The organism is Enterococcus columbae DSM 7374 = ATCC 51263, from assembly GCF_000406925.1.
Lineage (GTDB): Bacteria > Bacillota > Bacilli > Lactobacillales > Enterococcaceae > Enterococcus_E > Enterococcus_E columbae.
In genome coordinates this window covers 486,692-544,362 of sequence record NZ_KE136348.1, presented here as the reverse complement: position 1 = coordinate 544,362, position 57,671 = coordinate 486,692, and the positions used below count along the sequence as shown (strand labels likewise).

General features: G+C 38.3%; 47 protein-coding genes and 1 other RNA gene (2 of these 48 running past the window's edge). 43 read left to right on the top strand and 5 right to left on the bottom strand.

Annotated features, from left to right (window positions below):
• The 4 genes from smc to RK02_RS07280 all read left to right on the top strand — a co-directional run.
• On the top strand, window positions 1-2,397 hold the 3' portion of the coding sequence (gene smc, locus RK02_RS07295; RefSeq protein WP_016183616.1) for a chromosome segregation protein SMC. The gene continues 1,191 nt to the left of window position 1, outside the view; the window shows 2,397 of its 3,588 coding nt (coding positions 1,192-3,588); its start codon lies off the left edge, out of view; the stop codon is at window positions 2,395-2,397.
• A 12-nt stretch (window positions 2,398-2,409) separates the two neighbouring features.
• A complete protein-coding gene (locus RK02_RS07290) occupies window positions 2,410-3,216 on the top strand; it encodes a Cof-type HAD-IIB family hydrolase (protein ID WP_016183615.1) in 807 nt (268 codons plus the stop codon).
• A 63-nt stretch (window positions 3,217-3,279) separates the two neighbouring features.
• On the top strand, window positions 3,280-4,284 hold the full coding sequence (gene ftsY / locus RK02_RS07285) for a signal recognition particle-docking protein FtsY (RefSeq protein WP_016183614.1): 1,005 nt from the start codon (window positions 3,280-3,282) through the stop codon (window positions 4,282-4,284).
• A 389-nt stretch (window positions 4,285-4,673) separates the two neighbouring features.
• Window positions 4,674-5,744, top strand: coding sequence for a GntR family transcriptional regulator (locus tag RK02_RS07280; RefSeq protein WP_016183613.1), 1,071 nt, complete (start codon window positions 4,674-4,676; stop codon window positions 5,742-5,744).
• Window positions 5,745-5,958: 214 nt separating this feature from the next.
• Here the strand turns inward: RK02_RS07280 and RK02_RS07275 are convergent, their stop codons facing one another.
• Window positions 5,959-7,356 (bottom strand): sugar porter family MFS transporter, encoded by a 1,398-nt coding sequence (locus tag RK02_RS07275; RefSeq protein ID WP_016183612.1) that lies wholly within the window; start codon window positions 7,354-7,356, stop codon window positions 5,959-5,961.
• 199 nt (window positions 7,357-7,555) lie between these two features.
• On the opposite strand from RK02_RS07275, the gene RK02_RS07270 reads away from it, so the two are divergent.
• The 18 genes from RK02_RS07270 (at window position 7,556) to RK02_RS07185 (ending at window position 24,322) form a co-directional block, all read left to right on the top strand.
• Window positions 7,556-9,154 (top strand): xylulokinase, encoded by a 1,599-nt coding sequence (locus tag RK02_RS07270; protein WP_016183611.1) that lies wholly within the window; start codon window positions 7,556-7,558, stop codon window positions 9,152-9,154.
• 24 nt (window positions 9,155-9,178) lie between these two features.
• The gene (locus RK02_RS07265; RefSeq protein WP_016183610.1) at window positions 9,179-9,874 is read left to right on the top strand and encodes an L-ribulose-5-phosphate 4-epimerase; all 696 of its coding nucleotides are present in this window, start codon (window positions 9,179-9,181) and stop codon (window positions 9,872-9,874) included.
• Between the two features lie 21 nt (window positions 9,875-9,895).
• A complete protein-coding gene (araA, locus tag RK02_RS07260; RefSeq protein ID WP_016183609.1) occupies window positions 9,896-11,320 on the top strand; it encodes an L-arabinose isomerase in 1,425 nt (474 codons plus the stop codon).
• Window positions 11,321-11,478: 158 nt separating this feature from the next.
• A complete protein-coding gene (locus RK02_RS07255) occupies window positions 11,479-12,192 on the top strand; it encodes a 16S rRNA pseudouridine(516) synthase (protein ID WP_016183608.1) in 714 nt (237 codons plus the stop codon).
• 49 nt (window positions 12,193-12,241) lie between these two features.
• Complete coding sequence (locus RK02_RS07250; RefSeq protein ID WP_016183607.1) at window positions 12,242-12,955, top strand: YjjG family noncanonical pyrimidine nucleotidase; 714 nt, start codon at window positions 12,242-12,244, stop codon at window positions 12,953-12,955.
• 91 nt (window positions 12,956-13,046) lie between these two features.
• Window positions 13,047-13,676 (top strand): uridine kinase, encoded by a 630-nt coding sequence (gene udk, locus RK02_RS07245; protein WP_016183606.1) that lies wholly within the window; start codon window positions 13,047-13,049, stop codon window positions 13,674-13,676.
• Window positions 13,677-13,977: 301 nt separating this feature from the next.
• Entirely contained in the window at window positions 13,978-14,451 is a 474-nt protein-coding gene (locus RK02_RS07240; protein ID WP_016183605.1) for a YaiI/YqxD family protein, read from the top strand.
• 162 nt (window positions 14,452-14,613) lie between these two features.
• Entirely contained in the window at window positions 14,614-15,684 is a 1,071-nt protein-coding gene (locus tag RK02_RS07235) for a D-alanine--D-alanine ligase (protein ID WP_016183604.1), read from the top strand.
• A gap of 229 nt (window positions 15,685-15,913) precedes the next feature.
• Window positions 15,914-17,272 carry a UDP-N-acetylmuramoyl-tripeptide--D-alanyl-D-alanine ligase gene (locus tag RK02_RS07230; protein WP_016183603.1) on the top strand — a complete coding sequence of 453 codons (1,359 nt, stop codon included), beginning with the start codon at window positions 15,914-15,916 and terminating at the stop codon, window positions 17,270-17,272.
• Window positions 17,273-17,417: 145 nt separating this feature from the next.
• Entirely contained in the window at window positions 17,418-18,173 is a 756-nt protein-coding gene (locus tag RK02_RS07225; RefSeq protein WP_071856410.1) for an SDR family oxidoreductase, read from the top strand.
• A gap of 135 nt (window positions 18,174-18,308) precedes the next feature.
• On the top strand, window positions 18,309-19,256 hold the full coding sequence (locus RK02_RS07220) for an L-lactate dehydrogenase (RefSeq protein ID WP_016183601.1): 948 nt from the start codon (window positions 18,309-18,311) through the stop codon (window positions 19,254-19,256).
• 415 nt (window positions 19,257-19,671) lie between these two features.
• Complete coding sequence (gene cshA, locus RK02_RS07215; RefSeq protein ID WP_016183600.1) at window positions 19,672-21,189, top strand: degradosome RNA helicase CshA; 1,518 nt, start codon at window positions 19,672-19,674, stop codon at window positions 21,187-21,189.
• A gap of 205 nt (window positions 21,190-21,394) precedes the next feature.
• Window positions 21,395-21,748: a holo-ACP synthase gene (acpS, locus tag RK02_RS07210; RefSeq protein ID WP_016183599.1), complete on the top strand. Its 354-nt coding sequence runs from the start codon at window positions 21,395-21,397 to the stop codon at window positions 21,746-21,748.
• A gap of 15 nt (window positions 21,749-21,763) precedes the next feature.
• A complete protein-coding gene (gene alr / locus RK02_RS07205; RefSeq protein ID WP_016183598.1) occupies window positions 21,764-22,894 on the top strand; it encodes an alanine racemase in 1,131 nt (376 codons plus the stop codon).
• Window positions 22,895-22,908: 14 nt separating this feature from the next.
• Complete coding sequence (locus RK02_RS07200; RefSeq protein ID WP_016183597.1) at window positions 22,909-23,286, top strand: type II toxin-antitoxin system PemK/MazF family toxin; 378 nt, start codon at window positions 22,909-22,911, stop codon at window positions 23,284-23,286.
• Window positions 23,287-23,517: 231 nt separating this feature from the next.
• A complete protein-coding gene (locus tag RK02_RS07195) occupies window positions 23,518-23,730 on the top strand; it encodes a hypothetical protein (protein ID WP_016183596.1) in 213 nt (70 codons plus the stop codon).
• A gap of 17 nt (window positions 23,731-23,747) precedes the next feature.
• Window positions 23,748-23,972: a DUF2922 domain-containing protein gene (locus tag RK02_RS07190; RefSeq protein ID WP_016183595.1), complete on the top strand. Its 225-nt coding sequence runs from the start codon at window positions 23,748-23,750 to the stop codon at window positions 23,970-23,972.
• Between the two features lie 158 nt (window positions 23,973-24,130).
• Entirely contained in the window at window positions 24,131-24,322 is a 192-nt protein-coding gene (locus RK02_RS07185) for a hypothetical protein (RefSeq protein WP_016183594.1), read from the top strand.
• Between the two features lie 115 nt (window positions 24,323-24,437).
• Here the strand turns inward: RK02_RS07185 and RK02_RS07180 are convergent, their stop codons facing one another.
• The 4 genes from RK02_RS07180 to RK02_RS07170 form a co-directional block, all read right to left on the bottom strand.
• On the bottom strand, window positions 24,438-24,911 hold the full coding sequence (locus RK02_RS07180) for a universal stress protein (RefSeq protein ID WP_016183593.1): 474 nt from the start codon (window positions 24,909-24,911) through the stop codon (window positions 24,438-24,440).
• Between the two features lie 67 nt (window positions 24,912-24,978).
• The gene (locus tag RK02_RS07175; RefSeq protein ID WP_016183592.1) at window positions 24,979-25,257 is read right to left on the bottom strand and encodes a hypothetical protein; all 279 of its coding nucleotides are present in this window, start codon (window positions 25,255-25,257) and stop codon (window positions 24,979-24,981) included.
• Window positions 25,258-25,382: 125 nt separating this feature from the next.
• Window positions 25,383-25,575, bottom strand: a non-coding RNA gene (gene ssrS / locus RK02_RS12140) — 6S RNA.
• Window positions 25,576-25,692: 117 nt separating this feature from the next.
• The gene (locus RK02_RS07170; protein WP_143139383.1) at window positions 25,693-26,955 is read right to left on the bottom strand and encodes a replication-associated recombination protein A; all 1,263 of its coding nucleotides are present in this window, start codon (window positions 26,953-26,955) and stop codon (window positions 25,693-25,695) included.
• Window positions 26,956-27,203: 248 nt separating this feature from the next.
• Between RK02_RS07170 and RK02_RS07165 the strand changes: the two genes are divergently transcribed.
• The 21 genes from RK02_RS07165 to RK02_RS07065 all read left to right on the top strand — a co-directional run.
• Entirely contained in the window at window positions 27,204-27,692 is a 489-nt protein-coding gene (locus RK02_RS07165) for a DUF3013 family protein (RefSeq protein WP_016183590.1), read from the top strand.
• A 20-nt stretch (window positions 27,693-27,712) separates the two neighbouring features.
• Window positions 27,713-28,663, top strand: a complete 951-nt coding sequence (gene prmA / locus RK02_RS07160; RefSeq protein ID WP_016183589.1) for a 50S ribosomal protein L11 methyltransferase — start codon at window positions 27,713-27,715, stop codon at window positions 28,661-28,663.
• Window positions 28,664-29,416 carry a 16S rRNA (uracil(1498)-N(3))-methyltransferase gene (locus tag RK02_RS07155; RefSeq protein ID WP_016183588.1) on the top strand — a complete coding sequence of 251 codons (753 nt, stop codon included), beginning with the start codon at window positions 28,664-28,666 and terminating at the stop codon, window positions 29,414-29,416.
• A gap of 655 nt (window positions 29,417-30,071) precedes the next feature.
• Window positions 30,072-32,285 (top strand): RelA/SpoT family protein, encoded by a 2,214-nt coding sequence (locus RK02_RS07150; protein ID WP_016183587.1) that lies wholly within the window; start codon window positions 30,072-30,074, stop codon window positions 32,283-32,285.
• Window positions 32,286-32,288: 3 nt separating this feature from the next.
• Window positions 32,289-32,735 carry a D-aminoacyl-tRNA deacylase gene (dtd, locus tag RK02_RS07145; RefSeq protein WP_016183586.1) on the top strand — a complete coding sequence of 149 codons (447 nt, stop codon included), beginning with the start codon at window positions 32,289-32,291 and terminating at the stop codon, window positions 32,733-32,735.
• Between the two features lie 195 nt (window positions 32,736-32,930).
• Window positions 32,931-39,464: a SpaA isopeptide-forming pilin-related protein gene (locus tag RK02_RS07140; RefSeq protein ID WP_016183585.1), complete on the top strand. Its 6,534-nt coding sequence runs from the start codon at window positions 32,931-32,933 to the stop codon at window positions 39,462-39,464.
• A 281-nt stretch (window positions 39,465-39,745) separates the two neighbouring features.
• Window positions 39,746-41,398 (top strand): phosphoenolpyruvate carboxykinase (ATP), encoded by a 1,653-nt coding sequence (locus RK02_RS07135; protein ID WP_016183584.1) that lies wholly within the window; start codon window positions 39,746-39,748, stop codon window positions 41,396-41,398.
• Window positions 41,399-41,541: 143 nt separating this feature from the next.
• Window positions 41,542-41,754, top strand: a complete 213-nt coding sequence (locus RK02_RS07130) for a hypothetical protein (protein ID WP_016183583.1) — start codon at window positions 41,542-41,544, stop codon at window positions 41,752-41,754.
• Between the two features lie 283 nt (window positions 41,755-42,037).
• A complete protein-coding gene (locus tag RK02_RS07125; RefSeq protein ID WP_016183582.1) occupies window positions 42,038-42,742 on the top strand; it encodes a TetR/AcrR family transcriptional regulator in 705 nt (234 codons plus the stop codon).
• On the top strand, window positions 42,735-44,462 hold the full coding sequence (locus RK02_RS07120; protein WP_016183581.1) for an ABC transporter ATP-binding protein: 1,728 nt from the start codon (window positions 42,735-42,737) through the stop codon (window positions 44,460-44,462). The genes RK02_RS07125 and RK02_RS07120 overlap by 8 nt, the downstream gene beginning before the upstream one ends.
• Entirely contained in the window at window positions 44,462-46,357 is a 1,896-nt protein-coding gene (locus RK02_RS07115; protein WP_016183580.1) for an ABC transporter ATP-binding protein, read from the top strand. Before RK02_RS07120 ends, RK02_RS07115 begins: the two co-directional genes overlap by 1 nt.
• Before the next feature lie 643 nt (window positions 46,358-47,000).
• The gene (locus tag RK02_RS07110; RefSeq protein ID WP_016183579.1) at window positions 47,001-47,726 is read left to right on the top strand and encodes an ABC transporter ATP-binding protein; all 726 of its coding nucleotides are present in this window, start codon (window positions 47,001-47,003) and stop codon (window positions 47,724-47,726) included.
• Window positions 47,727-47,734: 8 nt separating this feature from the next.
• Window positions 47,735-48,952: an ABC transporter permease gene (locus tag RK02_RS07105; protein WP_016183578.1), complete on the top strand. Its 1,218-nt coding sequence runs from the start codon at window positions 47,735-47,737 to the stop codon at window positions 48,950-48,952.
• Window positions 48,953-49,645: 693 nt separating this feature from the next.
• The gene (locus RK02_RS07100; RefSeq protein ID WP_016183577.1) at window positions 49,646-49,849 is read left to right on the top strand and encodes a hypothetical protein; all 204 of its coding nucleotides are present in this window, start codon (window positions 49,646-49,648) and stop codon (window positions 49,847-49,849) included.
• A gap of 15 nt (window positions 49,850-49,864) precedes the next feature.
• On the top strand, window positions 49,865-50,452 hold the full coding sequence (gene lepB, locus RK02_RS07095; protein WP_016183576.1) for a signal peptidase I: 588 nt from the start codon (window positions 49,865-49,867) through the stop codon (window positions 50,450-50,452).
• A gap of 254 nt (window positions 50,453-50,706) precedes the next feature.
• Complete coding sequence (locus tag RK02_RS07090; protein ID WP_016183575.1) at window positions 50,707-52,461, top strand: isopeptide-forming domain-containing fimbrial protein; 1,755 nt, start codon at window positions 50,707-50,709, stop codon at window positions 52,459-52,461.
• A gap of 232 nt (window positions 52,462-52,693) precedes the next feature.
• Window positions 52,694-53,584 carry a class C sortase gene (locus RK02_RS07085; RefSeq protein ID WP_016183574.1) on the top strand — a complete coding sequence of 297 codons (891 nt, stop codon included), beginning with the start codon at window positions 52,694-52,696 and terminating at the stop codon, window positions 53,582-53,584.
• 30 nt (window positions 53,585-53,614) lie between these two features.
• Window positions 53,615-55,141, top strand: a complete 1,527-nt coding sequence (locus RK02_RS07080; RefSeq protein WP_016183573.1) for a sortase domain-containing protein — start codon at window positions 53,615-53,617, stop codon at window positions 55,139-55,141.
• Window positions 55,142-55,144: 3 nt separating this feature from the next.
• Window positions 55,145-55,363 (top strand): hypothetical protein, encoded by a 219-nt coding sequence (locus RK02_RS07075; protein ID WP_016183572.1) that lies wholly within the window; start codon window positions 55,145-55,147, stop codon window positions 55,361-55,363.
• A 103-nt stretch (window positions 55,364-55,466) separates the two neighbouring features.
• Entirely contained in the window at window positions 55,467-57,518 is a 2,052-nt protein-coding gene (locus RK02_RS07070; protein ID WP_245555736.1) for a SpaA isopeptide-forming pilin-related protein, read from the top strand.
• A protein-coding gene (locus RK02_RS07065; RefSeq protein WP_016183570.1) for a class C sortase crosses the window boundary here: on the top strand, window positions 57,508-57,671 show its 5' end (the start). 712 nt of this gene lie beyond the right edge of the window; the window shows 164 of its 876 coding nt (coding positions 1-164); it begins with the start codon at window positions 57,508-57,510; its stop codon lies off the right edge, out of view. Before RK02_RS07070 ends, RK02_RS07065 begins: the two co-directional genes overlap by 11 nt.

Genomic DNA, 57,671 nt, shown 5'->3' with positions numbered 1-57,671 from the left:
GATTTAAAGTATATTCAACGTCAAAAAGAGCAAGATTTACAAAAAAATGAGGCGACGCTTTCGCAGCAATCAGCGCTAAGCAGTCAACTAGCTCAAGCGAACAGTCAAAAACAAGCATTCATGCAACAATTAGCTGAGCAAAATGAAAGCATTGATCAGTATCAAGCAGCAGTGAATGCCCAAAAAACACGTGAGCATCAGTTACAAGAGCAATTAAAAAAAGCCCAACAAATGATGTATCATTTGATGAATGAATCTCAGCAAATTAAGGCCAGACGTAAAACCTTGCAGGATTTACAAGAGAATTATACTGGCTTTTACCAAGGGGTTCGGCAGGTTTTACAACATAAAGCTCAGCTTGGAGGTATTTTAGGTGCGGTTGCCGAGCTAATTGAGGTCGATAGACTGTATGCCTTGGCTATTGAAACAGCCTTAGGAGCGAGTGCCCAACATATTATCGTTCAAGATGAAGCAGCTGGTCGTAAAGGCATTACTTTCTTAAAACAAAATCGTGCAGGGCGGGCAACCTTTTTACCATTGAGTACGATTCAGCCTCGCAAACTACCTGAGTATACCGAACAGCAACTACAAACGATGACCGGCTTTATAGGCGTGGCAAGTAATCTGGTGCGCCATAACGACGAGATTACCGCCATTGTTGAAAACTTACTAGGCACAACCTTGATTGCTGAAGATTTGGCTAGTGCCAACCAGATTGCCAAAGCCTTACAATATCGCTATCGAGTCGTTTCTTTAGAAGGCGATGTGATGAATGCGGGGGGATCAATGACCGGGGGTGCAAATAAAAAAGGCAACCAAGCGAGTTTATTGGGTCATCAAGGGGAACTTACGCAATTAATCGAAAAAGAGCAAGCCACTCAAGAGAAATTACTTCAGGCTGAAAATCAAGTAGCACAACTAACCAAGGCTCTAGAAGCGCAACGGCAAAGTATTGAACAGCAACGTCAACACTTGGAACAATTGCGTCTTGAAGTACAAACCACCCAACACCAAGTCGATAGTCAGCAAGCACTCTTACAACGCTTGCAGCAAGAACAAGCCAGCTTTGAAAGTGAAAATGCGGCCTTGAATACGCTACTAGCTGATTATGATAGCCAGTTGCAAACCAAAACTGCGCAGCTACAAACCTTAAATAGTACATTAAGTAAAATTCAGGCAGAGATGGAGCATTTAAATACGCAGGCTGATGTCATTGAAGAAAAAAGGGTGCATTATCAAGAGTTATTGGCTAAGCAAAATGAACAATTTGCCGTAGCGAAGGAACAAATCGCGCATTTAAAGGATCGCTTTACTGCTAACAAGCTGGCCTTAGAAGAAGCAACTCAACGCCAAGAGCAGCTGAAACAGCACTTAGCCAGCTTGGATGCTGATGTTTATGATCATGGCTTAGATGAAGAATCATTAGAAAAGCAGGTTACGCAATTAAATGAGCATAAGCTAGCGATGCAAGAAAAAATGCAAGCAACGCGTGAACAACGTTATCAAACACAAGGTGACATTACTCGCTTAGATGAGCAAGCCACTCAGTTAAACCAAGAACAAAAGGCCAAAATGGCAGCAATCACGCGTATCGAAGTTGAGCTCAATCGTTCAGAAATCTTATTGGACAATCGATTAGCTTACTTACAAGAAGAGTATAAATTAACCTTTGAGGCCGCTTGTGCGCAAGCCATTACTTTAACTGACTTAGATCAGGCCAAAGAAGAAATTTATACCTTGAAAAAAGAGATTGAACAATTAGGCCCAATTAATTTAGAGGCTATTGAGCAATATAGCCAGGTTCATGAACGCCATAGCTTTTTAAGTGGGCAAAGAGATGATTTATTACAAGCCAAAGCCCAATTATTTGAAACGATGGATGAAATGGATCAAGAAGTCCAAACTCGTTTTAAAGAAGTCTTTGATGAGATTGCCCACCAATTTGAGCAGGTTTTTCCAAATATGTTTGGTGGTGGACGGGCAAGATTATATCTAACTGATCCTAACGATTTATTACACACTGGTATTGAAATCGAGGCCCAACCACCAGGCAAACGCTTAAAAAATCTGAACCTGCTTTCTGGTGGGGAACGGACTTTAACCGCAATTGCCTTACTATTTTCAATTATTCAAGTGCGGCCAGTTCCGTTTTGTGTCCTTGATGAGGTTGAGGCGGCCTTAGATGAAGCCAATGTATTACGTTTTGGTAAATATTTACAAAGTTATCAAGAGGATACCCAATTTATCGTCGTTACTCACCGCAAAGGAACGATGGAAGCAGCTGATGTATTATATGGGGTAACGATGGAAGAATCTGGCGTATCGAAGGTGATTTCTGTTCGCTTAGAAGAAATCACAGAAGGTGGGAATATTCACCGTCAAGATACAACAAAGTAGGGGGAATTTTTCATGATTCGATTAATTGCGATTGATTTAGATGGGACTTTACTCACTGATGATAAACGCATTTCCGCAAGAAATAAACAAGTACTACAACAAGCTAAAGCAAAAGGAATTAAGGTTGTCTTATGTACAGGCCGACCACTTGCAGCAATTACGCCTTTTGTTGAAGAATTGGGATTAAATCAAGCCGGGGATTACAGTATTACCTTTAATGGGGGACTTGTGCAAAAAAATGATACCGGTGAAATCTTAAGTAAATCGACTTTACCTTATGAAGACATTCAACGATTAATCGGTTTAATGCAGTCATTAGACTTACCACTAGATGTTTTATCTGAAGAGGTGGTTTTACAATTACCAACCTCAACGAATTATCAATCAATCTATGCGGAATTAAACAAGCTATTAACCTTTCAACCAACTACGCTGGATGGTTTAAAAAAGGATGGTTTATACAATAAAGTAGTAGTTGCCTATCATCAAGCATACTTAGATCAACAGATTGCTAAGATTCCAGAGAGCTATCGCGAAGATTATGAGGTCATCAAAACGAGAAGCAACTTACTTGAATTCATGCCTAAAGGAGTAACCAAAGCTTTTGGCGTGGCCTTTTTAGCGGATTACCTAAAGCTTTCTCCAGCAGAAATCATGTGTATTGGCGATGAAGAAAACGACCTATCCATGATTGAATATGCCGGTATGGGCGTGGCCATGGCTAATGCGGTGGATGCAGTCAAACAAGCTGCTGATGTCATTACTTTATCCAATCAAGAAGATGGGGTAGCTGAAGTCGTAGAAAAATATGCCTTATAATTTGAAGGCTAAGGTATCAAAAAATGATGCAAAACCTTAAATAAAAGACAGGTGGGATGGAATATGGGCTTTTTTGATAAAATTAAACGTGCCTTTTCGGGAGAGAAACCACAAGAATCTCAAGAACAACTCGTTCAGGAAAAGTACGATAAAGGCTTAGAAAAGACACGTAAGACCTTTGGCGAACGGATGAATGAATTATTCGCGAATTTCCGTTCAGTCGACGAAGATTTTTTTGAAGAATTAGAAGAAACCTTAATCGGTGCGGATGTCGGCTTTGAAACCTCAATGAAAATTGCTGAAGCCTTACGTAAAGAAGTAAAATTACGTAATGTAAAAAAACCGGCGGAAGTTCAAAATGCAATTATTGAAAAATTGGTCGACTTATATGAAGCAGAAGGATTGAATGAAAATAATGAATTAAATATTCAACCTGAAGGCTTAACCGTCATTTTATTTGTCGGTGTCAATGGTGTCGGCAAAACGACATCTATTGGTAAAATGGCGCATCAATATAAGCAAGCAGGCAAAAAAGTTTTACTTGCAGCAGCCGATACCTTTAGAGCTGGAGCGATTGATCAATTAGTCGTTTGGGGTGAACGTGCTGATGTTGAGGTTGTCCGCGGTCAAGCTGGTGGCGATCCAGCCGCAGTAGTCTTTGATGCGATTAAACGAGCTAAAGAAGAACAAGCAGATATTCTATTGGTGGATACAGCCGGTCGTCTACAAAATAAAGTGAATCTAATGAAAGAGCTAGACAAGATTAAACGTGTGATTCAGCGTGAAATTCCAGAAGCACCACATGAGGTCTTGTTAGTTCTAGATGCAACGACTGGTCAAAATGCAATGGTGCAAGCCAAACAATTTAAAGAAACAACGGACGTGACTGGTTTAGTTTTAACCAAATTAGATGGAACAGCTAAAGGCGGGATTGTTTTAGCCATTCGCAATGAATTACATCTACCAGTGAAATTAGTGGGTCTAGGTGAAGGATTAAATGACTTAGAGCCATTTAGTCCTAATGATTTTGTTATCGGCTTATTCAAAGGTTTACTTAAAGAAGATTAGCTCACTGAAATATAAAAAGATAGCCCATCATAGGAATATCCTAATTGATGGGCTATCTTTTTTTGCTTGAAGTCCAAGCAAACGTGCATGCTAATCAGATTCATTTATCCATTCTTTCTTTAAATCTTTCAATGAGCACACATAAAAACTGACAGAATCGCATTTCCTTTCAATACCATAGTACCATTTAATAACTAAAATTCAATGGCACTTAACGAATATGTAAAGGAGAAGGTTTACAAAATATTCGCGGAATCTCATTTTGTAGATGAAAAATGAGATTCAATATTTTTTTGGTACAACTTGGTAAAAAACGAAAAATTGTACGTACATATTATTGATTATTGGGACTCAGTTGCTCTATAATAAGCATAAAAGGGGCGAAAAAGATGGTAGAAGCAAAATATAAACAGTTAGCAGCAACGCTTGAGCAGAGAATACAAGATGGTACCTATGTGGTTGGTAAGACCATCCCTCCGGAAATTCAATTACAAAAAGAGTTTCAATTAAGCAGACACACGGTCAGACAGGCGATTGCTTTATTAGTGCAAGAGGGATATTTAAAATCGGAAAAAGGCTCAGGTACTTTTGTATTAAGGAGAAATAAGGAAAATTTAAGTACTGAATATACATCGACTAAAAAAATTGGTGTAGTGATGACCTATCTTTCTGATTATATTTTTCCGGAAATTATTCGGGGAATCGAAGGTAAGTTAAGTGAAGCAGGTTATTCATTATTGTTGGCTAGCACCAATAATCAACATGAAAAAGAACGAGAATGTTTAATGCAGATGTTTCATCAACAGGTAGATGGCTTAATTGTGGAACCAACAAAGAGTAATCAATTCAATCCTAATTTTGATTTATACGCAAAAATATCACAGAGTCAGTTACCCTTAGTTATGCTTAACGCCAACTACGATGCCTTTCATTTTCCCTGTGCTAGGGTAGATGATGAGCAATGTGGTTTTTTAGCTACTGAATATTTAATTAAGCAGCAACATACACGTTTATTAATGGTGGTAAAAATTGACGATTTACAAGGAAAATTACGTTTAAATGGGATGATGCAGGCTTGTGAAAAATATGGATTGCAATTCTTTAGTGAGGACATTATTACCTATACGACTGAGGATATGAAAAATGTAGCTGCTCAAGTTTTACAAAGAATCACGCACATTCCTGAAATTACAGGAATAGTCTGCTATAATGATGAAATTGCTTATAAAATAATGCATGAATTGAAGCTGCATGATTTTCATATTCCAGAAGATTATGCCATTATGGGAATTGATAATGCCAGTATTAGTGGTTTAACCGAAGTCAATTTAACGACGATGAATCATCCAAAAGAAGATTTAGGAAAAGCAGCAGCGGAAATGATTATGCAGTTAATTGACGGCGAAAAAATAGAGAATCAATTGTTTCAGCCCTTTATTGTAAAGCGAAAATCAATATAAAAAGAGACCGTATGTAACACTCAAAGGCAAACTATTCAACCTTTTTGAGTGAGTTACATCGGCCTCTTTATTTTTTTATTCAGGATGTTTATTCACTTTTAGATATAAGAAAATTCTAGTTTGCACATTCTTAAAGAATTAGCAAACTAGAATAAATTTATTTAAGACTGAGATAAATTTGTGCTCTGTTTAATTGACAAACACAGATTATGATTTAAATTGCTTTAGTTACTGTTTGTGTTTCAGTTGCTTGGCCATTTTCAATTTCTTCAAGTGTTTTACCTTTAGTTTCAGGCACATACAAACGAATGAATGCGACACCTAAGAAACAAATCAACCCAAAAATAGCAAATACCATTTCTTGACTCATTGAAGCGGTCATGATAGGGAATAACAAACCTACAAGGAATGAGCCAATCCAGTTAAATGAAGAGGCAAGACCTGAGGCACGACCACGAATGGCAAGAGGGAATATTTCGCCCACTAACACCCAAGTCAATGGTGCCCAAGTGCATGAATAGAAAGCAACATAGATACAAAGGAAACCTAACATTAAATAAGCGCTAACATCAGAGTGAATGAACTGATTCAAGATACTTGGCAAGATAAAGGATAATCCCATCACACTACCACCAATCGTTAATAATGTCCGACGATTAAAGCGATCAGCAATAACTAAGAAGAATAACGCGCCTAATACAAGAATAATTCCTTGAATAATTGGCCACATTAACGCTTCACTGGCTTGGTGTCCAGTTGCTTTTTCAACAATTAGTGGAATGTAGTAAAAAATAGCGTTGGCACCTTGGAATTGTTGGAAAGCAGCTACGCCAATTCCAGCAATAACAAGATGACGATATTTATTTGAAAGTAAGCTACTCCAAGAGGTTTGTTGAGTAATAGAACTTTCTTGTTTAGCGGTATCTAAAATTTGTTGTAATTCATCCTCTACTTCTTCTGGTTTACGAATAATACTTAAAACAGTTTTAGCTTCATCAATTTTATTGGATTTAACTAAAAATCTTGGTGATTCAGGTAACATAAAAACACCAATAAATAAAATAATTGCAGGAACGGCTGCTAGACCTAACATTAGGCGCCACGCAATTTGTTCATCTAATCCCTTTAATAAAAAATCAACAATATATGATAGCAACATACCAGAAACAATCATTACTTGATTAATTCCGGATAAGCGACCACGTAGTTGTGCAGGTGACATTTCAGACATATAAGAAGGGACAAGTGCTGAAGCTGCACCAACTGCTAAACCTAAAACTACCCGGACAATAATTAAATAGATCACGCCACCATTTGGAGCAATACCTGATAGAATTGAACCGATTACAAAAATGACGGCAGAAATCAAAATCATCTTTCTTCTACCTAATTTATCAGATAAGGTACCGGCTAATGCTCCTCCAATGATTGCACCTAACATTACCGAAGAAGTGATCCAGCCAATAATGGAAGCATTATTCATCAGTTGCCAATCGACCTGTAAGAATGGAAGTGCTCCTGTCATCACGCCGATATCATAACCAAATAATATTCCTCCGAATGCACCAAAGAAATAAATAAAGTTTGCAGAAATGGATTTTTTTAATTGCATTTTTTTCTCACCTTTCAAAAGTTATTGTTAGTGCAATTAAATTAGTAAGCGAATTCATTATATCCCTAATGTCCGTACAAATCAACCCTAAAAATTAAAAAAATACCCTTGACTTGTCCGTACATAAGGTGTAAAGTGGTCGATGTAAGCGGTGTTAGTGCAATTTTTGTTCGTACAAATTTGTTTTAGGAGGCGTGATATGAAAAGAACGCAAGCAGATATCATGTTGGACTTAATGGATGAAAAAACCTCTCTAGGGATTGAATTTGGTTCGACAAGGATTAAAGCGGTATTAATTGATTCGGCCTATGAAGTAATTGCGACCGGCACTTATGATTGGGAAAATCAATTAGTCGATGGTTATTGGACCTACTCTTTAGAAGAAATCTTAAAAGGATTGAGAACTAGCTATCGGCAAATGGCCACCGAGGTATTTGAAAAATACGGTCATGTATTAACGAAAATTGGCTCGATTGGTATTTCTGCAATGATGCATGGTTTTCTAGCTTTCAATGAAGCTGGTGAGCTGTTAACCCCATTTCGTACTTGGCGTAATAACAATACGACACAAGCAGCCGAAATTTTGACCGAGCAATTTCAATTTAATATTCCAGAACGATGGAGTATCGCTCATTTGTATCAAGCAATTTTAGATCAGGAAGCTTATGTACCTGAGATGAACTTTTTTACGACTTTGGCTGGCTATCTACATTGGCAATTAACTGGTAACAAAGTCTTGGGAATTGGCGATGCTTCGGGAATGTTTCCGATTGATTCCAAGAAAAAGGATTATCGTCAGGATTTAATCACACATTTTGAAGAATTGATTGCTGAAAAAAATTATTCATGGCAGGTCGTTGATTTATTACCAAAGATCCAATTAGCGGGTGAAGTGGCAGGTTACTTGACGACACAAGGAGCTTATCTATTAGATCCTACTGGGCAATTACAGCCGGGCATTCCATTTTGTCCACCTGAAGGAGATGCTGGTACGGGGATGGTGGCTACCAATAGTGTGGCACCAAATACCGGTAATGTTTCAGCAGGAACTTCAGCCTTTGCGATGATCGTTTTGGAAAACGGTTTAAATAAGGTGCACCGTGAAATCGATATGGTGACTACGCCAAGCGGAGCAGCAGTTGCGATGGTGCATACGAATAATTGTACTTCTGAAATCAATGCTTGGATGCGTCTATTTACGGAAGTATGTCAGGTCAATGGGTTACAAATTCATCAAGGAGACCTATATACGAAATTATTCAATCAAGCCTTATTAGGTGATGATAACTGTGGTAAGTTGTTAAGCTACGGTTATCATTCAGGTGAAAATATCACCAAAATAGTTGAAGGTCGTCCACTATTGGTTCGGAGTGCAGATAGTAAGTTTACGCTGGCTAATTTTATGAAAAATCAGATTTATAGTGCCTTTGCAACCATGAAAATCGGGATGGATTTGTTATTGGATGAAGGGATCACGATTGAACATATTGTCGGCCATGGCGGTATTTTCAAAACGCCAGGGGTTGCGCAGCGAATATTATCCGCAGCCTTACAAGCACCAGTTGGTATTTTAGCCACTGCTGGTGAAGGGGGTGCTTGGGGCATGGCGCTATTAGCCGCCTATACTAAAGCAACCGAGCAATCGCTCAGTGAATTTTTACAACAACAAGTTTTTGCGGATAATCAAGGAGAAACTCTAATGGCTACTCCTGAAGAAATTGCTTCTTTCCAAGCTTATACCGAGAATTATCAAGCTGGATTAGAAGTGGAAGCGTTAGCAAGTGACTTAATGAAGTAAAGATAAAGTAAAGGGATGAATAAATTGTTAGAAGACTTAAAAGAAGAGGTTTATCAAGCTAATTTAGCCTTGCCTAAGCACGGGTTAGTAAAATACACCTGGGGCAATGTTTCGGCAATTGATCGTAAGTTGGGGCTGTTTGTGATTAAACCAAGTGGGGTTGATTACGAAAAAATGCAGGCAAGTGATATGGTGGTCTGTGATTTGCAAGGCAATGTCGTCGAAGGTGAATTGAATCCTTCTTCAGATATGCCAACACATGCGGTATTATATCGGCATTTTACAGAATTAGGTGGTATTGTGCATACGCATTCGACTTGGGCAACAATTTGGGCACAAGCAGGACTTGATTTGCCAGCGCTGGGTACGACTCATGCGGATACCTTTTATGGCGCGGTTCCTTGTGCACGTTTCTTAACGCAAGCAGAGATTGATGCTGGTTATGAGGCCAATACTGGTGAAGTAATCGTTGAAACCTTTAAGCAAAGACAGCTTGAACCTTTAGCAATTCCAGGCGTGCTCTTACATGGTCATGGACCATTTACCTGGGGCAAGACAGCTGAACAAGCGGTCATGAATGCGGTTGTCTTAGATGAAGTGGCTAAGATGAATTTGTTTACGCGACAATTAAATAGCTTTGCAGAGGAATTGCCACAACGAATTTTAGATAAACATTATTTAAGAAAGCATGGCAAAAATGCTTATTATGGACAAAAATAACTATTAAAGGAGCAAAAGACAATGTTAGAAATTGGAAAAAAAGAATTTTGGTTTGTAGTAGGTTCACAACATTTATATGGAGAAGAAGCATTAAATCAAGTAAAAGCCGATGCGCAAGTGATTGTGGATGGTTTAAACGCAAGTGGTTTATTGGCTTATCCAATTGTTTTACAGGATTTAGCTACTTCAGCTGACAAAATTACAGCTATTATGAAAGAAATTAACTATCGCGATGAAGTGGCTGGGGTGATTACTTGGATGCATACTTTCTCACCAGCTAAAATGTGGATTCGTGGGACTAAATTATTACAAAAACCATTATTACATTTTGCTACTCAATTTAATGAAAGTATCCCTTGGGAAACCATTGATATGGACTTTATGAACTTAAATCAATCAGCTCATGGCGATCGTGAATATGGCTTTATCAATGCTCGCTTAAACAAACAAAACAAAATCGTTGTTGGTTTTTGGCAAGATCCATCTGTTCAAAAACAAATTGCTTCTTGGATGGATATGGCCGTAGCTTATAATGAAAGCTTTAATATCAAAGTCGCTCGTTTTGGGGACAACATGCGAAATGTTGGGGTCACTGAAGGCGATAAGGTTGAAGCCCAAATTCAATTCGGTTGGACTGTGGACTATTATGGCATTGGGGATTTAGTAGCGGCAGTAGATGCGGTCAGTCCTAGTGAAGTAGATGATTTATTTGCTGAATATGCTGAACTATACGATTTTGATTATGCTGATTATGACCAAGCGACTTGGGAAGCACATGTAAAAGAACAAGCTAAATATGAAATTGCCTTAAAACGTTTCTTAGATGCCGGTGGTTATACTGCCTTCACTTCAAACTTTGAAGATTTATATGGAATGAAGCAATTACCAGGTTTAGCCGTACAACGCTTGATGGCACAAGGTTATGGTTTTGCTGGAGAAGGTGACTGGAAAACTGCGGCACTTGATCGTTTATTAAAAGTAATGTCACACAATCAAGCAACAGGTTTCATGGAAGACTATACGTATGAAATGGCCGCTGGTAAAGAAGCTATTTTACAATCTCATATGTTAGAAGTGGATCCTTCATTAGCAGTGAATAAACCAAAAATCTTAGTAGCCCCACTTTCAATTGGTGATCGTGAAGATCCAGCGCGTTTGGTATTTGATGGGAAACCAGGTGATGGTGTAGTAGTTTCAATGGCAGACTTTGGTACACACTATAAATTATTAATCAATGAAGTCGCTGCCTTTACTCCAGAACAGCCTGCACCAAAATTACCAGTCGCTCGTGTGATGTGGCAACCAAAACCAGATTTCAAACGTGCCATTCATTCTTGGATTCAAGCAGGGGGTGGCCACCATACCGTTGTTTCGCTAAACTTAACTACTGATCAAGTGGTTGCTTGGGCCAAATTAGTTGGTTTAGAGTACATTGTCATTAAATAAAAGAGTTTGTTTAATCCTTCAATGTTTTTTCATTGAATAATAATATTTTAGTAGATAGCAAAGAACCCTGATAATCTTTAGGACGAATCAGTTTGGTTACTTTACGCTATCTACTTTTTTTCTTATAATAAAAGGAACGAAAATAAAGGAATGAATCCATGCGTTTAGAAGAATTAATTCAATCAACACAAAAGGTTTCGCGCAAGGAACTGAAAAGAATCTTTGCCAAAGGGCTAGTTCGTGTAGATGGCCAAATTGAACGAAATATCTCGCGCAATGTTGACAGCAATCTTCATCAAATTAGCTTGAATCAGCGTCTTTTAACGACAAAGGAACGCTACTACATATTGAATAAACCAAAAGGAGTTGTGACTGCGAATAAAGATGCGCAATATCCTACGGTTTTTGATTGTTTGCATGCTAATGATCGTTGCAATCAGTTAAAGTTTGTCGGCCGTTTGGATCGGCAAACAGAAGGCTTGCTTTTATTAACGACTAATGGCCAATTAGCCTATGATTTATTGCAACCTAATCAAAAAGTTAGCAAGACTTATGAAGTTTGGTTAAAAGAAGCGGCTGAATATGCAGACATTGATCGATTTAAAGCAGGTATTACTTTTTTAGATGGTACCAAATGCCAAAGCGCCCAATTAACTTTACTAGGGACAGCACCGTTTCATCATGTTCAAGTAACCATTCAAGAAGGTAAATTTCATCAAGTGAAAAAGATGTTTTTATCTGTTGGTAAAAAGGTAGAAGAGTTAAAACGAATTACTTTTGGTCCATTAGTTTTAGATGACACGCTGGCGGTGGGTCAATATCGTAGGCTGACTATTGAAGAACTTCAACGCTTAAAACCCTATTTTCGTTAATTTGATTTTTTCTCCATTAAACATAAAAAAATAGAAATGAAGGATAACAATGAAATATACAACGCTATTATTTGACGTAGACGATACATTATTAGATTTTAAGGCTGCTGAAAACCAAGGCCTGCATCAATTATTTGCTGAAGAAGGACTTGATTTAACGCCAAATCTAAAGCAACAATATCAGACGTTAAACCATCAATTATGGCATGATTATGAGCAAAATAAAATTTCAAGAGATGAGGTATTAAATCAACGTTTTCGTCTTTTTTTTGAACAGTTAGGTCGTAAAGTTGATGGAGAACAGATGGAATTAAGATACCGTCAATATTTAAATCAAGGTCATCAATTATTAGGCAATAGTTTGAAAATTATACAAGATTTAGCACCAAAGGCTTCATTATATGTGGTGACTAATGGTGTTTCTGAAACCCAATATCGTCGATTAACCGATGCTAAATTATATCCTTATTTTAAAGATATTTTTGTTTCCGATGCCATTGGCTATCAAAAGCCAAGAATTGAGTTTTTTAATCATGTTTTTGATAAGATTCCACATGTTGACTTGAAAAAAACATTGATTATTGGTGATTCACTAACTTCAGATATTCAAGGTGGAATTAATGCCAATATCGATACGGTTTGGTTAAATCCTAAACAGGCACCAGCTAAAAGTTGTCAACCAACTTACGAAATTACCCAATTAGAGCAACTTTATCCGATACTGGGTATAGAAAATACAAATGAAAGCGCCAAAAGCGCATAAACGTTAGAAATTCTATTGTTTACTATGGAATTTTCTTGAAAAATCATTATAATTAATAGAAGTGTGAAAAAGCGTGAAAGAGGTAAATAAAATGGCTAAGAAAAAACCGATTATTATTGGCGTAAGCGGAGGCTCTGGTAGCGGCAAGACGAGTGTGAGTCGCGCGATATATAATAACTTTCCTAATCATTCAATTATGATGTTAGAACATGACTCCTATTATAAAGATCAAAGTCATTTATCATTTGAAGAGCGTTTAAAAACAAATTACGATCATCCTTTTGCTTTTGATACTGATTTATTAATTGAGCATTTAGAAAAATTGTTGAATTATGAAACAATTGAAAAGCCGGTATATGATTATGTTCAACATACCAGAAGTGCACAAACAATTATTCAAGAGCCAAAAGAAGTCATTATTTTAGAAGGTATTTTGATTTTAGAAGATCAACGTTTACGAGATTTAATGGATATTAAAATCTATGTAGATACCGATGATGATATTCGGATTATCCGCCGCATTAAACGGGATATGGTTGAAAGAGGTCGTACCTTAGATTCGGTGATTGATCAATATCTTAGTGTCGTGAAGCCGATGTATCATCAGTTTATTGAGCCAACCAAGCGCTATGCAGATGTCATTGTGCCAGAAGGTGGCGAAAATCATGTTGCCATAGATTTGATTAATACAAAGGTTGCAACCTATTTTAATCAGCATTAAAATAATCGGTTCATCAAAATATTGCGGTCAATCACTAAGGAGTGGTTGGCTGCTTTTTTATTCAAGGAAAAAAACTAGCATCTCTTTTGGAATTATGGTACATTGAATACATGCGATGAGCCGAATGCTAATGATTTAGCAGACGCAAACAGCAACACATTAACTGCCGGATTTGCAGGTGTTGGAGATTTTTATTGTGGAAAAGAAAATCTCTGCTAGTAATAGTACTGTACCGAGCCTACCTAGCTTGCTGGGTAGGCTTATTTCAATATCGAGAAAAGCTGAATAGGTGGTGAAAAAAATGCGTATCATCATTGATGGGGATGGCTGTCCGGTCAAACAAGAAGCAATCAGGCTCGCTGAAAAATATGGCTTAGCGGTAAAAATTATTACCAGTATTGCCCATTATACTGACAAAGCTTACCCTGAAAATGTCACCTTTCAATACGTGGATAAAGGCAGTGACCGTGCGGATTATGTCATTGTGGCCCAATTACAACCAACGGATATCTTAATCACCCAAGATTATGGCCTAGCTTCTTTAGCTTTAGTTAAATGCCAAGCGATTTTTCATCAGACAGGCCTACGCTATACTACGGAAAATATCGATTATTTACTTTCCAATCGCTATTTGGCACAGCAAAGTCGTAAAGCAGGGCACAAAACCAAAGGGCCGAGTCCTTTTACTAAAGAAGATCGGCAAAAATTTTGTCAGCAATTGACGACTTTTTTTCAGTTAATAGGCTTACCCGCTAAAAAACAGGAAGATGTGTGAAAAGGGTAGGCTATTAGCCGAATTTGTGATAGAATACAGAACGAGACTTGATAAAAATATCGATATTAATCGAGAAAAAAAGGGCTAATCATTCAGGTAAGCAGCTTGTCATTTGTTTTGCTTTATTTGAACTAGTCGCTATATTTTTAGGAGGACATTCGATTGAAAATCACATTGTTATATGGTGGTCAGAGTGCTGAACATGAAGTATCCATTCTTTCTGCATTTTCTGTTTTGAATGCTATTTATTACAATTACTATGAAGTTCAGCTCGTTTATATCACTAAAGAGGGGCAGTGGGTCAAAGGACCGCTGCTAACTGAAAAACCGGCAGATGAGGCAGTGTTACATTTAGATTGGCAATCAGCAAACAAAAACGCGCAGCTAATTAATCCAGGTGAAATTAAAGAAGAAGGCACAATTGTCTTTCCATTATTACATGGACCAAATGGTGAAGATGGTACGATTCAAGGCTTTTTAGAAACGCTAAAAATGCCGTATGTTGGTACCGGTGTTTTAGCCAGTGCCTGTGGCATGGATAAGATTATGACCAAATACGTCTTACAAGCAGGCGGCATTCCGCAAGTGCCGTACATGCCCGTTTTATATACCCAATGGAAAGAACAGCCGCAACAAATTTTTGAACAGTGTGAAGGCTCGCTGCTTTATCCAATGTTTGTAAAACCGGCGAATATGGGTTCAAGTGTGGGAATTTCCAAAGCGGAAAACCGTGAAGAGTTAGAAAATGCGCTGAAAGAAGCCTTTTTATATGATACACGAGTGATTATCGAACAAGGAATTGAAGCTAGAGAAATCGAAGTGGCCGTCTTAGGAAATGAAGATGTTCGGACGACCGTCGCTGGTGAAATCGTCAAGGATGTAGCTTTTTATGATTATAATTCTAAGTACATCGATAATAAAATTACGATGCAAATTCCAGCTGAAGTTCCTCAAGAGGTTCAAGAAAAAGCACAAGAATATGCCAAGAAGGCTTATACTATGTTAGGTGGCTCAGGTTTGAGTCGCTGTGACTTCTTCTTAACGAATAAAAATGAGCTATTCTTAAATGAATTAAATACAATGCCTGGTTTTACCCAATTTAGTATGTATCCATGTCTTTGGGAAGCGATGGGCTTGCCTTATGGAGATTTAATTGAAGAATTAATTCAACTAGGCTTGAATCGCTTTAAACAACGCCAAGGGCTAATTACCGATGCCCCTAAAATTAAATAATCAATAAAACAGGCTGCCTGATTGATTACTTGCAATTAGGCGCCTATTTTTTTCAGATGCGTTTGCTTATTTGCACATCAGGAAAGGTTATTTACTTAGATTGCAATAAAACGATATAGAAAGGAGCGCACTCAAGATTGAAGTTTAGTGAAGGGCAAAATGAAAAAGCAACCGTCTTTTAGTAATTTCCCTCTCTCACTTTAGTAGAAATAATCTTGGGTGATACAAGATGAATTTAACGATTCAAGAAATTGCCAATGCCTTAGCTATCGATAACATAAACGATTCTCGTTCCATCGAACAAGTCGAGTTTGATAGCCGAAAAATTAATCAAAATGCTTTATTTATTCCGTTACCAGGAGCACGTGATGGGCACACCTTTGCACAGGCTGCTATTGAAAATGGCGCTATTGCTATGCTTTGGAGTCAACCACTTGACCTTGCACCAAAGCTAGAGCAAGTAACCATTTTGCCAGTAGCTGATGTGACCAAGGCTTTTCAACAATTAGCGGTGTATTACCGTGAAAAAATTCAGCCCAAAGTAGTGGCGATTACCGGTTCTAATGGGAAAACAACGACCAAGGATATGACCGAAGCCGTTTTAGCGCAGCAATATCGTACGTATAAAACACAAGGTAATTATAACAATGACTTAGGGCTGCCGTATACAATTTTACACATGCCGGCGGATACCGAAATACTGATTTTGGAAATGGGAATGGATCATGCCGGGGAGATTGCCTTTTTATCCACGCTTGGTCAGCCGGATGCTGCAGCGATTACCATTATCGGTGAGGCGCATTTAGAAAATCTAGGCTCTAGAGAAAATATTGCCAAGGCAAAATTGGAAATTGTGACCGGCTTGAAGCAAGACGGCCTATTATTGATTCCTGCTGATGAAGCCTTATTAGTCCCTCTCGTTCAACCACTTAGTCAGGAGATTCGGACGTTTGGTTTAGAGCAGGGGGATTTATCTGCCAAAATCATCGACGAAAGCAGTCAACAAACGACCTTTGAAGTAGCTAATCAAGCATTAACGATTCCGGTTTTAGGTGGCTACAATGTAAAAAATGCATTGATTGCTTACGGCTTTGGTCAATACTTTGGTTTAACTTCAGCTCAAATTGCTAAAGGCTTAGCCCAAGTTGAATTAACAAAAAATCGGACACAATGGTTAACGGCTAGTAATGGAGCGGCTCTGTTAAGTGATGTTTACAATGCGAATCCAACAGCGATGGGCTTAGTTTTGGATAGTTTTGCTCGTTTGAATTTACCTGGCAGACGCTTGGCTTGCTTAGCGGATATGCTAGAATTAGGGCCAGATAGCTTAGCGATGCATGCGAAGATGGCCGAGCACATTCAGCAACACTATGACAAAGTCTACTTATATGGTAGCCAAATGCTAGCCTTAAAAGAAGCCTTAGCGAGTCAAAACATTCCTTATGCTTACTTTAAAGTAGATGAAAAGGATCAGTTAATCGCTTGCTTATCTGCTGAATTAACCCCAACGGATAGTCTACTTTTAAAAGGTAGCAATGGGATGGGCTTGCAAGCTGTTGTGCAAGCTTTAGTTGAGGCTAATCAGTAATTGCTTAGAAGAAAATAGTTAAAGAAAAAGGTCTAGCATTGCCTGCTTTTGACGGTTTATCAGTCAAAATGCAAGCGATGCTAGCCTTTTTTCGTTACAATAGAGTAAATAAATCATCATAAGGAGGTTTTTCAATTGAAAAAAAATAGTCTTAACTGGAGCGGCCAAAGGGATTGGTCGAGCCTTAGCCTTAAAGCTAGGAAAGAGCATGGAAATTTTTGCGATCGATTGTGATGAAGTGGCTTTAAAGGATTTATCTAAGCAATTACCTAAGGCACAATTTCATTATTTTGTCGGTGATTTAGCTAAGGAGGAGAATTTGGCGAGCTTTGTTGCCTGGATTAAACAAGAGGCGCATTTTATTGATGGGCTGATTCATGATGCCGCAATTGATCGTGGGGGCTTACTCAATCAAGCAAGTTACCAAGATTTTATGCAAACGCTACAGGTAAATGTTGGCGCAGCTTATTATTTGGTATTGCATCTACAAAGTATTTTTCATTCAGAGATGTCGATTATTTTATTCTCTTCAACCAGAAATCATCAAAGTATGCCGAATAACGAAACCTATGTGAGCTCTAAAGGGGCTATTTTATCCTTAACGCATGCCCTAGCGAATAGCTTGCGCACGAAAGCTAGAGTGAATGCAATCAGCCCAGGCTGGATTGAAACGGCTCCTTTCCAATTTCCTAAAAAAGAAGTTGCTTTAAGTGATACTGATCACGCACAACAATTAGTTGGCCGAGTAGGAGAACCTGATGATATTTATCAGCTAGTTGACTTTTTATTAGATAGTCAAAAATCAGGCTTTATCACCGGACAAGAAATAGTCATTGATGGCGGCATGAGTAAACAAATGATCTATCATGATGAATTTGGCTGGCGTTATAATCAAAATTAAGTATCTGTAATCTGTTTACATAAAAAAACAAAATAGTTGTTATAAGGGATCTAAAAGGTAAAATAAAAAATGCTATGCTACAATAAATCTGTGATGAATGAATGCTGATAAACAAACGAAAGAAGGCATATTAAAATGAGAAACACTAGTCGCAGAGTTGTTGTTGTCGGTACTGGATTTGTCGGGACAAGTATCGCTTATGCTATGGTCAATCAAGGAATTACGAATGAATTAGTTCTGATTGATGTCAATCAGGATAAAGCACAAGGAGAAGCCTTAGACTTACTTGATGGGATTGCTTGGGCAAGAGAAAACGTAAAAATTTGGTCAGGCACTTACGCTGATTGTAAAGAAGCGGATGTTGTTGTGATTACAGCTGGTGCTAATCAAAAGCCTGGCCAAACACGTTTAGAATTAGTCGATATCAATGCGAAAATTATGCGTGAAATCGTTCAATCGGTCATGGCAACTGGCTTTGATGGTTGTCTAGTCATTGCGGCCAATCCGGTTGATGTTTTGACCTATGTGGCTTGGCAGACCTCAAATCTACCTTATAGTCGAGTAATTGGTACGGGTACTACCCTAGATACCACGCGCTTTAGAAAAGAGCTTGCCTTAAAATTAAATATCGATCCTAGAAGTGTTCATGGCTACATTATCGGCGAGCATGGGGATTCTGAGGTGGCTGTCTGGTCTCATACAACAGTTGGCGCCAAACCCATTTTAGAATTAGTCGTCAATAACCAATATTTAACGGTTGATGATTTAGATGAGATTGCGGAAAAAGTCAAAAATGCGGCTTATGAAATCATCGATCGCAAACAGGCAACCTATTATGGGATTGGTTTAAGTACAGCTAGAATTGTTAAAGCGATTTTAAATAATGAACAAGCGATTTTGCCAGTATCAGCGTACTTAGACGGCGAGTATAATCAAAGGGATATCTTTACAGGCGTACCGGCTATTGTTAACCAAAATGGTGTGCGTGAAATCATTGAGCTTAGGATTGATCCAAAAGAAAAGCTACAATTTCAAGCATCAGTGGATCAATTACGACAAGTCCTAGCTAGCGTGAAATCCTAAATGTAAGGAATTGCTTATATGGATTGATGCTATGTGAGCAGGCGTTAAGTGAGAATTTGCTAAGATTATGCATCATTAAGCTTGAAAACTTGCTGAAAATTTCAAGTTATGCTATGCTTGTAATTGAAATATAAGCAATGAAACAATTGGCAGAGAATCTATTCGCTTAATTTTTAGCTGAAGGATTAAGCATCTCACAAATAAATCTACATTTACGGGCTGAGATAAAATGTATGTTTTGTCCTAGCCCTTTTACATGCATTCAGATTGGATGCAGATTGCATATTTGGCAATGTAACCTAGACTTGTCAATCGTTTTATCGCCTAAACGTCATGGATGAAATAGCGCGTAGCTAAATTATAATTTCATTCATCATGAGCAAAAAGATTTTTACTCATATTTAGGAGGATTCATTTGAACTTTAAAGATTTAAACCTATCTGAAGAATTATTATCTTCAATCGAACGCAGTGGTTTTGAAGAGGCCACTCCGATTCAAGAGGCAACTATTCCGTTAGCCTTAACTGGCAGAGATGTTATCGGTCAGGCCCAAACGGGTACTGGTAAAACGGCGGCTTTTGGCCTACCAATGCTAGAAAAGATTGATCCTAAAAACCATGTCTTACAAGGATTGGTCATCGCCCCTACTCGTGAACTAGCGATTCAAACACAAGAGGAATTATATCGCTTAGGTCGCGATAAAAAAATTAGAGTCCAAGCGGTCTATGGCGGTGCGGATATTAACCGTCAAATTCGTCAATTAAAGGATCGTCCACATATTGTGGTAGGGACACCTGGTCGGATGCTAGACCATATTAACCGTCACACCTTGAAGCTTTCAACGGTGGAAACCTTGGTGCTAGATGAAGCGGATGAAATGCTTAACATGGGCTTTTTAGAGGATATCGAAGCCATTATCGAAAAAGTACCAGCAACACGTCAAACCTTACTATTTTCAGCTACAATGCCAGCTGAAATTAAACGTATTGGCGTACAATTTATGCAAAACCCAGAACACGTTCGCATCAAAACCAAAGAAATGACAGCTGATTTAATCGAACAATTCTTTGTCCGGGCCAAAGAATATGAAAAATTCGATATTATGACGCGTTTATTAGATGTTCAAACACCAGAACTAACCATTGTTTTTGGTCGAACAAAACGTCGTGTGGATGAATTAGCACGTGGCCTAGAAGCGCGTGGCTATAAAGCAGAAGGCATTCATGGTGATTTATCTCAGCAAAAACGGATGAGTGTCTTACGTGCCTTTAAAAAAGGTGATTTGGATATCTTAGTGGCTACCGATGTCGCTGCTCGTGGATTGGATATTTCAGGGGTGACACACGTCTATAATTACGACATTCCGCAAGATCCTGAAAGCTATGTGCACCGTATCGGTCGAACAGGTCGTGCCGGTAAAGGTGGCGTATCTGTTACCTTTGTGACACCAAATGAAATGAGTTATTTGCACGTTATTGAGAACCTAACCAAAAAACGCATGACACCATTACGTCCGCCAACCGAAAAAGAAGCCTTTAAAGGTCAACTCGGTCAAGCAATGGAAGAAATCGAAACGAAGATGGATGAAAATGGCTTGGATCGTTATTTACAAGCAGCGGATGAATTATTAGAGCAATATAGTGCACAAGATTTAGCCGCTTTATTATTAAAGACGATTGCCAAAGATCCTGCTGATGCGGTTCCAGTAAAAATTACGCCTGAACGCCCATTACCACCAAGCAAAAAAGGCGGTTTCAATAAAGGCGGTAATCGACGTGGAGGCAATAGCCGTAATCGTCGTGATAATCGTGAAGGTGGTTACTCACGCAATAAAAAAGGTGGCTATAATAAAGAAGGACGCAAAGACAATCGTAAGTCAAACAAAGGGGCTAACGAAAAGAAACGTGGCTTTGTCATTCGTAGCAACCACTAATTTCAGTTATTCAAAAGATGATTGATTGACTAAGCTTAGGCTAAAATAAAGGAGAAATCTTTTATTTTAGCCTTTTTTTGTATAGACAAGTTACGCTTGATAGTTAAAATTTTTTAAGATAATAGTAAAAAGTTGTTTTTTTATGTACTTTTTCACGCTTTTTGGTAGAATGAAGATAGTTTGTAACAGAAGAGAGTTAAGTGTGATGATTAAAGGAATAGGTATTGATGCGGTAGAATTATCGCGCATAAAAAAAATCATTGAAGAAAAGCCCCAATTTGTGAAACGAGTGTTGACCCCAAAGGAATTCGCTGTTTTTCAAAGTTTATCAAAGCATCGCCAAGTAGAGTATCTAGGTGGCCGCTTTGCCTGTAAAGAAGCCTTCTCTAAAGCCTATGGTACAGGAATTGGTGCAGTCACCTTTCAAGAGATTGAAGTCTTAAATAATGAAAAAGGGGCGCCCATTGTAACTATGTCGCCGTTTACAGAAGGTCAGGCTTTTGTTAGCATTACCCACACTGATACGACTGCTTTTGCACAAATTATATTAGAAATTTAGAAAGAAGGGGTTCGGATGGTCGTATCATTTCATCGACCAACACGAGTAGTTGTAGATTTAGCTGCAATTAAAGAAAATATTCGTGCCCAACAACCATATTTAGCTGAAAATCAAACAATCTTTGCCGTGGTAAAAGCAAATGGCTATGGTCATGGCGTATTGGCAGTGGCTAAGGCTGCTAAGGAAGCGGGGGCAACAGGCTTTTGTGTCGCCACCCTAGATGAAGGAATTGAACTGAGAACAGCAGGCTTTACGGAACCTATTTTTATTTTAGGACCGATTGATTTAAGTGGCTTAAAATGGGCTAGTAAGTATCAATTAAGCTTACCAGTGACGAGCTTAGCGTATCTGGAGGATTTAATCGCGCAAGCTGAGCAATTGTCCCTATCCAAAGATAATCATTTACTACTTCATCTAGCAATTGATAGTGGAATGGGACGCATTGGTTTTAGAGAAAATCAGAGCTTGCAAACAGCCATTAGCCTCATTGAGCAGCAGGCTAATTTAGTCTGGGAAGGGATATTTACCCACTTTGCAACCGCTGATGAGGCTGATAGAAGCTATTGGCAACAACAATTTAGTCGCTTTGAATCTGTTTTGGCAAGCCTACCAAGGCAGCCCAAATATGTGCATGTCAGCAATAGTGCAACCTTGTTATGGCAAAAGCCTATTGGTAACGTGATTCGGATGGGGATTTCAATGTATGGTTTAAATCCTTCTGGTGAAGCCTTGCAGCTGCCAGTTGCGCTCAAACCAGCCTTATCTTTAGTTTCTGCTTTAACTCAGGTCAAATTAGTTGAAAAAGGCGAAGGAATTGGCTATGGTAAAACCTATGAAACCAAAGCAAGTGAATGGATTGGCACTGTCCCAATCGGTTATGCTGATGGTTTTATTCGCAAATTTCAAGGATTTTCGTTGCTAGTGGATGGCTACGAATGTGAAATTGTCGGTCGTGTATGTATGGATCAATTAATGATTCGTCTACCTAAGGAATTGCCATTAGGAACAGAAGTGGTTATTATTGGGAAAAGTAAGGATAAAGAAAATAGCCTGCAAGATTTAGCGAATTATGTGGATACGATTCACTATGAGATTGCTTGCCTAATTTCTGCACGTGTTCCGCGCGTTTATGTGGAAGAAAGTTAAAAGGAAAGAAGTAAATGATTAAAAGAGGAGACATTTTTTTTGCGGATTTATCGCCAGTGATTGGATCTGAACAAGGTGGAATTCGACCGGTAGTCATTATTCAAAATGACTTAGGCAATTACCACAGTCCAACCGTTATCGTAGCAGCTATTACTGCTAAAATGACCAAGTGTAAATTACCAACACATGTTGAAATTACCTCGGAATCGACGGCTTTGGATAAGGATTCTGTTGTTTTAGCTGAGCAAATTCGTACCATCGATAAAAGTCGCCTAAAAGAAAAAATTTGTTCTTTAGATGCAACTACCATGTCATTTGTCGATCATGCTTTAAAGATCAGTTTAGGGATGGAGCCATGTAACTCCACCTGTCGTTGCTCAAAGGATAATTAAGTATATGGCTAGGTACTTATATCAAAAAACTAAACGGTTGCGCCTTACGCTTAAATTGTTCAAGCTTAAAGCAGCTGAGGGTTGCAACGAACATTTCACAACAAGAGAGGGTTGAAAAAGACCTTCTCTTTTTTTCTTTCTTTTTTTGACATTTCTATCGCTCCTTTCGTTTCTATAGATGTAAGACGTACGAATTACACCAATTAAACCAACACGAAAGGAAAATGAATCATGAAAAAATTTATCAGCAATCAAATTAGTTTTTTAATCGAAAGTGACAATCCTGAAAAACCCATTAGCTATACCTTAAACAATGCAGTAGATGAGGTAGATGTAGCCCAAGCGCAGCAATTTGCACAAGCCTTGGTTTCCTTAGCGCCTAAAGGTCATGCTTTGGTTAGTGTCATTGAAACAAAACAATCTGAATTAATTGCGAATGCATAAAATAGGAGGATAATCTCATGAAAAAATTAAAATTAAGCTTTGTTAATGCAGACGGTACAAAAACAACAATTACCCCAAAATATGTAGATGAAAATTTAGATGCAGCAACTGTCCAACAAGCCATGGAAAAGATGGCGGGCTTACAGTTGTTCGATAAAAAGAATGTGGCGCTTTATCAAAAAGTAAATGGAGCGAAATACGTTGAAACAATTGAAACACCGCTATTTAGTATAGCTGACTAAAAAAATCTCAAATTAAAAAGAATTCCTCAAATTTTGCGCTTGCTGGACTATCCACGGCAGGTAAAAAATTTGAGGATTTTTTTGACAAAAGGAAGCTTTTTTTCGTTTCTATAGGTGTAAAGCCGGTTTTACTAAAAATATAAAAGGAGTGTTTTGTGATGAGAAAATTAAAAGATCATTCATTTGCTGCTAAGGTAAATATTGCCGGAAAGGAAACCACGATTCATCATACGGTGACCAATATTTTTCAAGGCGATGCCGCGCAAAAACAAGCGCTGCAATCGCAAAATCTTGCACTAGAAAGTCTCTTAAAGCAAGCAACTCAATTGGTGAAAGCTAGTCAAAAATAATTCCGGCAAACAAACACTCGCTTGACCTTATTTGGTAAAAAGTTCGCTACTTATACCAAAAAGGTCAATCAAAAAAGCCTTGACTCTTCTTAGGAGCCAAGGCTTTTTTAGTTACTTATTCTTCTTCATCAGTAGGTACTTTGTTGTCCAAATCGGTACGTACGACTAATACATCGCAAACCGCATGACGAATGACATATTCTGAAACTGAACCGATAAATAAACGTTCAACCGCATTTAATCCAGTCGCACCTAGCATAATTAAATCAACTTTTTCAGTATCTGGTAATTCTTTAGCAATGACCGATTTTGGTGAACCATATTCAATAATCGCTTTAACTTTTGAAACGCCTGAATCGTTCGCCATTTTTTGATAATCGGCTAAAGTTTGTTTGGCCATTTCACTTGCTTGTTCCATCATTAAGCCGTCTAAAGAAGAGATGGTTTGAAAAGCACGTGTATCAATGACATGAGCTAATAACAATTCAGAATCATTCCGACGTGCAACGTTTACTGCCTTTTTAAAGGCGAGCTCCGCTTCTTTTGAACCATCGACAGCAACCATAATTTTTTTATACTCTTGCAACATAAGAATCATCCTCTCTGTTATCTATACTCTTATTTTAAAACAAAAATGCTAAAATGCCAAAGGTTTTCTATGACATTTTGATATTTTTTGATAAGTAAAATGAAAAGATGCCGCTTAAAATAAAAACAGCAATTATAAAACAAATATTAAAAAAGCGATCATTGAAGATAGCACAAGCAATTCCTAAAATACCACCAACAATATAGAATTTTCCATAATCAATTAATACAGCATCTAAGCCTTCCTTTTCTTTTAAAAAAGCTAAAAAAATAGCTGTCTTTTTAACTAAAGAATAACCGATAACCAGCAGTAAAGCTGCTAAGATAAATAATAAAATCTGAATCATTGTTATTAAGACCTTTCACGTTTGTATTCATAAGCTCATTATACAAAAGAGTCGAGAAAATGGAAAGTTGCTAAAAAGAAAAGGCCAGGTGAAAATCACCTGACCGTAACCTATATGGTTATCTAGGTTCATCCGTTGATGCCGTTTATTATCCCGAGGTATTGATCCCGCAAACTAGCAGGTGGGCTCCACGTTCATAGCTTTGAACTACCAAAGGAAAAGGCTTGTTACCAGCTAAGAAACCGGACGGATCCCAAAATATCAATAACAATGTTCGGTCAACACACTAAAGGGAGAATGCGCACATCACAGACTTCCCATAACTCATACTAGCATAGAATTTCCATTAGTGCAACTATCTTGAAACAAAAAAGGTAACGTTTACACAAACCGTGCTTATCTGAATAGTTGATGCTAGCTCTAGAAAGGCTTAGGCTATCTCTTTTTTTGTTTTTTCCATTCTTGGATTTGCTGATAGCGCGTGGCTAGCGCATGTTCATATTTACCAGTTACTTTTGGTTGATAGTAATGTTGATTTTTTAACTTATCAGGTAAATATTGTTGATCTACCCAGGCATTAGGATAAGCATGCGGATATAGATAATCTACGCCACGATTTAATTTTTTCGCCCCTTGATAGTGACTATCCCGTAAATGATCAGGAACTTCACCGGATTTGCCGGCTCTCACATCAGCTAAAGCTGCATCAATAGCGCTAATAGCTGAATTAGACTTAGGGGATAGACATAGATCAATAACAGCATTAGCTAAAGGAATTCTAGCTTCCGGAAATCCTAATTTTTCAGCCGCTTGAATGGCGCTAACTGTTCGTGCTGCGGCTTGGGGATTGGCTAAACCCACATCTTCATAGCCAATGACCATTAATCGTCGACAAATAATCGGTAAATCACCCGCCTCGATTAATCGTGCAAGATAATGTAAAGCGGCATCGACATCACTTCCCCGAATGGATTTTTGTAAGGCAGAAATCACATCATAATGGGCATCACCATCTTTATCGTGGGTCAAAGCCTTTTTTTGGATACAAGATTCGATAATGTCAATGCTTAATTCAATTTTTCCTGTTTGTTCATCGATAGGAGTGGATTTAACAGCGAGTTCTAAACCATTTAACACACTGCGTAAATCACCGTTCGTTGAACGTGCTAGATGAATTTTAGCAGCTTCATCAAGCTGGACAGGATAATTTCCCAGCCCTTTTTCGCTATCGGCTAAGGCGCGCTCAATGGCCTCAAGAATATCGGTTTGTGCTAAAGGTTTTAGTTCGAAAATCTGGGTTCGACTGCGAATCGCCGGATTAATTGAAATATAAGGATTTTCAGTCGTTGCACCAATCATAATGATGCGGCCATTTTCTAAATGAGGTAACAAAAAATCCTGCTTGGTTTTATCTAAGCGATGAATTTCATCTAAAAGCAAGATCACGGTGCCACTCATTTTGGCTTCTTCGGCGACGATTTGTAAATCTTTTTTGGTATCGGTCGCAGCATTTAACATGCGAAAGGCATAGCGAGTACTCCCAGCAATCGCTGACGCAATACTGGTTTTACCAATCCCTGGTGGACCATATAAAATCATCGAGGACAACATTTTCGCTTCAACCATGCGATGAATAATTTGTCCAGGTGCGACCAGATGTTTTTGACCGACTACTTCTTCTAGTTTAGTTGGTCGCATGCGATAGGCTAATGGTTGCAAAAAAGCACCCCCATTCGTTAAGTTCAATCGTATAGCTAGTATAGCAGATTTTGCTGAAAAAAGGGAAAATCTCGATTGCAAAAGCCGAGGTCCGTGTTTAAACTTCGCTGAATGTTTAGTTGATAAGCGAGCATCCTTCTTTTCCGGCATGATTCAGTAGGTAACCATAGCAATTCCGAGGATAATTGTGTATATTGGATAGAGAATGATGAAAATGAGGGAAAATGATGGCAAAAGAAACGATGTTAACTTATTTAGATCAATTAATTGATCAAAAGATTACGGATTATGATGTGGCGCTTGATTTTGATAGTCGGAATCATACCATTGAAATTGTGGTTCGCTTGTTTGCGGAAAATAAGCAGCATTTAGCACTTGATGATGTAGAAGGCAACCAATCTGCTGAAGAAATGATTGAATATGAAGATGGCATTTTATTATACAATGCGCAAAAATCTCAATTTGAGGAAGAATATTACTTGAAAACCTTGCCATTTACTAGTAAAAAAGGCATGCAAAAAGCCGAGCTTGCTGCTTTAGTGGACTATTTGCAAGAGATTTTAGATCAAGGGCAAGCAGATTTACTGGATTTTTTAGCAGAGGATTCGACACAAGAGGTTTTTGCCTTACGATTTGATGAGGAAATTTATGCTAAAAAGCTGGCGGCCTATCAAGAAAAATTAGGTCAGGACTATGTGAGCTATCCAAGCTATTAAGAAAAAAGGGAAGTGAAATCATGCAATGGAATGAAGTGAAGGTCGCAACAGCAAGCGAAGCAGTTGAGGCGGTATCGAATATTTTAATGGAATTAGGCGCTAGTGGCGTGATGATTGAAGATGTCTTAGACGTAGAGAACTTCAAATCTGATGCTTACGGTGAATTACTAGATAAAGAAAATTATCAAACGATTGAAGAAGGCGCTGAGGTTACGGCTTATTATCCAGAAACGATTTTTTTACCAGAAATTTTGCCACAAATCAAGGCTAGAATTAGTCAATTGCCTGAATTTGGCTTAGCTATTGGGGCCAATCAGGTGACGATTGCGCAGGTCTCTGAAGAAAACTGGGCAACTGCTTGGAAGAAATATTATCATCCAGTCAATATTTCACGCTTTTTAACCATTGTGCCTAGCTGGCAAGAATATACACCTAAGCATCCGGAAGAAAAAATCATCACGCTAGATCCTGGAATGGCTTTTGGGACAGGTACGCATCCAACGACACGCTTAACCTTGCAAGCTTTAGAGGTTGTTTTACAAGGTGGGGAAACCGTGCTTGATGTTGGCACTGGTTCAGGGGTATTAAGTATTGCTAGTAAATACCTAGGAGCCAATGAGGTGTATGCGTATGATTTGGATGAGGTGGCTGTTCGCGCGGCAAAAGAAAATATGGATTTAAATCCCGTGGCAAAAGATGTAGTAGTTGCTGCCAATGATTTACTTAAGGGCATCAACCAACCAGCCGATGTGATTGTGGCAAATATTTTAGCTGATATTATCGTGTTAATGATTGAAGATGCGTACCGTTTATTAAAAGCAAATGGCCGTTTGATTGTATCTGGAATTATCGAGGAGAAAAAAGCGATGGTATTAGCTGAGATGGCTAAAGCTGGCTTTGAAGTTGAACAGCTATTTAACCAAAAAGACTGGTATGCGATTATCTTAAAAAAGGCAGATGAGGACGAATAAATGCAACGCTATTTTTTCAACGAACCTTACCAAAATCAAAGCTGCTTTGAAGCCACTGCAGAAATGTATCATCATATGGTGCATGTCATGCGCATGCAAGTAGGCGATGAGGTATATTTAGCCTTTACTAATCAGCAAGTCATTATTGCTGAAATTGTTGAAATTACTGCACAGACATTATGGCTAAAAGAAGTAGCTAAAGAGAGCCAACAAAAGGAATTGCCAATAGAAATTACCATTGCTAGCGGTTATCCAAAAGGCGATAAATTAGAGTGGATTGTCCAAAAGGGAACAGAACTAGGTGCTCATCAATTTATCGGTTTTCCGGCGAGTAGCTCGGTGGTGAAGTGGGATGCTAAAAAATTAGCCAAAAAAGCCCAACGTTTAACCAAGATTGCCCAAGAGGCTGCTGAACAATCTCATCGGCAAGTTGTACCAACCATTCAACTTTTAGACCAAAAGGTAAGTCTTGAGCGACAGCTAGCTGATTATGACATGGTCTTAGTAGCGTATGAAGAATCTGCTAAACAAGGTGAAAAGGCGATGTTAGCCCAAGTCTTTAATCAGTTGACGACTAATCAACGTTTGTTGGTCATCTTTGGACCAGAAGGTGGCTTGACTCCTCAAGAAGTAGACCAATTTGAAGAGAAGGGCGCTGTTTTATGTGGGTTAGGTCCACGGATTTTACGAACAGAAACAGCTCCATTATATCTATTAGCAGCTGCAAGCTATCATTTTGAGCTAAATGGCTAAAGGAAAGTCTTAGAGTAAATAAGTTCGTTCATCACAGGCCGTAATGGATGATTGAGTTAGCCTTCCATTGCCACAAACACGCTAATTTTTAGCCTTCTCCGCTTAGCCTTTAAAAGTTAGAAAATTTTTTACACAAAGCCAAAGGTGTGGTACCATGTAAATGAAAAGAGGAACTGCTTGCGACAGTTCCTCTATGAATAGAATTTAGACAGTAGCTGAATTAATTAGCGAAAGTAGCCGTCTTAACCGGCTCTATAATAAATTGGACTGAAGAATCGATTTTGATTCATCAGTCCAATTTATTATAGAGCCAAAATATTTTTAATAGCTTTTTAAGTCAGAAGTTTTCCTGGCTTTTTTTCTTATACAATAGAAACTCGTTAGCTATGAGCAAAACAGACTTGATGCTGCATGCAAACCAATCGTTTTCACAAAAAAAAGATTTGCTGAGCTATATTTACCAAGCATGAATGATTTACAGTTTAAAAATCACAAATGGAAGCGTCAACGTTAGCAGAAGGCTTATCTTTCAGTTGCTTTATATTTATTGATACACTATAATTTTTCATAAGATTACTAGTTACGTTTACTTAGCTAAAAATAGCTATTATCAAAGACGATTAACTGGAAAATAGGGCTGTAAAGGGTGAGAAAGATGGCAAAAGATATCGTTTTATCAGGACCCAGTGTGATTAAGCTGGTTGCTGATTATATGAATAAAGAAGAAATTGCCTTTGTGCAAAAGGCATTGGATTACGCAACCAAAGCGCATCAGCATCAATTTAGAAAATCAGGCGAGCCTTATATTATTCATCCTATTCAAGTGGCTGGCCTATTAGCTGAATTACGTATGGATCCGCACACAGTAGCAACAGGGTTTTTACATGATGTTGTTGAGGATACCGAGGTCACTTTAGATGATTTAAAGGCTGAATTTGGCGAAGATGTGGCGATGTTAGTCGATGGTGTGACCAAATTAGGGAAGATTAAATATAAATCACATGAAGAACAATTAGCAGAAAATCATCGTAAAATGCTAATTGCTATGGCTAAGGATTTACGCGTGATTATGGTTAAACTAGCCGACCGCTTGCATAATATGCGTACCTTAAAGCATTTGCGTGAAGATAAGCAGCGCCGGATTGCTCAGGAAACTTTAGAAATCTATGCACCCTTAGCGCATCGTTTGGGGATTAGTCGCATTAAATGGGAGCTAGAGGATCGAGCATTGCGCTATATCAATCCAAGCCAATATTATCGGATTGTGCATTTGATGCAAACCAAGCGCACCGAGCGTGAAGCTTATATCGCTGAGGCGGTAGAAGAAATTCGTTTAGCTACCGAAGAATTAGAAATTTATGCTGAAATTTATGGTCGACCAAAACATATTTATTCGATTTATCGTAAAATGGTCGATAAGAAAAAACAATTTGATGAAATCTATGACTTATTAGCTATTCGTGTGATTGTTGATTCGATTAAGGATTGCTACGCGGTTTTAGGTAGCATCCATACCAAATGGAAGCCGATGCCAGGCCGGTTTAAGGATTACATTGCGATGCCTAAAGCGAACATGTATCAATCGTTACATACAACGGTGATTGGTCCTAAAGGGAATCCCTTAGAAGTCCAAATTAGAACCCATGAAATGCATGAAATTGCTGAATTTGGGGTAGCGGCACACTGGGCGTATAAGCAAGGGAAGAAAGATAAAGTACAGCCAGATAATATGAGTAAGCAGGTGGGCTGGTTTAAAGAAATCTTGGAACTAAAAGATGAAAGCTACGATGCCTCTGAATTCATGGAAGGGGTCAAAGGCGATATCTTTAGTGATAAGGTTTATGTCTTTACTCCAAAAGGCGATGTAACCGAGCTACCACAAGGCTCTGGTCCCCTTGATTTTGCTTACAGTATCCACACTGATATCGGTAATAAAACCGTGGGTGCTAAAATCAATGGCAAGATGGTGCAATTAGATTATAAATTAAAAAATGGTGATATTGTGGAAATCTTGACCTCACCAAATTCTTTTGGCCCAAGTCGTGATTGGTTGAAATTTGTCGCTACTAGCAAGGCGAAAAATAAAATCAAACGCTTCTTTAAAGTACAAGATCGCGATGAAAATATCGATAAAGGTCGCGAAATGGTCATTAAGGTGATTCAGGACTTAGGTTTTGTGCCTAAAGAAATCCTAACGAAAACCAAGATTCAAGAGGCGATGTCTCGATTTAATTACCATTCTGAAGAGGATTTGTATGCGGCAGTCGGTTTTGGTGAAATGAGTGCCACGACCTTTGTTAATCGTCTAACTGAAGAAGAGCGTAAATTGCAACAAGAGGAAAAACAAAAACAAGAGGTTGAAGAACTACTAGCCAATCCGGTGAAAAAAGAACCAGAAAAGATGAAGGTGCGTCATGAAGGCGGCATCGTGATCGAAGGCGTAAATAATCTCTTAATCCGTTTGAGTCGTTGCTGTAATCCAGTTCCTGGTGATGAAATTGTCGGTTATATTACGAAAGGTCGAGGGGTTTCCATTCACCGTGCGGATTGTCCAAATGTAAAGAATGCCATCGACTTTGAAAACCGTATGATTGAAGTAGAATGGGAAGATACAGCTGTAATCAACATGGAATTTGATGTTGATTTAGAAATTCATGGCTATAATCGCTCAGGGTTGTTAAATGATATCTTGCAGACAGTAAATTCACAAACCAAGCATTTGCTTAGCGTAGAGGCAAGAGCGAATAAAGAAAAGACCGCCACCATTCGCATTACCATTCGGATTCAAAATCTAAATCACTTGCATACCATTGTCGATAAAATTAAACAAATTCCAGATGTTTACACCGTCCGGAGAATGAAAGGATAGATTATGCGCGCAGTTATTCAAAGAGTCAGTCAAGCTAGTGTAAAGGTGGATGGCCAGATTGTCGGTCAGATTCAAAAGGGTTTTATGGTCTTGCTAGGCGTTCATCAAGAGGATACCTTAGAAGATGTTGCATATCTAGCCAAAAAAATTGCGAAATTACGGGTTTTTGAAGATGAAAATGGCAAGATGAATGCCGCCTTAGCTGATGTAAAGGGCAGTGTTTTAAGTATTTCGCAATTTACGTTACATGCAGAAACCAAAAAAGGCAATCGACCAAGCTTTATCCAAGCGGCTCGCCCAGAATTAGCGATTCCTTTATACGAAGCCTTTAACCAGGCGTTAATTGATCAAGCAATTCCAGTTCAAACCGGTATTTTCGGTGCGGATATGAAATGCGAATTAGTGAATGATGGTCCGGTAACGATTATTATGGACAGTAAGCAAAGATAAAATGTAATGAAATAAAGATTAAAAAGACTATGTAAACTTCCAGGTTTGCATAGTCTTTTTGTTATCTTGATATTTTAAATGTATTGGCATACGATATAGATGTAGGAATTTGATTAGAGATGTTATAAGAATGACATATCGTATATTTCGTTATTTTAATATTGCTGAACTGTATCGTTGAAGGGAGGAAGGAAGATGGTGACAAAAAAACCTTATTTTTTCATGGGGTTACTTCTTTTAATCGCTTTGCTTATGCCCATTTTCTTCAATTTTTTATCTACCAATCAAAAAGTTATCGCTCAAAATTATAAGAGCTTAGATTCTGTTAAATTAACGCTTGAGTCTGATGGTACGCATAAATCAGGAGAGCAGGAAACGTACGTTAAGACTGAAAATGGCTTTGCCGTTGCAGATAATACGGCGCATGATGGCATTGTTGCCTCAAAAGATGTGGCTGTTTATAGTCTAAAATTAACAGTAAATGCCGGGCCAAAGCGAACAATTTATTTAAATTTTTCGACAGAAGGTGAAGGATTAGACATTGAAAATATAGGTAGGGTGATTAGCTTTAGTAATTGGCTTGATGTCAGCACAGAGACTGATGGACGAGTTAAGCTGATTATTAAACGAGGTCTATCTGGTGAATTTACAGCAAATTTTGCCATTCGAGCCAAAGATACTGCAGGTCAAGTAGTCGAAGGCAATCGACTATCTGTTAGCTTAGAGGATGCAGATAAAAAAGAGTTATCTAGTAGTTCTTCAAAACCATTAACGGTAGTGTCCACAGTTATGGGAGATTTAACGCTGGATACCGGAAATGCCTTACAAGAAACCAGTTATTATCAAACGACCGAGTATGGTACCTTAGTTATTCGACCGTATGAATTACGTCCTAATGGTTATGCAAGTTACGGTATTTCCGCAAGTGCTCCTTGGACGACTGACTTAGTAGTGGCAAATTTTCCAGCAGGAACGAAATTTTATTTACATGAGGATCATACGACTCCTTTAACGGTTACTGATGGGAAAATTTCACTAAATGGTACAGGAGTGAAGTTAGTCGATTACCAACTGCCTACTGATAGTCGACCAACATCAGGTACGGTTCTTAAAGAGTACAAGGCATATATTAAGAATGCTCATTTTGAAGGCAGTCAGTTAACCGATCCCGGTGAAAATAAATCAGAATCCTTTGACACAGCTGATACAACAATTGGCTCTTTAAGAGGGGGGACATTGCCTAATAATAATTATACGATTCATCGTTGGTTGTATCGCTCAGGAACGGATGGTATTTGGGATATGAGCTTGGTGGGGCCACGGGATAATGGTAAAACGCTTTTTGAAGAACAAAATACGGATTGGACTTCTAATGATGATAGTTCATATTTGCAATCAAGATGGCGTAAATATATCACCTCTGATAATGATTTTGCTGCCAAAATTACTTTGGCAAGCGATAAGGTGGATAAAACAAAAGATTATCAGTTTATCGATCAGCCAACTTATTTAGAAGTGAATGGCGATCAGATTGGTCATCGCTATGATTCTACTAGAGCTGCTCAGGTGTTTGTTGGCAATACCCTTGCTGATGAAGCGTTGTATTCAATCTATTGGCAAACGCCAACCGGTGAAGTTTTAAGCAATACAGCGCCGATCAATGCAACAGGTGCTAGAGTGGTGATCACTAAGGAGTTAGTGGCTGCAACAGATGAAAATATACGTGTTTATTTACCACTTAAAGGCTTAGAGTATACGGATGAACAACGTGGAAAAGCTAGCACCCATCAAACAACGCTATCATCGGGAAATGCTGAAACAAATAATTGGTCGAGTCCATCTTCTCCTGATACAGAAGGCGTATTTATCGTCGTACCTAAACCACTACAGGTGCATAACGATATGACTATTGTATCGAGTAATAGACGGGGTCATTCTGGCCGTTATAGTGCAACGATGAGTGTGACAGGAACAATTACTAATCCTACAATTAGTAATGGCTATACCTATACCCAAAAAGTGCATTTTGACTCAGCTTTTGATATCCACACAATTACGATTCCAACTGGTAGTAATTGGCAAATCAAGAGCTTAGATGATGCGAATAATACGGCCGAGTTTGAATATAGCAATGCAACCTTAAATGCCTTCAATGAAGAGCAAAAAGCGATAACCGTCTATTTACCGGAAAATCACTTTAGTATCCAAACGATTCCACTTTATGACACTACTATGAATCCTTATGCCAAGCCTGAAACAATTGTGACTTGGGCAAATGATACAGACTACTTGAATGGTACGAATGCACAAAATAATGATGAAATTTTAACCGATCGCGCAATCTCTAATTTATCTGATGCATCGGCTATTTATACAGTCGATCAAAATGTCGTCTCGGTAGCAGATGCTGTAGCCACCGAAATTACCGATCCAGTAACCTTTAGTGTCGATGCTTCATTTGGTAAATTAAGTGTAGGCGATAGTTGGTATCAAAAAATCATTCTCCCTTATAACCATGATAGAGCTGAGTGGAAATACTCTAATGACGAGGCTGGTGCAGACAATAAAATTGAAGTTGATGCAAACGGTCAAAATGCAACATTTGGTGGACAAGAGGAGTCTAATTATCATGGAAGTTATTCTCTATCTAAAATTCAATTAGAAAATGCACCAGCAGATACCAAAGTCATCTTTTATAAAGATACGGCTATGACAAAGAAACAACAGTTAGCTGAATTACCCATTGATGCACAAGGAAATGTTGATTTAAGTAAGATTGATGTAAGTCAGATTAAGTCTATGCAAGTACACGATGGCCCAAGTACATCGAGTATGCAAGCAACAGGAATGAAGATAAATATTCAAATTACCCCAACTGGTAATCAGAAGGGCGACTTTTATATGATTTGGCCAGCTGGGGCGAAATCTACCAAGTCAGCTAGTGAAAGAATGGCTGGGCCAGCGGGATCACTTGTGGTTGCTTCCACGATTAAAGGTAAGATATTTAATGATGAAAATAATGACAGCCAGTTACAGGAAGAGGAAAGTGGTTATAAGCAGTTAACTGTAAAATTACTTAATGCAGATGGCAGTGATACCGGTAAAACGGCCACCACAGATGAAAATGGAATTTATCAATTTGAAAATATTCATTCTGGTAATTATAAACTTCAATTGCCAGAAATTCAAAGAGAGGAGAATTCTGCGAAGGTTACAGCTGTAGATAATTCAGACACCAATCTTAAAGCAACGACCAAAAATCGCTTTGGAGTCGATGAAGCAACCTTACAAACCGTTTCTTATAATAAAAAGTATCGTCAATATGCAAAATCGACGACAGATGTGTTCGCTTTAGCGATGGATAGTTCAATTGCGGATATTAATTTTGGCTATTTCACGCCTAAACATGATGCTGCCCTAAATAAAAGCCCAGCAACAGTAAGCTATAATACAACTACTGGTATGGCAACAGTTACTTGGGATATAGCGGTTAAAAATACGGGAAATCTGCCTTTAGCAGATATGGTTTTAAATGATCGTACATCGACAGCAATTAACATTGTCGCTTCAAAGTTTAGCTATGCTGAACCACAGAAAAATATTCAAACTATTGATGGCAAAATCATCAAAGTAGTCGGCTTTGAAAATGCTATGAATAATGGCGTGTTAATTAAAACTGATAAAGGCGTTTGGGCTTCAAAAGCAGGAGAAAACATTCGGATTAGTGCATTGGATCAGGTTGATATTGTTGGAAGTGTTGGTAAAGGACCATTTACATCAGGCGGAATTGCTGTTTGGGATGCTCAGGGAAATCTCTATTTAATTACCTGTATAAATGGACAAGCCGCAGTAAATAGCTATGCTCTAGGGAGTCCAATTAAATCTATAGATGCTTTATACCCTGTAAATAGAGGAGTAATTGTCATCACAGAAGATAATAAGGTTCATCGTATTTCATCTATCGATAAGACAGAGACGATTGTTGATCCTGTAAAATACGACAATGCTACGCCAAATGTGATCATTGGTAATTCAAAAGAAAAGGTATTAGGTACTGATAATGGCGCTTATTTATTAAACACTGATAATGATAGTGTCTATAAAATAAATGGTATATCTGGTAATATTGTTGCTGGTTCAGGAAATGGTGGTTCTAGTTATGGATTTGTTGTAGCTAGCAATCAATCTGATGGTAATTTGGCTGATAAATTATGGACGATTAAGACAAGCTACCCAACAAGCACCCCCACTATTACGGTGACACCAGTTACGCCAGATACGAATAATTCAGGGGTAGATGTGGGCACCATTCAACGAACACTAGGCTATAGTCCGTTGACCAATCTGTTTATTCAAACCGATTTAGGAATTGGTAGGATAAATAGCAGTAAGCTTACAGGTTTTTATCCTTATACAGAGATTGGGCAACCTAAATATGTCCAATCCTTTGGGGGAGGTTCGTTGATTTATGTGAATCAAGAGGGTCAAGTCTATATTTTCAATCAATCAGGCAGCTTTAATATCACTAATCAGTTGGAGCTGACTAGTGATGAAGAGGTGAAACAGGTATTTGGCGATGGAGGAGAGTTTGCTGGAGATAGTAGATATGGAGACTTTGGTATTTTAACTAATCATGGTGTTTATAGGGTTAAATTCTCAGGAGATGTAACCTCACCGATAATCACTAAGTCTACCATATTCAATCAAGACAATCTTGTAGAAATTGGTGGACGATATTTGGATTCTGTCTTTGCTTATGATGAAAATCAGTTAACATTTGTTAATGGAAATGATCCGTCTAAAAATCAGTTAACTAGAGTTTATGAAGAAACCTATTTAAAGCATGATATGGAAAATATTGTCGCTTCAGCTGAAAAAGTAGAAGGTGACTTTACTAGAAGAAGTTATTCTTTGCCGAATATTGAACCAGGAAAGATTGGTGTGTTGACCTTAATTGGTACCATCCCCATTCCTCGAAGTGGAGACTTGATTTTAGGTAATCAGGCTTGGGCGACTAGTCCGATGACACCAAGAGCAGGAATTACAACTTCTCCAGTTACGGCTGATAATAGTGAACCCGGTGTACCAGCCTTGCCAACCTTACCTGATGCCAATAGCTTTAAAGCTGAGGCAATCTATGGAACCAATACGGTTAGTCCTAATATTACCGAAAATTTTGTGGAAAATAATAAGAGTAATAACATTGCAATTCCCGATGATTTAGCTGACCAAACACCAGTTAAAATCACGGCACAATCAAGTGTTCCGACTACTTCGGTTTCTTTAAGTGGTTATGCTTGGTACGATAACGATGATGATAAAAAAAGATCTGCTTCATCACCAGCTGATAATAGTGATAAAGCGGTCGAAGGCATTAAGGTCACCTTAATGGATGAAAACTATGATTTGGTTAATACTACAAAGACGGATGCGAATGGTTACTGGAAATTTACCGGTTTGAAACCCGGTGCAAAGTATTATGTCCAATATGAGCCTAATTGGCAATATAATGGCAAAGTTTATCAATCAATTGAGCGACTCAATCCAACTAATCCAGCAACACTTGCGACAGATTCGGATGTAGATGAGACCTCCTTGTCTGATCTATTGACGATACCAAGTAATGCAGTAAATGGTGCTGAATATTCAGGGATTGCGGATATGGGTTTGAAGGTATCAACGCAGCAACTAATGGTGATTAAAGGCGCGATAAAAGATAACCAAGATACTCCTGAAGAAGTGAATTTTGTTGCTAACCAAGCCTTGCCTAACGAGGCGCCGACAATCAATCCAGCTAGCGAAGTGGTTGGTGAAGTCGATGCGCAAAAGGGAAATGAAATCAATGATGGTGATAGCCAATTATTTACTAAAGCCTATCAATTTACGATTACCAATAGTGGACAGCTCCCTTTGACGAATGTAACTCTAAGTGATACGACCACTCAAGGTCTTGATGCCGTAATCAATACGCATTTTACTTGGCTTCATGCAGCGACTGAGGATGTAGCAGCTACAACAAGTGAGAATGTCGAGTTACGCGAGGGCGTGTTGTATGATACCAATACGCAATTACCGTTAATTTTAGCTGTTGGTGACCAAATTAAAGGCTACTTCCAGGTTGCCTTTGATACTAATCATCCAATTCATGCTGACACCTTAAATGTCACAGGAAAGGTGACGCTGAATGATGAAACAGTTAGTGATAGTGATGCGTTTAAAGTCAGCTATCAACATCAGACAACGACCAAAATTGATTTTAAGAAAGTTGATGGTTACAAAAATACGCCACTAGCCAATGCTCGTTTTGCTATTTATAGTACGGATGTAACGACCATGGATGAGACAAGCTTTGCTGCAGTGCACAAAGGAAGTACGCGACTAGCCCTGCTTACTTCTGATCAAGACGGTACATTTTCAACCAATCTAGTCGATGGAGTGTATTGGCTAGAAGAAAATATTACACCAACTGGCTATATCAAGCCTACGAGCCATTGGTTGCTAGAAGTGAAGCATGATGCTGAAGGAAATGCGGTAGTAAAGGTGTATACTGATTCAACGATGCCTTTTGCGGGGGAAATTGGTGACGATACCTTTATTACGATTCACAACTATCCATTTATCAATGTGCCAGATACAGGTGGTTATCGTTTGTGGTGGACGATTGCAGGGGTGATATTAGTTGCTGTCAGTGGCAGTTACCTTCTGTATAAGAAAAAAGTAGCTCGTTAATTTTATACACCTACTCAAGTTGTTAAAAGCAAGAGTAGGTGTATTTTTATTTTGGATCAAAAAATGGATGAAACTAAAATGGAATAATTGTAAGCAGAGGGATTTTCTTAAATAAATAGGCATTTGCCCCAATTCACTTAATGAATCAAAGGGAGTTTTTTTAAATTAGGATGAACTTTTTGTGCTTTATTTAACATTTGTTCATACTTTTTTTTAATAAAGTAGTATAATGTAATTATAAAATGAAAAGGGTTACAACTTTTAGAGACGGAGGGAAATCTATGGCAACAATTAAGCAATTTACGCACGAAGAAATTAGTAAGGACAATCCCCTATTTTCGCCATTTAAAGTATTGATTGAAACCGCTTTTTATGGTAATCATGTCCAGACAATAGATAGCTTGCAGCAAGCCTATGATTTAGCTAAAGCTGCTCCTGGGACCATTGTTACGGATATGCCGATTGCCCATGCTCAAGATTTAGGACTAAAGGAAGATTGTAAAATTTTAGTCAATAATGATGGCGCAATTGTCGGTCGAACAGCAGCCGCTCGTGTGATTATCGATGAACCAGGAATTGATCGTGAAAGCTATCGTCGGCTAATTCGTGAAGCAGTTTATCAAGCGACGAAACAGCCTTTTTATAAGACTGAGGTTTATGTCGGCTTAGCTGAGGACTTCATGGTCAAAAGTCATCTTATGTTACCAGTAGGGTTTGAGATGAACTTGTATTCTTATATGTTAAACTTCCAACTAGTCAATGACACCTTTACTGAGCTTTATCAACAATCAAAAACATATCCAGAAAATGACCTTTACCTTTTCGCTGATCCGACTTGGCAGCATCCTGATTTTCCAAACGGCTTAGCCTTATTCATTCCTCATGCCAATGTAGCCGCAATTTTAGGCTTGCGCTACTTTGGTGAATTGAAAAAAGCGACCTTAACGCTAGCTTGGGCTACTGCACATCGCAATGGCTTTGTCGCTTGTCATGGTGGGATGAAACAATATCATCTGCCAGATAAGACCTTTACAATGGCCGCTTTTGGCTTGTCTGGTTCTGGAAAATCGACGATCACTTTAGCCAAACACCATGATCATCATTCAACGGTGGAAGTATTGCATGATGATGCGTTTGTCATTAATGCCCAAACTGGTGCCACGACCGCTTTAGAGCCGGCCTATTTTGATAAGGTACAGGATTATCCATTAACCGATGAAGCGGTTGCATATTTCTTGACCTGCCAAAATGTAGGTGTTACCTTGGATAGTGAGGGTAAGAAAGTCTTAGTTTTAGAAGATTTGCGTAATGGAAATGGACGAACGGTGAAATCACGTTATGTTACGCCAAATCGTGTGGATCATCTAGCAGAAAAAATCGATGCCATCTTTTGGATTATGAAGGATAATACCTTGCCACCGGTTATTCGGATTGACGATCCAACTTTAGCAGCCGTCTTTGGCTTAACCTTGGCGACCAAGCGCTCAACAGCTGAAAATATTGTTGGTAAGGTCAAACGCAATCAGCTAGTTATCGAGCCGTATGCCAATCCGTTTAGAAGCTATCCATTAGGCGAAGATTATGCCGCCTTTAGAGCGTTGTTTGCTAGTCAAAAGACCGCCTGCTATGTATTAAATACGGATGAATTTAATGGTAAAAAGGTCACAAAAGAGGTCACCTTAGCAAGCATTGATGCAATCGTCGAAGGAAAAGGGGAATTTAAACCATTTGGTCCGTTAGCAGGTGTCTCTTACTTAGCACTTCCTGATTATCCGGTTGATTTCAGTGATCAAGATTACTGCAAGCGCTTAAAAGAACGCATGGAGATTCGCTTAGACTTTATTAAAGCTCAAGAAACACAAAAAGAAGGTTATCATGCCTTACCAACTGATGTAAAAGAAAAAATGGCAGCACTTGTTGCTCAATTATCTTAAGACAGAGACAAAGTTTTCAGTTGGTTGAATGATTAAAAACAAGCTAGCTATTTAGGATGACGATTGGCAGAAAAATAGACTTTTGCTTGGTAAGATAGAGCAAAGTAAAGTGGATAAATAGCTAGTGAAATAGGGGAAAGAAAATGATTTTATTTGAAAAATTGGTAATTTTACTTACGATTATTACCTATCTAGCCAATTATTTAACTTATCTATTTTTAAAGCATAAAAAAATAAAAAATGCTTTTGAAAAAATGTCCTTATATCTAGCGGTTAATATGAGTTTAATGCTCTTTGATGGAATTTTTGCCTTTTTTGCCAAATTCCTACTAGATGAATTACTATTTTTAGAATAAGCCTTTAAATAGCTAAAATGAACCAATCAGGTACTGTAAAAGTTCTCGCCTTTACAGTGCCTGATTTTTTTGAGTAGCTATCGGTGAAGTGTAAATGATGCAGCTGATAAGTTTGAAAATGATTTACTAGTGTACCAATTGAGTGGAGAAAAGATGGGAATTACTAAAATTTTTTATTTTTTGTCAAAATCAATTTTTTTGCTTGCTTTCTGCAATAATGATGTTATAATGACAACGTGTCATATGACAGAGTGTCATAAATATTTTAAGTGAGGTGAAGAAGATGCCAACAGATACTTTTTTCCATTTACCTAAGGAAAAACAAGATCGCATTATTGCCGCAGCGAGAAAGGAATTTTCAAGAGTGTCTCTAAGTGAAGCTTCAATTGCCAATATTGTGAAAGAGGCCGGTATTTCTCGGGGGAGCTTTTATCAGTATTTTGAAAATAAAGAGGATGTTTATTTTTACTGCTTCCATCTCATGCATCAAATGGGCTTTGAAGAGTTATTTAAAATCTTAAATCAAGTGCAAGGAGATCTTTTTCAAGGTTTTCGCCAATTCTTTGCGCGAGCTTTGCCGATGATTTTTTCTAGTGAGCATGCCCAATTTTTCAAAAATAGTTTTATGAATATGGATTATCGTGCTTCTAGAGAAATGGCTAAAAAATTCATGAAGCAACATCCGCATTTAGAACCAAACGAGAAAAAGCATCTACGACATCCCCATCCGGAGCATTCTAGAGCTTTATTGGAGCTAATCGATCGAAAGAAATTACAAGTATCAGATGATCATGAATTGATGATGTTGATTCAAATGATGATGAATGCTGTTTTTTCTACGATTATTGAAGGATTTAGACAACAAAAAATCTCTGAAAATAAAGAGGATGAAGCACCATTAGACATTGATCAATTACTACAGCAGTTATATTGCAAATTTGATTGGCTAGAACATGGAGCTAGCAGAAAGGACGAAATCAATGATTAAATTAGCCAAGCGCATCTCGCTTTTTTCAGCCTTAGGGGCCTTGCTATTTATGATTATTCAAGTGCTTGCGGAATTATATCTACCAACTTTAACCTCCAACATTATCAATGATGGGGTAGCTAAGGGGGATATTGATTATATTTGGCACACAGGGTTTATCATGATTGGCTATTCTTTAATTAGTATTGTAGCAGCAATCGGTAATACGTATTTTGCTACCAGAGAATCTCAAAAATTAGGAAAAACCTTACGGAGTGAAATCTATCGTAAAGTCGAAAAAGCTTCCTTACATCAATTTGATCAATTTGGGACAGCTTCATTAATTACTCGTACAACCAATGATGTGAACCAAGTCCAATTAGTGATGCAAATGTTTTTGCGAATGATGATCAATGCACCAATCACCTTAATTGGTGCCAGCATCTTAGCTTATCGTAAGGATGCTGAATTGACCAAAATCTTTTTAATCGTCATTCCAATTATTACGATTTTCATCGGTGGGTTAATGTATTTTGCGGTTCCTTTATTTAAGAGTATGCAAAAGAAAACGGACCGCTTGAATTTGGTTTTTCGTGAAATCTTAACTGGTGTGCGTGTCATTCGTGCTTTCGGTAAAGATGATTTTGAGAAAAAACGTTTTGATGAAGCCAACTTAGACTATACGCAAACCGCAATTAAAGTAAATACCATCGTTGCTTTTATGATTCCGTTTATGACCTTGGTGATGAGTGGAACCAATATTGCGATTACCTGGTTTGGAGGGCATTTAATTGCTGATCGCACCTTAGAAGTAGGAAATCTAATTGCCTTTATGACTTATGCGATGCAGATTTTAATTAGCTTTATGATGTTATCCATGATTTTTGTCTTGGTACCTAGAGCGCAGGCTTCTGCTGAACGGATTAATGAAGTGCTAGATTTACCAGCAGATATGCTTGATCCCACTTCCCCACAAACCATCGAATCAAAAGGTAAAGCAGCTAGCTTAGTCTTTAAACAAGTCGACTATCGCTATCAAGGTGCTGAAAAATTAGCCTTAGAAGCAATTGATTTTACGGCTGAGGCGAATCAAACGGTGGCGATTATCGGTGGGACAGGTTCAGGAAAAACTACCTTAATCAACTTGATTCCTAGAATGTATGATATTGAAAAAGGGGAAATCTTAGTCAATGGTCGAGACATTCGCCAAGTTACGCAGCATGATTTACGCCAAGTCATCGGCTTTGTTCCTCAAAAAGCGGTGTTATTCTCAGGGACCATTCGTGAAAATATGCAATATGGGTATCCTCAAGCGAGCGATGCCGAGATTTGGCGAGCTTTAGAGATTGCTCAAGCAAAAGATTTCGTCGAACAATTGCCAGATGGTCTTGATCACCATGTTGAACAAGGTGGGGGGAACTTCTCTGGTGGACAAAAACAACGACTATCCATTGCCAGAGCATTAGTCAAACCAGCTGATATCTATGTCTTTGATGATTCCTTCTCAGCGCTAGATTTCAAAACAGATGCAAAATTACGCCAAGCCTTAAAAGCCCAAATGCACGATAAGATTAAGGTTATCGTTGCCCAACGAGTAAGTACGGTCATGGATGCAGATCTGATTTTAGTTCTAGATGAAGGGAAAATTGTCGGTAAAGGCACGCACGAAGAATTATTAGCCGAAAATGTAACCTATCAAGAGATTGTTCACTCACAATTAAGAGAGGAGGACTTAGCCTAATGAGTAAAGCAAAAAAAGCAGCAGCACCAATGACTCCTCGCCAAGGACATGGACCAGGACATGGACCAGGTCATGGGGTTGGCATGAAAGCTGAAAAGCCAAAGAATTTTTGGAAGACGGTCAAACGCTTATTTGGCTATATGTCTAAACGCTTAGTAGCGATTGCCTTAGTCTTTATCTTAGCCATCGCATCAGTCATTTTCCAAATCCAAACGCCAAAAATTTTAGGGAAGGCCACGACCGAAATCTTTAATGGCGTGATGAAGGGTTTCATGCAGATGAAGATGGGCATGCCAGTCAAGCATTTTCCAATCAATTTCGACAAGATTAAGGAAATTATCCTGATTGCGATTACCATGTATGTCATTTCAGCGGTCTTTAGCTTTTTACAACAATTTATTATGACTAGAGTATCGCAAAAAACGGTCTATGAAATGCGCAAAGATTTAGACCATAAAATGAGTCGTCTGCCAATTAGCTATTATGACACCCATACCAATGGAGATATTATGTCACGGGCCATTAATGATATGGATAATATCGCTGGCACGCTGCAACAAAACTTAACCCAATTTATTACCAGTATCGTTACTTTCATCGGTGTATTATGGATGATGCTAACGATTAGCTGGCAGTTAACGCTAGTCGCCTTAGCTACTGTCCCCTTAAGTTTAGTTGTGGTGATGATTATTGCACCAAAATCGCAAAAATACTTTGCCGCTCAACAAAAAAGCTTAGGTTTATTAAACAATCAGGTTGAAGAAACATACGGAGGACATACAGTCGTTAAAGCCTTCAATCATGAAAGCAAAGATCAAGAAATCTTTGAAAAAGAAAATGAGGCACTCTATCATGCTGGCTGGAAGGCCCAATTTATTTCAGCGATGATTATGCCGTTGATGAATTTCGTCAAAAACCTAGGCTATGTCTTTGTAGCCGTGCTAGGTGGAGTCCGTGTGGCTCATGGGCAATTACCATTAGGGGATGTCCAAGCCTTCTTACAATACACGAACCAATTCGCTCAACCGATTACGCAAATTGCTAGTCTGTTAAATACGATTCAATCAACCGTGGCCTCTGCTGAACGGGTCTTTGAGGTATTAGATGAAGCAGAAATGACCAACGAAGCAAGTGGACTAGCCGTTGAAACCAATTCACCGTATAAGGTTCGCTTTGAACATGTGCAATTTGGCTACACCGAAGATCGATTATTGATGGAAGATTTTAACTTAGATGTCAAGCCGGGTGAAATGGTGGCTATCGTTGGGCCAACTGGTGCCGGCAAAACGACCCTAATTAATCTATTGGAACGTTTTTATGATGTCAAAGGTGGTAGCATCCGCTATGATGGCAAAGATACGCGTGATTTAAGCCGCGAAGAATTGCGTCAGCATTTCTCCATGGTCTTACAGGATACTTGGCTATTTACGGGGACGATTTACGACAATATTCGCTATGGGAATGAACACGCGACTGAAGCAGAAATTTATGCAGCCACTAAAGCTGCCCATGTGGATGAATTTGTTCGCAAATTACCAGATGGCTACCAAACGATTTTAAACGAAGAGGCCAGCAACATCTCCCAAGGGCAACGTCAATTAATTACCATTGCTCGGGCCTTTTTAGCTAATCCAGATGTCTTGATTTTAGATGAAGCGACTTCTAGTGTGGATACCCGTACAGAGATTTTAATCCAACAAGCGATGAATCGCCTGTTAGAAAATCGGACCAGCTTTGTCGTGGCGCACCGTCTATCAACGATTCGTGATGCCCACAATATCATTGTGATGAATCACGGTTCAATCGTTGAAACCGGTAATCATGAAGAACTTATGGCAAAAGATGGCTTCTATGCTGAATTGTATAATAGCCAATTCCAAGAAGATATTGCCTGATCACTACGCAAACGGGGCTGACCCAAAAATCCAATCTAAAAAATAAATTATCCGAATGTTCGCTGCTAATTTTATTCAAAATTAAGTTGAACATTCGGATTTTTTTATTGGATATTTGGCATTCTGAGATCACTCTAATACGAGAATAACTTAACCACATATTTGAGAGTTATTTGATTAAATTGATTGATTTTAATCAAATAAAATGTGATGATGAAGTTATTACATTTCAGATTTGGAGGTAACTAAACAACTGCAATCAAAGGAATTGAATTACTACCACCACTAGTAGAATTGAAATTAATCGATGTAGACAAGGCTAAAAGAAAAAATAAGGTTTATATTAATTATGATTTATTGCGTATCTTGAGTTAGTTAATGAAGAAAATATTGATTAATTATCGACTACTGGATAATCTGGTAGTCGAATTTTTTAAGGCTAACTAGCGAGTGGACTAACCCCGAGCGAATAACAAGAAATACCTTATAACTGCAATTACTCTACAAATATATTTCAACAATTCGGCTTTCTTGCTATAATAAAATGGTGTATGAAAAACGACTAGTATAATGATGAATCATCAATCCATTCATTTGTTCGTTCTAGCAAATGATGCTAAGTGCTAATTGGAGGAAACCTAACATGACCTTAACGGTGAAAAATTTAACTGGGGGCTATTTTAATCACCCAGTTTTAAAAGATTTAAATTTTGAAGTCAAAGACGGAGAATTAGTCGCTTTAATCGGCTTAAATGGTGCGGGGAAAAGTACCACGATTAAAGAAATTATCGGGCTATTACAGCCACATCAAGGAAGTGTCCAAATTAATGGCCAATCGTTAAAAGAAGATCCAGAAGGCTACCGTAAGCAAATCGGCTACATTCCAGAAAGTCCGGCGTTATATGAGGAATTGACCTTAAAAGAGCATATTGAAGTGACTGCGATGGCTTATGATATTCCTATGGATGAAGCCTTCAGACGAGCCCAGCCATTACTTGAGACCTTTCGTTTAGATAAGCGTTTGGATTGGTTTCCAGCGAACTTTTCTAAAGGGATGAAACAAAAGGTTATGCTGTTATGTGCCTTTATGATTGAGCCGAGTCTGTATATCATTGACGAACCGTTTCTAGGCTTGGATCCTTTGGCGATTCATGCCTTGTTGGAATTATTAAAAACCATGAAAGAACAGGGTGCCGGCATTTTGATGTCTACACACGTCTTAGCCACTGCTGAAAAATATTGCGATCGCTTCATCTTCTTACATGAAGGACAAATTAAAGCCCAAGGTAGCCTAGCAGACATTCGTCAGCAATTCAAGCTGCCTAACGCTTCACTAGATGAATTGTATATCGCTTTGACTAAGGAGTGATAGACAAAATGATGAAAGAATTATTTAACCAACGTGTACGGATTCATCAACGACAATTACAAAAATATTTGCGCTATATTATCAATGACAGCTTTGTCGTGATTATGACCTTTTTATTTGGTGGAGCGGTGGTGTATTATACGAGTTTTTTAAAGCAGCTGCCCACCCCTTATCCACTCGGTCAGGTCATCAGTTTATTGATTCTGCTGTTTGCGCTACATATCGGTAAGCTAGCTACCCTACTAAAGCCTGCTGATCAAATCTTCTTACTGCCCAAAGAAGCGCAAATGGCTCGCTACTTACAAAGCGCCTTGCTGTATTCACTGATCGTACCAATACTTAGTTTAGCATTGATTTTAGGTTTCTTGATGCCCTTTATTCAGGTCAGCTTTGCGAGTTCACTCAATCATTATCCTTGGCTCTTGCTTAGCTTAGTGGGGTTAAAAATTGCACAGCTACAAGTGCAACGTTATCAGTGCTATCAACTAACTAGTAAGCAAGGGAGGATTGCTTATCTTGCGTGGCTAGTAAGCAGTCTGGTTACTCTAGCTATCGCTTTATGGTTCAATCACTTACTTGGCTTAGCCCTAGCAATGCTGGTACTTCTTGGCTTTAGCTGGTATCTCAAGAAGGTTCAAGTACAAATGATTTTTTGGGAAAGGATGATTGCGCGCGAGCAAAATCGCTTGCATCGAGTCTATCAATTTATCAATCTCTTTACTGATGTGCCATTTATCCAAGCAAAAATGAAACGTCGCCGCTATTTAGATGGTATCCTGCGCTACTTACCAAAAAATCAACAACATACCTTTTTACATTTATTTGTTCGGCGCTTTTTAAGAAGTGATGAATTCAGTGGGCAAACCTTGCGCTTAGGTATTGTGGGAAGTATCTGTTTAGTTAGTCTGAATGATTGGCGCTTTGCTTTAGTGCTCAGTCTATTGTTTATTTATCTGATTGCTTTTCAACTGTTACCTTTATCACAGCAATATCAATATATGATTTTAACGCAGCTTTATCCAATTTCACGAACCACACAGCAGGCGAATTTCATCCAAAGCTATCGGTTTATCTTGCTAAGTGTGGCGTTTGTTTTTAGCCTAGTGAATCTAATCAGCACGCCTTTACTCTATGCCTTGTTGATTTTCGGTGCAAATCTAGTCTTTAGCTTGCTATTGATTTATCTTTATGCACCGAACCGTCTAAAAAAACTACAAAATATATAATTATCCCAATGCCGTCTAGCCTTGCTGGACGGTTTTTTTGTGTGCAGTTTTGATAATCAAAGGAGGTAAAACAGTTTAAAACGATTCTTGATTTAGCGTTATTTAATTTTGCGGTTTAGTCTAAATTTTCTAATTTTCGCTCTAAAAAATAGTTCCAAATTTAGAACGAATGTAAACAATTTTTGACTTTGTAAACATAGGACGAAGCTTGATATAATCGCGTTTTTATTGAAAATGTAAAGATTTTCTATTTTTTATATAAAAAAATGTTTACATATAAGCTTTTTTTTCTCAATTTTCGCTAAGATTTTTATCTATAAAAAAGATTAATAATTACTTTAAATGTTTTTGGAAAAATAATGAAAGCATGAATTCGCTTAAAAAATTTTTTAAAGACTTTAAAAGATTGATTTATCAATATTTGCTATCTCAAAATTTATTGAACCGTAATTTTTATCGATTTATAAAATATTTACCAACCATCTTTACATATGAAATGTACGTTATTTTAATTTGCTAATAACGCTTATATGACAACGTTTTTCTTTACATATTTAAAATGAGAATTTGAATTTATTTAATTCTGGTGTTACTCTGTAGTTGTGAAAAGACATAAAAAATGGTTCTTTATTTGGTAGCAAAGAGAATATTTTATCGACATTTGTAGTCTATTAATTGAAAGAGGTGAGTAGCTTGAAGGACGAAAAAATTCAAATCAAACGCTTAAAGAAAAAGGATTTGATTTTCCTCTTAGAACAGCTGGAAACTGAAAATCAAGCCCTTCAAACCAAAATCTCTCAACTAGACACTGCAATTGCCCATCCAGAGTTATCTCATTTGCCCAAAGGTAGTAACCAAGAGCTTTTACAAACATTAACGCATATTTTAAATGAATAGTTAGGAGGAGAAGAGATGCAACGTATACAATCGATACCTGCACTAAAAGCTGCAGATATTCAAGCTGAAGTGCAACGGCTACAGCAAAAAAAGCGCAATCGCCTGATTTTTCGCAATACACTCATTTTCCTCTTAGCAGTGGTGGCTTTGGCTGTACTTTTAGCGCAGACGATTTTTCCAGTCATGCAGACTTTAGGTAATTCTATGGCCCCCACCTTGCAACAAGGCGATACCTTAGTGGCGGTAAAAACGAGTAAGCTACATAAGGGAGATTTAGTGGCGTTTTATTTCAATAATCGTTTGCTAGTTAAGCGTGTGATTGGTTTGCCCGGAGATACGGTGGATATTGATAAAAAAGGCCAGGTAACTGTCAATGGCAAAGCGCTAAAAGAACCCTATGTCAAAAATCTGGTAAAAGGTGAGGTCAATATTAAACTACCATTTGAGGTACCGCAAGAGCGTTACTTCGTGTTAGGCGATGACCGAGAAACGACCATTGATTCAAGAAACAGTATTGTCGGTACCGTAGCGCCGGATCAACTCGTCGGTAAAGTGGTATTAAGAGTATGGCCTTTTGAGCGCTTTGGCAATCCAAATCAATGAATGAGGCCAGTTTAAAACAAGGTATATTTTTTGCTTGTATGTTCTACATCATTTAGAACCAAAAGCAAAGTGTATATAGTTGGTTGTTGGAATATGGGACAAGTTAGGGTTTGTTGGCTATCTACTCGAAGAAAGGGACAAACGTTGAATGGTTTGTTTTGAGTAGGTAAGAAAAAAGAGAGGAGGCAAGGCGATTTTTTAAGATTTTAGGTAACTCTTGGAAAGCGCGAATAAAAATGAAGGAGGAAAAGATCATGCATACCAAGAAAAGTAAAATATGGACAGGGCTTTTCACCCTGTTATTAGTGTTAGGAATTATTTTTCCAATGTTAGGCGCATTAAAACAAATTAGTGCGGCAACCAATGATCCTGTTGATATTAAAATTACGAATGCCTACAAGGGAGCAACCTATAAGGGCTGGAAAATTTTAAACGCAACCGAAACGGATCAATACGTTTCGGGAACTTCTGGTGCTAAGAAGCTACAATATTCTGTTCCAGATGCAGCCATGCGTACAAAATTGGCTACGGCATTAAATATGACACAAGGAACTGATACGGATGCTGTATTCGATAATAAGATTATTCAAAAATTATCTGAAATGACCAATGATTCAGATGCCTTAAAGACTTTTGCACGTAAGATGTATGACCTAATTAAGGACGATACGGCATCTTTAGCTGCCACAAAAGCAATGGATGGTACAGCTGGTTCTCAAGATTCTACAATTACTTGGAATGATGCTGCAACGGGATACTATTTACTAAGTGAAGATACTAGTACGATTGCTACAGCAGATCAGGCTGCAGGTTACAAGCCTTCACTAACCGTATTAAATGCGGTAGCTGATAGTTATGCAACAAATGGCGTGTTAAGTATTACAATGAAACATGATAATGTACCAACTGTTGAAAAGTATATTAAAGAAGATAATGATGATACAACTGCAACCACTACACCTTTATATCGTAAAGGTGCAGATCATGATATTGGTGATACAATTAGCTTCAGACTACAAGCAACAGTACCTGATAATGTAGCAGAATTCCAAAAATACTTTATGAGTTTTGTCGATACTTTATCTAAAGGTCTTACTTATGATTCGGGTTCAGTTAAAGTCTATAAAGTAGCTAACGCTAATGTGAGTAGCTTAACCAATAATGTTGCTACACTTTCTGGACAAACTTGGGCAACAACAGTGGATAATTCTGAATACACAGTTACTGCAACAACGAATACCGGTGCAAGTAACACTTTAACTATTGCCTTAAGTGATTTAACAGGTGATGTTGCAGCTGGTGATAAAATCGTTGTAGAATACACTGCAAAATTAAACAGTGATGCAGTAATTGGTAGTGAAGGTAACCCAAACAGTGTTTATTTAACCTATGCTTCTGATCCAAAAGCAACAGATGGCGGAACTCCGGGTCGTACACCAGAAGATAAGGTTATCGACTTTACCTTCCAAGTAGATGCAAATAAGGTAGACGGTGCAGGCGCAGCTTTAGCCGGTGCAGGCTTTACCTTATACAAAAAAACAAATAATGCAAGCGATACAGATTTCTCAACAACAACAACTGGTTGGAAGAAAGTAAAAGAAATCGCAGCTGCAGATAATAAGACAGCATTCTCATTTACAGGACTTGACGAAGGAACTTATAAATTAGTCGAAACCACGGTACCATCTGGTTATAACAAAGCAGCGGACATTGATTTTACGGTTGTTCCTACTTTTGCTGCAGATAAGAAATCAATTACAAAATTAGAAATTAAAGATTCTGCTAATAAAGTAATTGGTAGTACAGATTCAACTGACAATACTAATTCTAAGGTATTTACTGTAGATTTAACTGCTGGTAAAGCTTCGACTAATGTTGTCAACAACTCTGGTAAACAATTACCATCAACCGGTGGTATGGGTACAGTGTTACTTTACACAGCCGGTGCGATTTTAGCAGTCGGTGCAGGAGTATACTTAATCGTTAAACGTCGTACGACTGTAAAATAAAACAACAACGAAAAACGCATGATCTAGCAATTGTTCCAAAATGTTCTTGTATCTAAGTGTCTAGCTTTTGTTAGCACTTAGATACAAGTGATATAAATGTTAGGCAAGAATGTCAATCTGCAGGGAGAATTCAATTGACCTAGCATTTTCTCCACAGATTGGCAAGCTTGCTAGCGAATATAAGGGGATGACGATGCTTTCGCTGATAAAAAGAGAGAAGGAGGCAGACAAAATGCGAAAAAGATTTTTTTCAATTTTTATGTGGCTGATTTTGATTATCGGTATTTCCTTACTTCTCTATCCAACAATCAGTGAATATTGGAATTCCTTTCACCAAACACGAGCAATTGCTACGTATCAAGACAAGATTAAACAATTATCACCAGAAGAATATAAAAAAATCTGGGCCGATGCCAAGGAATACAATCGTGAGCTTTTACAACAGCCAGATCGGTTTACTATGACTAAGAAAAATCGTCAATTATATGATCAGCAGCTAGCGATTGCTGATGATGGACTAATGGCTTATTTAGAAATTCCAGCCATTCGGGTTTCTTTACCCGTCTATCATGGGACGAATGAAGATATTTTAGCGATTGGTGTCGGTCATATCTTTGGTAGTTCGTTACCAGTTGGTGGCAAGACCACGCATAGTGTCCTTTCAGGTCATCGTGGTTTACCTTCAGCAGTACTATTGACTCATCTTGATCAACTAGAAAAGGGCGATGTGTTCATGATTCACGTCCTTGATAAGACCTTAACCTATCAAGTGGATCAGATTAAGACCGTTACGCCACCAGAATTTGATGATTTAAATATCGTTCAAGATAAAGATTACTGTACCTTGGTAACCTGTACACCATATGGGATTAATACCCATCGCTTATTAGTTCGTGGCACACGAATTGGGAGTATTTATGGTCCAGACATTAGCTTTATCACTGCTGATGCGAGAAAGGTTTCACTTTATTGGTCAGCATTAGCATATGGCATACCACTATTGATTTTGTTACTGACGATTTTATTCTCCTATGATAATTGGCAATCAAAACGCCAAAGACAAAAAGCACAAATTTGGCTACAAATGCAAAATGAAAAGAATCATTATCATGTTGATGGATAAAAGTTGATTGATAAAAAGGTGGTGAGAAACGTGAAGAAACTAGGCTATCTACTCATGAGTATTACCATGTTACTAATTGTTGGCTTGGGGCTAGGAAGAGTGGCTTTAGCAGCGGAAGAAACGCCAGATATCACCCTTAAAGCGGAACATGGAGAGCATATAGCAATTCCTGATGTCACGTTTCATTTATATACGGTTGCTTCAATTGCTGCAGATGGACAGTTGATTTTTGAAGCACCATTTGACAATTTAAAGCTAGACACGCAACCACTTTCAGAAGAAAATATTCAATCATTATCAAATACCCTTTCTGCTTATGTGAAGGCCCAAAATATCGCTGCCAGTCAAACAAAAGCGACGGGTCCAAGTGGTGTTTTGACCTTTAGTCTGACTAATTATGAAGAACCAGGCAAAGTTTATCTGATTCTTGGAGATAGTGTGACGATTAATCAAGAAAAATTATCGTTTCAACCATTATTGGTGCAAATTCCTTATCAAACAAATGGCAATCTGCATCCAATCATTATTCCTAAGCCAGTCAAGCTACCTGAACAAACTACTAAGGACTTGTCTGTGGTCAAGGTTTGGAAAAACGATACCGAACAAACACGACCTACCAGTATTACAGTCGGTCTATATAAAAATGGCCAAAAACAAGCAGAGCAGGTATTAAACGATGCCAATAGCTGGCGCCACACCTTTACAGCGCTAACAGCAAATGATGATTGGCAAATCGTAGAAGAAAATGTACCAAGTGGTTATACCGTAACTATAAATGAAACCACAAGTACGATTGTTGTTACCAATACCAAGACTACGCCACCGACGACAACTAAAACGCCGCCAACAACGACGACCACTACCGGAAAACGCCTGCCACAAACTGGGGTATTATGGTGGCCGGTTGCGGTGCTATCGATTATCGGTGGTTTTTCATTAGTCATTGGCATCCTTCGTCGGCATACCCGTCTAAAACTGGGCATTTATCTAGGACTGTCATTAATGAGTATGGCAGCCGGGATGACGATTTATAATATTTGGGATGATAATCGTGCAGCGCAAGAAGTAAGTAAAATTAATCAAGAATTAAAACAAAAAACAGCCCAAAATGCATCAAGTGTCACTTCGCCAGTTTGGGATCAAGATATGTCGATGCCTACGCAGTCCGTAGAAAATGAACGAGTGATTGGCACGCTTAGAATTGACAAATTGAACCTTGAGTTACCGATTTTAAGAGACTGGTCACCAGCTAATAGTAAGATTGCGCCTTGTCGGTATGAAGGAAGCATCTATAAGAATAATTTGATTATTGCTGGGCATAATTATCTCGCTCACTTTGCCAAATTAAATCGTCTAACGACAGGAGATGCAGTCAGTTTTGAAGATATGGAAGGACGTATTTTTGATTATAAGGTTTCAAGTATTGAAATGATCGATGGTAGCGATGTAAGTGCGATGACATCTGGTAAATGGGATTTGACTTTATTTACCTGTAACTATGATGGCACACAACGCTTAACCATTCGTTGTGTAAAAAATTTTGAACAGGGGGTCTAAGTGATGAAAAAAAGTAAATATCAAGGCTTAACACGCACTGACCTCCTGGAATTATTTGCCGAACAACTCACTTTGAATGAAGAATTAACTAAACAATACCAAGCAAGAAAGGAAGAAAAACAACGACAAGATCAAATCATTAGGCAAGCAACTAGTCAAAAGCAAGCCTTAGCCGAATTACTCGGTCTTTTTGAGATTGCACGACAGGTTGCTAAGAGCTGACGCAAATTTGATTTTGTTGCGAAGGGAGCGTAACAAAATGAAAGCGTTTCGAAAGTTTGCGTGGTTGTTTGTAGGGCTTCTACTGCTGCTTGGGATGTTTAACATGATGCAACCAAAGCAAGTAGAAGCAGCGGGAGGAAATCATCCTGATATCTATGTTTATAAGTATAAAAGTACTGATCTGTTAGATGATGTTCGCTTTTTTAATGGCGAGGAGCCTTCAAGTGATTATGATATCACTACTGCTCCAAATATGACTGGAAAAGTGCCGATTCCGGGAATTGTTTTTGAGTTAAAGATGATAAAAGTAGCATCTTATTCTACCTCCTATCAGTCATTTAAAGAAAGTCTAACTAAACCAAGTTCTTTTCTCGCTCGGCCAATTTATGCTGTAACTGATGCTAGTGGGATTGCCCATTTTGATAAATTGGCTAGTGAAGTTACTGAGTGGTTTGTGTTAGAAGGACCAACAGCTTTACCTTCTGGAGTATATGAATTAAGAGAAATCGCGGCTAGTGAATACCAAATGGCTCATGATTATATGGCTTATCACATGAATGATGCTAGTTTTCCAACGGCTATTCCAGCTGGTATTATTCCAAATACTAAAATTTATCGGCTTGAAATGCCTTATTATACGAAAAAAACAGTCCCTTATGAACCAAATCCTAGTTTGTCTGTTGATGAAAATGCTGAGGCAGAATGGAACCATGATGTTGAAAACGGTAATGCTCAGGTGGTAGACTTGCATGTTCGGGCGAAAAATCAGGATGGTGGGGGCATGATTCGCATTGAAAAGGATTTACGTGCTAATCCTTTGAAGGAAACCTTAACCGTTCAACCAAATGTTCGTTTTAAACTGTATGACAGCAATTATACAGAAATAACGGCGATACCGACAACTGGTGCGCCCATTGGTGAATTAGTTACGGATAGTAAAGGACGTTTGACTATTTCGGGTCTTGCCTTGGGTGCAACCTATTATCTAAAAGAAGTAGCACCTACAGGAACGATTCCCGAAAAGCTAGGTTATCGTAAGTTTATCGCTAGCACTCTTGATACTGACACGTTATCGATTGATGATACGACAACGCTGAGCAAAACCGGTCAATTCATCAATAATACGATTACCAAGCGTGTATCAGCTGATGAAGGCCAAACCTTTGAAAAAGAAAGTGTCGTATCTACTGAAAAGCCTTATCTCTATCAAATTGCTGCTAGAGTACCGGATAAAGGAGAAGGCACCCTAGAAGAATTTAAGCTAGTCGATAAAATGCAAAAAGTCGAAGAAAAGTATTACACCTATTTCCAAAGCAATGCTTCGTTAGATACTTTGACGGATTTAACTGTGAAGGTAAATGGCACTTCCTTAGAGGCTAGTCAATACACGGTGAATATTGCTGATACGGATAAACAAGCAGTAGCCAATCAAGGCAATGAAACCAAAGTAGTCGGCTTTACCTTGACCTTTAATAATCCAGCAGACTTACATGCAGGTGATAAGGTTGAGGTGCGAGTGAAAGGGATTTTGATTAACGAAACGATTACCAAGGAAACGCGGACTGTTTATCCAAACGAAGTAAAAGAACAAGTCTCTACTAAGCATCAAGATGGCACGGAAGATCATTATGTCATTAGTGATGTAGCCAATGTACGAACGGAAAAAGGCTATTTTGAAATAATCAAAGAAGAAGCAACAACGAATAAACGGTTAGCCAATGCTGAATTTACCTTGTATCGTGGCAAGGCACCAGCAAGCTTGGCTGATGTCAAGCCAGCAGATAAAGTTGTCGAAGGGCTAGTGACAGATGAGAATGGAGAATACAAGAGTAAAACAGATACGACACATACTTATACGGTTAATGGGAAAACATTAAAATTAGCCGATGGTCTATCTCTAGGGGAATACTATCTAGTTGAAACTTTAGCGCCAACTGGGCATAAGCGTATCACAACGCCGATTGCCTTAGAAATTAAGAAAAACGAGCAAGGCAACGTTGTAGTGAAAACCATTATCAATGAAGTGCAGTATTGGGATGTTCCAGATACTGGGGGGATAGGTACGCAATATTTCTTACTAATCGGTTTGATGAGTGTGACTACGTTTGCTGTTTGGTATTTGTATAAAGAAAAGAGTCGTACCAATGAAAAATAAATATACTAAACGTACTAAACGCCGGCAAATTGGCTGGTTTATCATCGTTTTTAGTCTGATGATGCTCAGCTATCCGCTTGTGTACAATCAAGTGAATCGCTGGTATGTCCAATATACCCTTTTTCAACAAGAGAAGCAAAAGCAAGCCCAAGT

Bases quoted from the DNA above. Each gene is read 5' to 3' on its own strand.
- RK02_RS07290 (WP_016183615.1), top strand. From the start codon at position 2,410: ATGATTCGATTAATTGCGATTGATTTAGATGGGACTTTACTCACTGAT.
- ftsY (WP_016183614.1), top strand. From the start codon at position 3,280: ATGGGCTTTTTTGATAAAATTAAACGTGCCTTTTCGGGAGAGAAACCA.
- RK02_RS07280 (WP_016183613.1), top strand. From the start codon at position 4,674: ATGGTAGAAGCAAAATATAAACAGTTAGCAGCAACGCTTGAGCAGAGA.
- RK02_RS07275 (WP_016183612.1), bottom strand. From the start codon at position 7,356: ATGCAATTAAAAAAATCCATTTCTGCAAACTTTATTTATTTCTTTGGT.
- RK02_RS07270 (WP_016183611.1), top strand. From the start codon at position 7,556: ATGAAAAGAACGCAAGCAGATATCATGTTGGACTTAATGGATGAAAAA.
- araA (WP_016183609.1), top strand. From the start codon at position 9,896: ATGTTAGAAATTGGAAAAAAAGAATTTTGGTTTGTAGTAGGTTCACAA.
- RK02_RS07255 (WP_016183608.1), top strand. From the start codon at position 11,479: ATGCGTTTAGAAGAATTAATTCAATCAACACAAAAGGTTTCGCGCAAG.
- RK02_RS07250 (WP_016183607.1), top strand. From the start codon at position 12,242: ATGAAATATACAACGCTATTATTTGACGTAGACGATACATTATTAGAT.
- udk (WP_016183606.1), top strand. From the start codon at position 13,047: ATGGCTAAGAAAAAACCGATTATTATTGGCGTAAGCGGAGGCTCTGGT.
- RK02_RS07240 (WP_016183605.1), top strand. From the start codon at position 13,978: ATGCGTATCATCATTGATGGGGATGGCTGTCCGGTCAAACAAGAAGCA.
- RK02_RS07230 (WP_016183603.1), top strand. From the start codon at position 15,914: ATGAATTTAACGATTCAAGAAATTGCCAATGCCTTAGCTATCGATAAC.
- RK02_RS07220 (WP_016183601.1), top strand. From the start codon at position 18,309: ATGAGAAACACTAGTCGCAGAGTTGTTGTTGTCGGTACTGGATTTGTC.
- acpS (WP_016183599.1), top strand. From the start codon at position 21,395: ATGATTAAAGGAATAGGTATTGATGCGGTAGAATTATCGCGCATAAAA.
- alr (WP_016183598.1), top strand. From the start codon at position 21,764: ATGGTCGTATCATTTCATCGACCAACACGAGTAGTTGTAGATTTAGCT.
- RK02_RS07200 (WP_016183597.1), top strand. From the start codon at position 22,909: ATGATTAAAAGAGGAGACATTTTTTTTGCGGATTTATCGCCAGTGATT.
- RK02_RS07195 (WP_016183596.1), top strand. From the start codon at position 23,518: ATGAAAAAATTTATCAGCAATCAAATTAGTTTTTTAATCGAAAGTGAC.
- RK02_RS07190 (WP_016183595.1), top strand. From the start codon at position 23,748: ATGAAAAAATTAAAATTAAGCTTTGTTAATGCAGACGGTACAAAAACA.
- RK02_RS07185 (WP_016183594.1), top strand. From the start codon at position 24,131: ATGAGAAAATTAAAAGATCATTCATTTGCTGCTAAGGTAAATATTGCC.
- RK02_RS07180 (WP_016183593.1), bottom strand. From the start codon at position 24,911: ATGTTGCAAGAGTATAAAAAAATTATGGTTGCTGTCGATGGTTCAAAA.
- RK02_RS07175 (WP_016183592.1), bottom strand. From the start codon at position 25,257: ATGATTCAGATTTTATTATTTATCTTAGCAGCTTTACTGCTGGTTATC.
- RK02_RS07170 (WP_143139383.1), bottom strand. From the start codon at position 26,955: ATGCGACCAACTAAACTAGAAGAAGTAGTCGGTCAAAAACATCTGGTC.
- RK02_RS07165 (WP_016183590.1), top strand. From the start codon at position 27,204: ATGGCAAAAGAAACGATGTTAACTTATTTAGATCAATTAATTGATCAA.
- prmA (WP_016183589.1), top strand. From the start codon at position 27,713: ATGCAATGGAATGAAGTGAAGGTCGCAACAGCAAGCGAAGCAGTTGAG.
- RK02_RS07155 (WP_016183588.1), top strand. From the start codon at position 28,664: ATGCAACGCTATTTTTTCAACGAACCTTACCAAAATCAAAGCTGCTTT.
- RK02_RS07150 (WP_016183587.1), top strand. From the start codon at position 30,072: ATGGCAAAAGATATCGTTTTATCAGGACCCAGTGTGATTAAGCTGGTT.
- dtd (WP_016183586.1), top strand. From the start codon at position 32,289: ATGCGCGCAGTTATTCAAAGAGTCAGTCAAGCTAGTGTAAAGGTGGAT.
- RK02_RS07140 (WP_016183585.1), top strand. From the start codon at position 32,931: ATGGTGACAAAAAAACCTTATTTTTTCATGGGGTTACTTCTTTTAATC.
- RK02_RS07135 (WP_016183584.1), top strand. From the start codon at position 39,746: ATGGCAACAATTAAGCAATTTACGCACGAAGAAATTAGTAAGGACAAT.
- RK02_RS07130 (WP_016183583.1), top strand. From the start codon at position 41,542: ATGATTTTATTTGAAAAATTGGTAATTTTACTTACGATTATTACCTAT.
- RK02_RS07125 (WP_016183582.1), top strand. From the start codon at position 42,038: ATGCCAACAGATACTTTTTTCCATTTACCTAAGGAAAAACAAGATCGC.
- RK02_RS07120 (WP_016183581.1), top strand. From the start codon at position 42,735: ATGATTAAATTAGCCAAGCGCATCTCGCTTTTTTCAGCCTTAGGGGCC.
- RK02_RS07115 (WP_016183580.1), top strand. From the start codon at position 44,462: ATGAGTAAAGCAAAAAAAGCAGCAGCACCAATGACTCCTCGCCAAGGA.
- RK02_RS07110 (WP_016183579.1), top strand. From the start codon at position 47,001: ATGACCTTAACGGTGAAAAATTTAACTGGGGGCTATTTTAATCACCCA.
- RK02_RS07105 (WP_016183578.1), top strand. From the start codon at position 47,735: ATGATGAAAGAATTATTTAACCAACGTGTACGGATTCATCAACGACAA.
- lepB (WP_016183576.1), top strand. From the start codon at position 49,865: ATGCAACGTATACAATCGATACCTGCACTAAAAGCTGCAGATATTCAA.
- RK02_RS07090 (WP_016183575.1), top strand. From the start codon at position 50,707: ATGCATACCAAGAAAAGTAAAATATGGACAGGGCTTTTCACCCTGTTA.
- RK02_RS07085 (WP_016183574.1), top strand. From the start codon at position 52,694: ATGCGAAAAAGATTTTTTTCAATTTTTATGTGGCTGATTTTGATTATC.
- RK02_RS07075 (WP_016183572.1), top strand. From the start codon at position 55,145: ATGAAAAAAAGTAAATATCAAGGCTTAACACGCACTGACCTCCTGGAA.
- RK02_RS07070 (WP_245555736.1), top strand. From the start codon at position 55,467: ATGATGCAACCAAAGCAAGTAGAAGCAGCGGGAGGAAATCATCCTGAT.